At 39.1% G+C, this 57,671-nt stretch carries 56 protein-coding genes (2 of these 56 running past the window's edge); 31 read left to right on the forward strand and 25 right to left on the reverse strand.

Features of this window, described 5'->3' with window-relative positions; all coding sequences use genetic code 11:
- A protein-coding gene (locus tag ATS72_RS18320) for a LysR family transcriptional regulator (RefSeq protein WP_058429827.1) crosses the window boundary here: on the forward strand, positions 1–543 show its 3' portion. 366 nt of this gene lie to the left of the window's left edge; the window shows 543 of its 909 coding nt (coding positions 367–909); its start codon lies off the left edge, out of view; it ends in the stop codon at positions 541–543.
- A gap of 54 nt (positions 544–597) precedes the next feature.
- On the opposite strand, the gene ATS72_RS18325 is transcribed toward ATS72_RS18320, so the two are convergent.
- Both ATS72_RS18325 and ATS72_RS18330 read right to left on the reverse strand, forming a co-directional pair.
- Positions 598–1,584, reverse strand: a complete 987-nt coding sequence (locus ATS72_RS18325; RefSeq protein WP_058429826.1) for an MBL fold metallo-hydrolase — start codon at positions 1,582–1,584, stop codon at positions 598–600.
- Positions 1,585–1,597: 13 nt separating this feature from the next.
- Positions 1,598–4,111, reverse strand: coding sequence for a TonB-dependent receptor (locus ATS72_RS18330; protein ID WP_058429825.1), 2,514 nt, complete (start codon positions 4,109–4,111; stop codon positions 1,598–1,600).
- Positions 4,112–4,464: 353 nt separating this feature from the next.
- On the opposite strand from ATS72_RS18330, the gene ATS72_RS18335 reads away from it, so the two are divergent.
- On the forward strand, positions 4,465–5,667 hold the full coding sequence (locus tag ATS72_RS18335; protein ID WP_058429824.1) for an MFS transporter: 1,203 nt from the start codon (positions 4,465–4,467) through the stop codon (positions 5,665–5,667).
- A 3-nt stretch (positions 5,668–5,670) separates the two neighbouring features.
- Here the strand turns inward: ATS72_RS18335 and ATS72_RS18340 are convergent, their stop codons facing one another.
- Positions 5,671–6,564 (reverse strand): LysR family transcriptional regulator, encoded by an 894-nt coding sequence (locus ATS72_RS18340; protein ID WP_197709264.1) that lies wholly within the window; start codon positions 6,562–6,564, stop codon positions 5,671–5,673.
- 112 nt (positions 6,565–6,676) lie between these two features.
- Here ATS72_RS18340 and ATS72_RS18345 point away from each other — a divergent pair, with 112 nt between their 5' ends.
- The 3 genes from ATS72_RS18345 to ATS72_RS18355 are packed head-to-tail and all read left to right on the forward strand — an operon-like array spanning position 6,677 to position 9,254.
- Positions 6,677–7,393, forward strand: a complete 717-nt coding sequence (locus ATS72_RS18345; RefSeq protein ID WP_058429822.1) for a CoA transferase subunit A — start codon at positions 6,677–6,679, stop codon at positions 7,391–7,393.
- Between the two features lie 2 nt (positions 7,394–7,395).
- The gene (locus ATS72_RS18350) at positions 7,396–8,067 is read left to right on the forward strand and encodes a 3-oxoacid CoA-transferase subunit B (RefSeq protein ID WP_058429821.1); all 672 of its coding nucleotides are present in this window, start codon (positions 7,396–7,398) and stop codon (positions 8,065–8,067) included.
- Positions 8,064–9,254, forward strand: coding sequence for an acetyl-CoA C-acetyltransferase (locus tag ATS72_RS18355; protein ID WP_058429820.1), 1,191 nt, complete (start codon positions 8,064–8,066; stop codon positions 9,252–9,254). The genes ATS72_RS18350 and ATS72_RS18355 overlap by 4 nt, the downstream gene beginning before the upstream one ends.
- Before the next feature lie 99 nt (positions 9,255–9,353).
- Here ATS72_RS18355 and ATS72_RS18360 read toward each other — a convergent pair whose 3' ends face one another.
- Positions 9,354–10,070 carry a GntR family transcriptional regulator gene (locus ATS72_RS18360; RefSeq protein WP_058429819.1) on the reverse strand — a complete coding sequence of 239 codons (717 nt, stop codon included), beginning with the start codon at positions 10,068–10,070 and terminating at the stop codon, positions 9,354–9,356.
- Between the two features lie 214 nt (positions 10,071–10,284).
- Between ATS72_RS18360 and ATS72_RS18365 the strand changes: the two genes are divergently transcribed.
- Positions 10,285–11,376 (forward strand): aromatic ring-hydroxylating dioxygenase subunit alpha, encoded by a 1,092-nt coding sequence (locus ATS72_RS18365; protein ID WP_058429818.1) that lies wholly within the window; start codon positions 10,285–10,287, stop codon positions 11,374–11,376.
- A gap of 14 nt (positions 11,377–11,390) precedes the next feature.
- The gene (locus tag ATS72_RS18370; RefSeq protein ID WP_058429817.1) at positions 11,391–12,347 is read left to right on the forward strand and encodes a PDR/VanB family oxidoreductase; all 957 of its coding nucleotides are present in this window, start codon (positions 11,391–11,393) and stop codon (positions 12,345–12,347) included.
- A gap of 69 nt (positions 12,348–12,416) precedes the next feature.
- Here the strand turns inward: ATS72_RS18370 and ATS72_RS18375 are convergent, their stop codons facing one another.
- The 3 genes from ATS72_RS18375 to ATS72_RS18385 form a co-directional block, all read right to left on the reverse strand.
- Positions 12,417–13,712: an MFS transporter gene (locus ATS72_RS18375; protein WP_235591601.1), complete on the reverse strand. Its 1,296-nt coding sequence runs from the start codon at positions 13,710–13,712 to the stop codon at positions 12,417–12,419.
- Positions 13,713–14,011: 299 nt separating this feature from the next.
- Entirely contained in the window at positions 14,012–15,064 is a 1,053-nt protein-coding gene (locus tag ATS72_RS18380) for an aromatic ring-hydroxylating dioxygenase subunit alpha (RefSeq protein ID WP_058429815.1), read from the reverse strand.
- Between the two features lie 36 nt (positions 15,065–15,100).
- Positions 15,101–16,048: a PDR/VanB family oxidoreductase gene (locus tag ATS72_RS18385; RefSeq protein WP_058429814.1), complete on the reverse strand. Its 948-nt coding sequence runs from the start codon at positions 16,046–16,048 to the stop codon at positions 15,101–15,103.
- 203 nt (positions 16,049–16,251) lie between these two features.
- Between ATS72_RS18385 and ATS72_RS18390 the strand changes: the two genes are divergently transcribed.
- Positions 16,252–16,743 carry a MarR family winged helix-turn-helix transcriptional regulator gene (locus ATS72_RS18390; protein ID WP_058429813.1) on the forward strand — a complete coding sequence of 164 codons (492 nt, stop codon included), beginning with the start codon at positions 16,252–16,254 and terminating at the stop codon, positions 16,741–16,743.
- Between the two features lie 420 nt (positions 16,744–17,163).
- Here ATS72_RS18390 and ATS72_RS18395 read toward each other — a convergent pair whose 3' ends face one another.
- Positions 17,164–18,117, reverse strand: coding sequence for an MBL fold metallo-hydrolase (locus ATS72_RS18395; protein ID WP_058429812.1), 954 nt, complete (start codon positions 18,115–18,117; stop codon positions 17,164–17,166).
- A 263-nt stretch (positions 18,118–18,380) separates the two neighbouring features.
- Positions 18,381–18,734 (reverse strand): DoxX family protein, encoded by a 354-nt coding sequence (locus ATS72_RS18400; RefSeq protein WP_058429811.1) that lies wholly within the window; start codon positions 18,732–18,734, stop codon positions 18,381–18,383.
- Positions 18,735–18,871: 137 nt separating this feature from the next.
- On the opposite strand from ATS72_RS18400, the gene ATS72_RS18405 reads away from it, so the two are divergent.
- Both ATS72_RS18405 and ATS72_RS18410 read left to right on the forward strand, forming a co-directional pair.
- Entirely contained in the window at positions 18,872–19,759 is an 888-nt protein-coding gene (locus ATS72_RS18405; RefSeq protein WP_058429810.1) for a LysR family transcriptional regulator, read from the forward strand.
- A 315-nt stretch (positions 19,760–20,074) separates the two neighbouring features.
- Positions 20,075–20,269, forward strand: coding sequence for a (2Fe-2S)-binding protein (locus ATS72_RS18410; protein ID WP_006791629.1), 195 nt, complete (start codon positions 20,075–20,077; stop codon positions 20,267–20,269).
- Between the two features lie 69 nt (positions 20,270–20,338).
- Here the strand turns inward: ATS72_RS18410 and bfr (ATS72_RS18415) are convergent, their stop codons facing one another.
- Together bfr (ATS72_RS18415) and bfr (ATS72_RS18420) are read right to left on the reverse strand one after the other, a co-directional pair.
- Positions 20,339–20,803 carry a bacterioferritin gene (gene bfr / locus ATS72_RS18415; protein WP_006791630.1) on the reverse strand — a complete coding sequence of 155 codons (465 nt, stop codon included), beginning with the start codon at positions 20,801–20,803 and terminating at the stop codon, positions 20,339–20,341.
- 14 nt (positions 20,804–20,817) lie between these two features.
- Positions 20,818–21,288 (reverse strand): bacterioferritin, encoded by a 471-nt coding sequence (gene bfr / locus ATS72_RS18420; RefSeq protein WP_006791631.1) that lies wholly within the window; start codon positions 21,286–21,288, stop codon positions 20,818–20,820.
- 450 nt (positions 21,289–21,738) lie between these two features.
- Here bfr (ATS72_RS18420) and ATS72_RS18425 point away from each other — a divergent pair, with 450 nt between their 5' ends.
- The 5 genes from ATS72_RS18425 to ATS72_RS18445 all read left to right on the forward strand — a co-directional run bounded on the left by ATS72_RS18425 (position 21,739) and on the right by ATS72_RS18445 (position 25,681).
- Positions 21,739–22,221 (forward strand): GNAT family N-acetyltransferase, encoded by a 483-nt coding sequence (locus ATS72_RS18425; RefSeq protein ID WP_008126160.1) that lies wholly within the window; start codon positions 21,739–21,741, stop codon positions 22,219–22,221.
- Positions 22,222–22,298: 77 nt separating this feature from the next.
- The gene (locus ATS72_RS18430; RefSeq protein WP_058429957.1) at positions 22,299–23,654 is read left to right on the forward strand and encodes a DNA-3-methyladenine glycosylase 2 family protein; all 1,356 of its coding nucleotides are present in this window, start codon (positions 22,299–22,301) and stop codon (positions 23,652–23,654) included.
- Positions 23,651–24,121: a methylated-DNA--[protein]-cysteine S-methyltransferase gene (locus ATS72_RS18435; protein WP_058429809.1), complete on the forward strand. Its 471-nt coding sequence runs from the start codon at positions 23,651–23,653 to the stop codon at positions 24,119–24,121. Before ATS72_RS18430 ends, ATS72_RS18435 begins: the two co-directional genes overlap by 4 nt.
- Positions 24,122–24,194: 73 nt before the next feature.
- Positions 24,195–25,004, forward strand: coding sequence for a hypothetical protein (locus ATS72_RS18440; protein ID WP_058429808.1), 810 nt, complete (start codon positions 24,195–24,197; stop codon positions 25,002–25,004).
- Between the two features lie 92 nt (positions 25,005–25,096).
- Positions 25,097–25,681: a thymidine kinase gene (locus tag ATS72_RS18445; protein ID WP_006791636.1), complete on the forward strand. Its 585-nt coding sequence runs from the start codon at positions 25,097–25,099 to the stop codon at positions 25,679–25,681.
- On the opposite strand, the gene ltaE is transcribed toward ATS72_RS18445, so the two are convergent.
- Positions 25,664–26,668 (reverse strand): low-specificity L-threonine aldolase, encoded by a 1,005-nt coding sequence (ltaE, locus tag ATS72_RS18450; RefSeq protein ID WP_058429807.1) that lies wholly within the window; start codon positions 26,666–26,668, stop codon positions 25,664–25,666. The two genes, ATS72_RS18445 and ltaE, sit on opposite strands and share 18 nt — an antisense overlap.
- A gap of 19 nt (positions 26,669–26,687) precedes the next feature.
- Positions 26,688–27,620, reverse strand: a complete 933-nt coding sequence (rlmF, locus tag ATS72_RS18455; RefSeq protein WP_058429806.1) for a 23S rRNA (adenine(1618)-N(6))-methyltransferase RlmF — start codon at positions 27,618–27,620, stop codon at positions 26,688–26,690.
- A 128-nt stretch (positions 27,621–27,748) separates the two neighbouring features.
- On the opposite strand from rlmF, the gene ATS72_RS18460 reads away from it, so the two are divergent.
- Positions 27,749–28,663, forward strand: coding sequence for an alpha/beta fold hydrolase (locus ATS72_RS18460; RefSeq protein ID WP_006791639.1), 915 nt, complete (start codon positions 27,749–27,751; stop codon positions 28,661–28,663).
- Here the strand turns inward: ATS72_RS18460 and ATS72_RS18465 are convergent.
- From ATS72_RS18465 to ATS72_RS18475, 3 genes are all read right to left on the reverse strand, one after another.
- Positions 28,635–30,071: a tetratricopeptide repeat-containing sulfotransferase family protein gene (locus ATS72_RS18465; protein WP_058429805.1), complete on the reverse strand. Its 1,437-nt coding sequence runs from the start codon at positions 30,069–30,071 to the stop codon at positions 28,635–28,637. The two genes, ATS72_RS18460 and ATS72_RS18465, sit on opposite strands and share 29 nt — an antisense overlap.
- 85 nt (positions 30,072–30,156) lie before the next feature.
- A complete protein-coding gene (locus ATS72_RS18470; RefSeq protein ID WP_058429804.1) occupies positions 30,157–32,739 on the reverse strand; it encodes a TonB-dependent receptor plug domain-containing protein in 2,583 nt (860 codons plus the stop codon).
- 330 nt (positions 32,740–33,069) lie between these two features.
- Positions 33,070–33,240: an oxidoreductase-like domain-containing protein gene (locus ATS72_RS18475; protein WP_074210185.1), complete on the reverse strand. Its 171-nt coding sequence runs from the start codon at positions 33,238–33,240 to the stop codon at positions 33,070–33,072.
- Positions 33,241–33,342: 102 nt separating this feature from the next.
- Between ATS72_RS18475 and ATS72_RS18480 the strand changes: the two genes are divergently transcribed.
- Positions 33,343–33,765: a hypothetical protein gene (locus tag ATS72_RS18480; protein WP_033018928.1), complete on the forward strand. Its 423-nt coding sequence runs from the start codon at positions 33,343–33,345 to the stop codon at positions 33,763–33,765.
- Positions 33,766–33,853: 88 nt separating this feature from the next.
- Positions 33,854–35,218 (forward strand): leucyl aminopeptidase family protein, encoded by a 1,365-nt coding sequence (locus ATS72_RS18485; RefSeq protein WP_058429803.1) that lies wholly within the window; start codon positions 33,854–33,856, stop codon positions 35,216–35,218.
- Between the two features lie 31 nt (positions 35,219–35,249).
- On the opposite strand, the gene gloA2 is transcribed toward ATS72_RS18485, so the two are convergent.
- Positions 35,250–35,636 carry an SMU1112c/YaeR family gloxylase I-like metalloprotein gene (gene gloA2 / locus ATS72_RS18490; RefSeq protein WP_058429802.1) on the reverse strand — a complete coding sequence of 129 codons (387 nt, stop codon included), beginning with the start codon at positions 35,634–35,636 and terminating at the stop codon, positions 35,250–35,252.
- A gap of 68 nt (positions 35,637–35,704) precedes the next feature.
- On the reverse strand, positions 35,705–36,778 hold the full coding sequence (locus tag ATS72_RS18495) for a ketoacyl-ACP synthase III (protein WP_058429801.1): 1,074 nt from the start codon (positions 36,776–36,778) through the stop codon (positions 35,705–35,707).
- A 153-nt stretch (positions 36,779–36,931) separates the two neighbouring features.
- On the opposite strand from ATS72_RS18495, the gene ATS72_RS18500 reads away from it, so the two are divergent.
- The 6 genes from ATS72_RS18500 (at position 36,932) to ATS72_RS18525 (ending at position 41,254) form a co-directional block, all read left to right on the forward strand.
- Entirely contained in the window at positions 36,932–38,236 is a 1,305-nt protein-coding gene (locus ATS72_RS18500) for a metal-dependent hydrolase family protein (RefSeq protein ID WP_058429800.1), read from the forward strand.
- Between the two features lie 8 nt (positions 38,237–38,244).
- Positions 38,245–38,652 (forward strand): nuclear transport factor 2 family protein, encoded by a 408-nt coding sequence (locus ATS72_RS18505; protein ID WP_008126189.1) that lies wholly within the window; start codon positions 38,245–38,247, stop codon positions 38,650–38,652.
- Between the two features lie 54 nt (positions 38,653–38,706).
- On the forward strand, positions 38,707–39,942 hold the full coding sequence (locus ATS72_RS18510; protein ID WP_170865592.1) for an ATP-binding protein: 1,236 nt from the start codon (positions 38,707–38,709) through the stop codon (positions 39,940–39,942).
- Complete coding sequence (locus ATS72_RS18515) at positions 39,942–40,466, forward strand: response regulator transcription factor (RefSeq protein ID WP_058429798.1); 525 nt, start codon at positions 39,942–39,944, stop codon at positions 40,464–40,466. The genes ATS72_RS18510 and ATS72_RS18515 overlap by 1 nt, the downstream gene beginning before the upstream one ends.
- 17 nt (positions 40,467–40,483) lie before the next feature.
- Positions 40,484–40,906 carry a thiol-disulfide oxidoreductase DCC family protein gene (locus ATS72_RS18520; protein ID WP_058429797.1) on the forward strand — a complete coding sequence of 141 codons (423 nt, stop codon included), beginning with the start codon at positions 40,484–40,486 and terminating at the stop codon, positions 40,904–40,906.
- Positions 40,907–40,975: 69 nt separating this feature from the next.
- A complete protein-coding gene (locus ATS72_RS18525) occupies positions 40,976–41,254 on the forward strand; it encodes a peptidylprolyl isomerase (protein WP_004588770.1) in 279 nt (92 codons plus the stop codon).
- A 77-nt stretch (positions 41,255–41,331) separates the two neighbouring features.
- Here the strand turns inward: ATS72_RS18525 and ATS72_RS18530 are convergent, their stop codons facing one another.
- The 6 genes from ATS72_RS18530 to ATS72_RS18555 all read right to left on the reverse strand — a co-directional run bounded on the left by ATS72_RS18530 (position 41,332) and on the right by ATS72_RS18555 (position 45,729).
- Positions 41,332–41,679, reverse strand: coding sequence for an energy transducer TonB (locus ATS72_RS18530; protein ID WP_006791652.1), 348 nt, complete (start codon positions 41,677–41,679; stop codon positions 41,332–41,334).
- Positions 41,680–41,846: 167 nt separating this feature from the next.
- Positions 41,847–42,506, reverse strand: coding sequence for a DsbA family oxidoreductase (locus ATS72_RS18535; RefSeq protein WP_010556758.1), 660 nt, complete (start codon positions 42,504–42,506; stop codon positions 41,847–41,849).
- Between the two features lie 107 nt (positions 42,507–42,613).
- Positions 42,614–43,834 (reverse strand): M24 family metallopeptidase, encoded by a 1,221-nt coding sequence (locus ATS72_RS18540; RefSeq protein WP_006791654.1) that lies wholly within the window; start codon positions 43,832–43,834, stop codon positions 42,614–42,616.
- Between the two features lie 153 nt (positions 43,835–43,987).
- Positions 43,988–44,596, reverse strand: coding sequence for a flavin reductase family protein (locus ATS72_RS18545; RefSeq protein ID WP_006791655.1), 609 nt, complete (start codon positions 44,594–44,596; stop codon positions 43,988–43,990).
- A 9-nt stretch (positions 44,597–44,605) separates the two neighbouring features.
- Complete coding sequence (locus tag ATS72_RS18550; protein WP_058429796.1) at positions 44,606–45,334, reverse strand: SDR family NAD(P)-dependent oxidoreductase; 729 nt, start codon at positions 45,332–45,334, stop codon at positions 44,606–44,608.
- Positions 45,331–45,729, reverse strand: coding sequence for a thiol-disulfide oxidoreductase DCC family protein (locus ATS72_RS18555; RefSeq protein ID WP_058429795.1), 399 nt, complete (start codon positions 45,727–45,729; stop codon positions 45,331–45,333). The genes ATS72_RS18550 and ATS72_RS18555 overlap by 4 nt, the downstream gene beginning before the upstream one ends.
- Before the next feature lie 120 nt (positions 45,730–45,849).
- On the opposite strand from ATS72_RS18555, the gene ppc reads away from it, so the two are divergent.
- The gene (gene ppc, locus ATS72_RS18560; RefSeq protein WP_006791658.1) at positions 45,850–48,495 is read left to right on the forward strand and encodes a phosphoenolpyruvate carboxylase; all 2,646 of its coding nucleotides are present in this window, start codon (positions 45,850–45,852) and stop codon (positions 48,493–48,495) included.
- A 429-nt stretch (positions 48,496–48,924) separates the two neighbouring features.
- Positions 48,925–49,851, forward strand: a complete 927-nt coding sequence (cdd, locus tag ATS72_RS18565) for a cytidine deaminase (RefSeq protein ID WP_058429794.1) — start codon at positions 48,925–48,927, stop codon at positions 49,849–49,851.
- A gap of 62 nt (positions 49,852–49,913) precedes the next feature.
- Here the strand turns inward: cdd and udp are convergent, their stop codons facing one another.
- On the reverse strand, positions 49,914–50,669 hold the full coding sequence (gene udp, locus ATS72_RS18570; protein ID WP_058429793.1) for a uridine phosphorylase: 756 nt from the start codon (positions 50,667–50,669) through the stop codon (positions 49,914–49,916).
- Positions 50,670–51,114: 445 nt separating this feature from the next.
- On the opposite strand from udp, the gene ATS72_RS18575 reads away from it, so the two are divergent.
- From ATS72_RS18575 to ATS72_RS18595, 5 genes are all read left to right on the forward strand, one after another.
- Positions 51,115–52,224, forward strand: coding sequence for an arginase family protein (locus ATS72_RS18575; RefSeq protein ID WP_058429792.1), 1,110 nt, complete (start codon positions 51,115–51,117; stop codon positions 52,222–52,224).
- A gap of 122 nt (positions 52,225–52,346) precedes the next feature.
- Positions 52,347–53,048 (forward strand): transporter substrate-binding domain-containing protein, encoded by a 702-nt coding sequence (locus tag ATS72_RS18580; protein WP_058429791.1) that lies wholly within the window; start codon positions 52,347–52,349, stop codon positions 53,046–53,048.
- Between the two features lie 133 nt (positions 53,049–53,181).
- The gene (locus ATS72_RS18585) at positions 53,182–54,459 is read left to right on the forward strand and encodes a hemolysin family protein (RefSeq protein ID WP_058429790.1); all 1,278 of its coding nucleotides are present in this window, start codon (positions 53,182–53,184) and stop codon (positions 54,457–54,459) included.
- A gap of 460 nt (positions 54,460–54,919) precedes the next feature.
- Positions 54,920–56,077 (forward strand): efflux RND transporter periplasmic adaptor subunit, encoded by a 1,158-nt coding sequence (locus ATS72_RS18590; RefSeq protein WP_010556749.1) that lies wholly within the window; start codon positions 54,920–54,922, stop codon positions 56,075–56,077.
- Between the two features lie 12 nt (positions 56,078–56,089).
- Positions 56,090–57,671, forward strand: partial view of an efflux RND transporter permease subunit gene (locus tag ATS72_RS18595; RefSeq protein WP_058429789.1) — the 5' portion only. 1,550 nt of this gene lie beyond the right edge of the window; 1,582 of the gene's 3,132 nt are visible here — the first part of the coding sequence; it begins with the start codon at positions 56,090–56,092; its stop codon lies off the right edge, out of view.

Raw genomic sequence — 57,671 nt, forward strand, 5'->3', positions numbered from 1 at the left:
GCCCCAGGGATGACATTTGAGTTCTTATCACCGTTTTCCCATGAGGCTAATATAATTATAAAAGGGGGGGCTGATTTATTTATTGCACCCGAGGGAGTAATGCTTGATAACTACCCAAGCGCTATACTCATGTCAGATGAGCTTGCATGTGTTGTTGATGTAAAAAACGAGTTAGTTGATGGAGACGTGATTACAGCTGAACAGGTAGGTAGCATGGGGCATGTATCAGTTGGTTTTGCACGGACAAGCCATTTAAGTATTGAGACATGGTTAACAGAAACGATGGGAGGGAGTCGCAAAGTTGATATAATAACTAATGATTTTTCTACGATGATTTACACACTGAAAGGAACTCAGCGCGTTGCTATTTTACCCAAAAAATTTGCTAACATACATGCACAAAAACATGATTTAAAGGTTGTTTCACTTCCTTATGATACGCCACTACTAGTGGAATCTATGATGTGGCATCCTACGCTTGATAATGATCCTATACACCGATGGTTAAGAGAAAAAATAATGAATGCCGCTCAAGGCATATAAAAAACCGCCTTAATTGGCGGCTTTTCATTGCTGTAATCAGATACAATACTCAGGTCAGCGTTTTAGTTCGTAACGGTTTAAATCTTGTGCTACTGAGATCGGCCCTTTGTATTCACTTGCAACTTGTTTAGTATAAAAGTCTATTTCGGCTTGAGTATCTAACCCCGGTGCCATATGAGTAATAACTAAACTGCCTACATTGGCTGCTTTAGCTAACTCACCAACTTGTTTTGGTGAAAGGTGGTGCTTCGAAAGATGTTTATGAATGCCAATAAACTTACCCTTAGGCATTTGAGGGTTTGTTTCTTTTATCATGTTGACTGTGTGATCAATATCCATCATCTCACTTACTAATAAATCAACACCGCTAGATAGCTTCTCAACTGCACTACTTGGGCCCGTATCACCTGTATAAACAACAGTATAATCTTGTAGACTAAATTTAAATGAAAGTGCTTGAAACTTTTTCCACTCTTCACTTCCTTTTGGCCAGCTGTAGTGTGAGTTTCTTATAACATCCACAGTGAAGTCTGGAAGTTTTAATTGAGTCCCATCTTCAACCTCAACAACTTTGATATTAGTATTAGCGGGCGCAGGAACTTGGCCTGGTACACCGTAGTGTCCAAGCGTGCCATAAGTCATGTATTCAAAAATTCCATCAACGGTTTGCTGAGTTCCCGGAGGGCCATATACAACAAGCTCATTACGTGCACTTGTTTGCCACCTTAAACTCAAAATTGCAGGTAACCCCCCTGTATGGTCAAAATGTAAGTGACTTAAAAAGACGGCATCAACATCTTTTATGTCTAAGCCCGCTTTTGCTAATTGCCCTGCAGTACCGTCACCAGCATCAACCACATACGTATTGCCATTAACAACTAACGCGTTAGATGGTTGAGAGTGCTTAGCATTTGGAATAGGGCCTGCCATCGTACCTAGAGTTATCCACTCATTTTTTGTTTCGCTTGCGTTGCCGTTAAGCGTAAATGCTAAACAGCCTAGAGATAGAAATAAATTAAATAAAATACTACTTTTTTGCATTGTGTGTGCTCTCTTAATAGAAGTCATATTTGAATGTTAAACCGTAAGTTCTTGGTTTTTCGTAGGTTGACACCATTGTGTTGCCACCATTAGCAAATAACTGCGATGTTGCTTTTATTTCTTCGTCAGTTATGTTTCTTACGTATGCGAGTATTGACCACTTATCATTTGCTGAAAATAATTGCACAGAAGTGTCTAAGGTAACCACATCTTCAGCACGTTGCGAAGGCAAGAAGTCAAAGCCAACCCAACGTTCGTCGCGGTAACGAGCATCAAGAGACACTGATGCCGAATAACCATTTTCAAACTCTAAGTAATGGTTAATACTTGCAGTTAAAGAAAGTGATGGCGAGTTTCTGCCTTCCTTACCTGAACAATCTACATTATATGTGGGCTCCCCATCAGTCACGCTTTTTACTTCTGTGTCACAACCTGTCACAACATTTACAGCTTCGTCTGGTGTTTTTTGAAGGTAACTAAACTCTTCAATCTCATTTTTTAGATATTGAACATTTCCTTTGATCCGTGTTGCTTCAGTCAGTTGATAAAGAATATCAACCTCAATTCCTTTAATGCTTGATTGACCTATGTTTTCAGTAAAGAACGCAGAATTACCGTTACCATCAATACCAAAATGACTGGCTTGTTGATCTTCATAATCCCAAATAAATGCCTCAGCATTGATTTGTAAATAATTATCTAAAAATCTATTTTTTGAACCAAATGTCCATGCATTTATATATTCAGGTAAAAACTCTTCTCGGCCGTTGGTAGGACTAAATCCACCTGAACGATAGCCTGTTTCATAGCTGGCATAGAGTAAATTACTTTGTGCAATATCATATTCTATCGCTGCTCTGTAAGTAATTTCGTTATTTTCTTGAACGCGATCGATCTGGGTTTGATTAATGAATAGTAGGTTTGCACGCAGGTTGTCGGGTGCGCCAGGGAATAATGGGATTTGACCATATGGAACAGGACCGCGGTTTGCTATAGGAGCCCCTTCTGGCAAATCTGCTGGATCAATAGATGCAATTGTTTCTGCAACAGTTGCACCAACCGGTATAACTGGCGCACCGTTACAATTAGGGATTTCTGGTCCGCCTGGGTAGGCTGGCAAATCTCTAATGCATAAATTTAGAAATACATCCGCTTGTCCCTTAAATTCTTTTTTATCTTTAGTCCAACGCACAGCGCCAACGAGCCTAAGCTCATCAGATAGGTGATATTTACCATGGACAAAAAACGCGGTTGACTTAGTGCTTGAGTTTTCAATATCTTGCGTTGATTGCAAGCTGTATTGGTTAAATGAGGCTAGACCATCAACTGCTTCATCAAAGTAAAAGCCACCCATGATTAAATCAAGCGCCCCTACAGTTGTAGTGAAACGAGCTTCTAAGCTAGATTGTTGGTGATTTTCTTGATTAATGGCTGCTTGGAAAGCGGGGTTATTAAATAATACGTCAACCGTATTCTCTCTATAAGCCGGAATTATTGTTAGATCGCCCATTGATGTTGCAACATTCAGTTCTGCCGACACCCCCATAAACTCGTTGTCTATATATGGTTCATATAGGGGAGTGATAGAAGTAAATGCCGGTAAGGTTTGTAGGCCTGTGTAGTATTCAACTGCAGCAGGTGTTGCTGGGCCTGTATGAGGAGCCGATACGTTATCTGGAGCAGGGTTAAAGTTATAACCTGGAATGTTTTTTGGGTGATTATTACTTCCTTGAAGTGGAAATCCGTAACTGCCTTCAAATGAAGGTGAATTACCATTACCTTTTGTTGTTGAGTAGTCTGTAGTGATAGTAAGGTTAACATCTTCAGAAAACTCACCAAATAAACGGGCGCGGAACGCGGTATCATCTGTTGCCGCCGTGCCATCATCGTTATAACCGTCATTTTTAGTTTTGCCAATTGCAAAGCGAGCTGCCCAGTCATCGCTTATTGGTAAATTTACAGCACCAGAAGCTGTTATTGTTCCATAGTTACCAGCACCAATAGAGATATTGCCAAATGTTTCACCAAGTTCCGGTTTTGCTGAAATAACATTGATCGCGCCAGCTGTTGCATTTCGGCCATAAAGAGTGCCCTGAGGGCCCTTTAAAACTTCTATACGTTCTACATCTAAAAATGATGCCGTTGTGGCTGTTGGTCTTCCTAAAAATACACCATCTACGTTAAACGCCAGTGCTGCATCTGTGTATGCGTTTACAGCAAAGTTACCCACACCGCGAACAAAAAATACGGTATTTGAACCACCGCCAGAAACAACGTTTAGTGCTGGTGATATTTTGTTTAAACCTGTTGCGTCGGTAACCCCTATGCGTGACAGCTCTTTTCCTGTTGCAGCATCAATTGGTACAGCTACATCTTGTAAACTTTCTGTTTTTCTAAGAGCAGTAACCGTTATTAATTCAATACCATCTGTTTTAGACTCTTGTATATTTTCAGCAGTTTGAGCCGAAATAGCTAAAGGTGTTAAACATGCAGTCAGAATACATGAACGTAAATACGATTTGTTCATTGTTCCATCCTTATAATTGTGTGTGTGCAAAAACGTTTCCTAATGGCTTGTAAAAAGCAAGCACTAAGATTGCGATGTGTGTGCAACGCAAAATTAACAATAAAGTAAAAATATGTATCAAGTTAATTGATTTTTATAATTGAAATTATCAATTTCATAGATACATCTGCAAAAATGCGCCTTAGGGAGGGATTTGTGTAAAAATAAAATTAAATATGTTAACTATTTATTTACTTGATACCTCCTATCCAAATATTTAATTCCACAAATTTTTAATTTAGACACATAGTGAAGCTTCACTGATTTAATAGGTTTTACAAACACACCTACAACACACACTAAAGGTAGCTTCAATGAATAGTCTTTCTAATCCGGTTGCTTCAACCAAACATGGTATTATTTTAATTTTAGCGGCGATTATGCCCGTAATGGCAGTGATCTCTCTCGTTCCCGTGCTCCCTATGCTATTAGAAGAGTTTAAACTTGTGGATGGGTATGAGGTATTGGTGCCTATTGCAATGACGATTCCAGCACTTTGCGTAGCACTTTTCTCACCTTTGGCGGGCGCTATATCAGATAAAATGGGACGAAAACCACTATTAATTATTGCGCTTATCATATACAGCGTAATAGGTATCTTGCCTTATTTTTTAAAAAACTTATCACTTATCATTACTTCAAGAGTATTTTTAGGAATAACTGAAGCAATTATTATGACTATTGCTACTGCATTAATTGCTGACTACTTTCAAGGAAAAGAAAGGCAAAAATGGATTTCAATACAGGTTGCTTCGGTAAGCTTAAGTGCCATTTTTTTAATTGCGCTAGGCGGCATGTTAGGTGAGTTATTAGGCTCAAGAGGACCATTTGTTTTATATTTACTTGCTTTGCCAGTTGCTCTACTTGTGGCATTAAATTTGTTTGAACCTAAAGTAAAAGCAAACATTTCCGAGCAAGCAGGGCATTTTCCAGTAAAAAAAGTAGTGCCTTTATTATTTATAACTTTGTTTGTTGGTATCATTTTTTATTCAATGATTGTAAAGCTTGGTGAAGTATTAGCAATTAGCCAGGCTGTAACACCAGCTATGATTGGTGGGATTGGAGCATTAGCAAATATAGGTGTTGCTCTTGGTGCTTTTGGTTACGGTAAAATTAAGCGTAGTTCAGGGCCGCTTCTATTGTGCGTAGGCTTTGGTTTAAGCGCATTTGGGTATTTAGTCACCGCGGGTTCTTCGTCTCTTGTTGTTTCATCGATTGCCATATTTATTGGCTGTTTAGGTTTTGGTTCTTTGTTACCAACTACTCTTACATGGGTATTGAAATTACTCCCTGAAAATGTGCGAGGTAAAGGTACAGGTATGTGGACAGGAATGTTCTTTTTAGGCCAATTTTTAGCGCCCATTGTTGTTACATTACTACAAAAACCACTGGGCTCTTTGAGTACCGTCTTGGTATTAATTGCGGTATGTTGTGCTTTAGCATCTTTAGTTGCAGCACTCAAAGCTAAAGGTGCAAGCGATTTAAAGTGTGACGAGACGGGGCAACTACAACTGTAAAATTTATTTAAGCTCTATTTGCCTGGTAAGTTCTGATGAATAGAGTTTAATGGTTTCAAGCATTGATTTAGCCGCAATTGACAATGAGGTTATAGGTTTTGAAATAACACCGACGCGTCGTGCTATGCTGGGAGAGTTTATGTCTCTGCATACGACGCCTGCTTCCAGTGCTTGCGCTTTACAAAGTGCGGGCACAATCGCCACACCTAAGCTATCCCTCACCATTCTTATAACGGTTGCTAATTGATGCGCATCAAATGCTGGGTTAAGCGTCATGTTATGTTGCGATAAGGTTTCTTCAATTAACTCTCTAACGGAAGAAGGACTTTGCAGAGTGATTAATTCAAACTTTAGCAATTCGTCCCAGCTAATAGTATGAGATTGAGTCAGTGGATGAGAAGGGGGTAACACCACAATAAATTGATCCTTATACAAAGGGTGAAACACTAAGTCGCTATTATGCTTAGGTTCAAATGAGATACCTAGCTCGACTAAGTCGTCACTTACCATGTCAATTACTGTATCAGAGAGTACATCTTCCACAGAAAGCTTTATGTGTGGATACTTAGAATGAAATCGCTTAATTATTTTAGGTAAAACTGAAGCTGCAAAAGACGGCATAGCAGCAATGGAGGTGTGGCCAAGTTCAAGTGAAAACCGCTTTTTCATCTCTCTTTCTGCGGCATCAATTTGGTTTAATATATTTTTAGCAACAGGTAATAATGCCTTGCCCTCTTGTGTCAGCACTAAAGAACGTGTAGTTCGCGATAATAATTTTCCACCTAAGCTTTCTTCTAAATTTCTGATGCTTAAACTAAGTGCCGGCTGTGATAAGTGTAACTTTGTAGCCGCTTCTACAAAGCTTAAGTTAGTTGCAACCTCCGTAAATGCTTTCAACTGTTTTATATTCATTTATAAGTAAAACTAATTAATAAAATAGAATTATAAAATTAACTATCTCTTACTTTATTGTCAAACTAATCCTCTGATTCATTATTTGGAATTAACAATGGCTGGATTTAATAAAGTAGTAACTTCCTACACTCAAGCGCTTAAAGGGCTTGAAAACGGTATGACAGTGTTAGCAGGTGGCTTTGGATTATGTGGTATACCAGAAAATTTAATCAAGGAAATTAGTAATAAAGGTACTAAAGAGCTAACGGTCGTATCAAATAACTGTGGCGTTGATGACTTTGGTTTAGGGTTGCTGCTTGCAAAACGACAAATCAAAAAGATCATTGCGTCTTATGTTGGCGAAAATGCAGAGTTTGAGCGGCAAATGATGTCTGGTGAACTGGATGTTGAATTGACCCCCCAAGGCACATTAGCCGAAAAAATGCGTGCCGGTGGTGCCGGTATTCCTGCCTTTTTCACCGCAACGGGTTATGGAACTCCAGTTGCACAAGGAAAAGAAGAACGTAACTTTAATGGTAAAACTTACATCTTAGAAGAGTCGATTAAAGGTGATTTTGCCATTGTTAAAGCTTGGAAAGCTGATACATATGGTAATTTAGTTTATCGAAAAACAGCACGTAATTTTAATCCTTTAGTTGCAACAGCTGGCACAGTTACGGTTGTTGAAGTTGAAGAAATTGTTGAAGCAGGGCAATTAGATCCCGATGAAATTCATACCCCTGGGATATATGTGGATCGGGTTATTAAAGGTTCATTTGAAAAACGTATAGAACAACGCACAACTCGTGCTAAACAAGTTCAAGGAGTGTAACAATGGCTTTATCCCGAGAGCAATTAGCAATGCGTGTTGCGCAAGAACTACAAGATGGATACTACGTAAACTTAGGTATTGGTATTCCAACGCTTGTTGCTAACTATGTGCCTGAAGGCATTGAAGTGATGCTTCAATCAGAAAACGGATTGTTAGGTATGGGGCAATTTCCAACAGAAGATGAACTTGATGCTGATTTAATCAATGCAGGCAAACAAACGGTGACTATGGCAACCGGCGCCTCAATTTTTGATAGTGCAGAGTCGTTTGCCATGATCCGTGGTGGCCATGTTGATTTAACTGTATTAGGCGCTTTTGAAGTGGATGTGAATGGTAATATTGCGTCTTACATGATCCCCGGGAAGTTAATTAAAGGAATGGGAGGTGCTATGGACTTAGTGGCGGGTGCCGATAACATTATTGTCACTATGACCCATGCATCAAAGCATGGTGAATCAAAGTTATTAGCAAATTGTACACTGCCACTAACTGGTAAGGGCTGTATTAAAAAAGTGCTAACTGATCTCGCTTTTATGGAAATTAAAGACGGTAAATTTCATTTGTTAGAAAGGGCGCCGAATGTCTCGGTAGAAGATATTCAACGGTTAACAGCAGGTGAGCTTGTTATTCCTGAACATGTGCCCGAAATGGACTTGCCCGAGGTGGTAGCATGAAGGCTGTTATTGTTGCTGCAAAAAGAACCGCAATTGGTGGTTTTGGACAAAGTTTATCAAGCCTATCAGCTATTGAAATAGGTAGTCAGTTACTTAAAACCGTTCTTGATGAAACACCGCAAGTAAAGCCACACATTGAGGAGGTGATTTTAGGGCAGGTGCTAACAGCTGGTTGTGGCCAAAATCCAGCAAGGCAGACAGCACTTAATGCCGGACTACCTATTAATGTGTCTGCTTTTACTATTAATCACGTATGTGGCTCAGGACTAAAAGCGGTGCAATTGGCTGCGCAATCAGTTCTTTGCGGTGATGCTAAAATGGTGGTTGCTGGTGGGCAAGAAAGTATGTCTCAGGCGGCGCACGTATTACCCAATAATAGAGTACCTAAAAAATTAGGTGATTTATCACTGGTTGATAGCTTAATAAAAGATGGGCTGTGGGATAGTCGCGAAAATATACATATGGGAATTACAGCTGAAAATATAGCTGAAAAATTTTCGGTCTCACGAGAAGCACAAGATAAATTTGCAGTTCATTCACAGCAAAAAGCAGCACATGCTATTAGTAGTGGTTTATTCAAAGATGAAATTGCCCCTATTTATATTGCAAAACGTGGAGGCGATATCCAGAGTTTTGATGTTGATGAATCAGTAAAAGCTGATACACAAATTATAAACCTTAGTAAGTTGAGATCTGCGTTCAAAAAAGACGGTTCAGTTACCGCTGGAAATAGTTCGACTATTAACGACGGCGCAGCGATGGTGGTGGTTACTTCAGACGAGTATGCAAAAAAGTTAAACTTACCTATTTTAGCTGTGATTGAAGCTACCGCTTGCGAAGGTGTTGAGCCGCTTTACATGGGCACTGGCCCAATAGCGGCCACGCAGGCTGTGTGTAAAAAAGCGGGCTGGCAAGTGCATGATATTGATTTAATTGAGGCTAATGAGGCATTTTCAGCCCAAGCACTGCACGTAAATAATGAATTAGGGCTTGATCCTAAAAAATTAAATGTAAATGGGGGGGCGGTAGCTTTAGGCCACCCCATAGGTGCTTCAGGTTGTCGTATTTTAGTCTCACTGATATATCAAATGCAGCGAGCTAATAAAACAAAAGGGTTAGCAACACTTTGTATTGGTGGTGGTATGGGCATTGCTATGTTGGTCTCGCGTGAACGCACAAAGGCTTAATAAGTTTTAATATTTAAAGGCCTCCTTCATTAGCAAGCTTTAGATCTTATAGAATATGGCTCCCTCAATATTTAAGAGTGAGTAACACTTCTGTGCAGGTTATTTATTTGCGTGCGAAATAACGGTGAGTTTGTTTTTAAGCTCTGTTCGGTGATAGTTTCGATCGTAACCGAGTGTTGCTTGTGCATGCTCACGCATAATTCCTTCAGCACGAGCACCTTGGCGAGAAAGCATTGCATGAAATACGTGGTGATGTTGCTGATGTGCAAATGCAAAGCGTTTAAACTCTTTTTGCATATTATTTTTGTCGATGGCAAGCGCGCTTACCGAGGCAAATGGTAGGTGCTCATTTTTAGATAGTGCAGCCTGGATAGCCAAGTTACCCGACGCTTCAATAATTAGTAGATGAAAACGGCGGTTCATATCATGGTAGGTTGCTAAGTCATCTTCAGTTAGTTCGGCCCCTTCAAATAATAAATCACCACAAGCAAGCAGGGATTGCATTTCATGTTTTTGTTCTTCGTTAAGGCCGTTTTCTGCAGCTTGTCGAGCAGCTAGGCCCTCTAATACTCCTCTTACTTCAATAGCGCCTTCAATTTCAATTGGTGAAACTGAGCGGACTTCGTAGCCACGCCTAGGAAGTTTGGTCAACAAACCTTCTTGTTCAAGTGTTCTAAATGCAATTCTTACAGGCGTTCTTGAAACACCTAGACGTTCAGAAGTAGCAATTTCAACGAGCCTTTCTCCGGTTTTTAGTGCTCCAGTTAAAATCATTTGTCGCAATGTGGTTACTGCATTTTGGCCTGATTTAGTCATAAAAAATTACCTCAATTACTTTTTAAACTGGATCCAATTAGGAATCTACACTGCATATAGTCATTGAAATAGTGTGAATTTACAACTAAAGCGTGACTAAAAGTGCAAAAAAGAAAATTATATGGATCCAATTTGTGCATGTTTGTTTCATTTATCTTGTTTATTAGTTTATATTGGATCCAATGACAACAAAAACACAACAGGAGATCAAGGTATGGCTAAGCAGACCTTTATTAAAAATACATGGTATGTGGCGGCAATGAGTGATGAAATCAATCACAATAAACCACTCGGCCGAAAAGTGTGTGATCAAAGTATTGCTTTTTATCGTCAGGCGGATGGAAAAGTAGCTGCGGTGCTAGATTTTTGTCCACACCGTGGCGCAGCTTTATCTTTAGGATATGTTGAGGACGGCTTGCTTGTATGCGGCTATCATGGTCTAAAAATGGGTGAGGACGGTAAAACAAAAGAAATGCCGCTGCAACGTGTGCAGAGATTTCCGTGTATGAAGTCATTTGCAGTTGAGGAGCGCTTTGGTTTTATCTGGGTTTGGCCTGGTGATAAAGAGGCTGCAAATACAGATCTTATCCCACACTTACCTTGGGCTGAAGATGATACTTGGGCCTATGGGGGGGGGTTGTATCATATAAAATGCGACTATCGTTTAATGATCGATAATCTAATGGACTTAACACATGAAACCTACGTTCATGCTAGTAGTATAGGCCAAAAAGAAATTGATGAGTCTCCGGTGCAAACTGAAGTAGAAGGCGATAAAGTTTTTTGTCGCCGTTATATGGAAAATATTATGGCACCGCCATTTTGGCGAACTGCTCTGGAGGGTAATGGGCTTGCATCGGATACACCAGTAGACCGTTGGCAAATTTGTCGCTTTATGCCGCCATCACATGTAATGATTGATGTGGGTGTAGCACATGCTGGTTATGGTGGTTTTGATGCACCAAAGAATAAAAAAGCGAGCAGTACAGTGGTTGATTTTATTACTCCTGAGACTGAAAATACGATGTGGTACTTTTGGGGGATGGCACGTAACTTTAATGCTCAAGACGTTACATTAACTGATAAAATTAGAGAAGGGCAAGGCAGTATTTTCCAAGAAGATTTAGAGGTATTAGAACGTCAGCAGCAAAATCTGAAGAGTTTTCCGCAATTTGATCTTTTAAAGCTTGATATAGATGCCGGTGGTGTTCAGTCGCGACGTATCATTGAGCGTTTAATCGATAAAGAAATAAATGCGAAAAATATATCTACAGACGAGCTACCACTCCAATCAGTAACATTTTAACAAAGGGAATTAAGATGATTTCAGTTATTGTTAAAAATGTGGTCATTGAGGCAAAGGCGGTTGTGAGGCTCGTACTTGGACGCGCTGACAATGTGAATTTGCCACCATTTGAGGCAGGTGCACATATTGATATAAAGCTACCAAATGGTTTGCTTCGTCAATATTCTCTATGTCGGTTACAGTGCGACCCTCGTTACTACGAAATTGCAGTATTAAAAGATCCTCAATCTCGTGGTGGCTCAGCGGAGGTGCATAACCTAAAAATAGGCGATAAAGTCGAAGTAAGTGAACCTAAAAATCACTTCTCATTGCTGAAGCCAAAGAAAAATACATTACTGATTGCGGGTGGAATAGGGGTTACGCCATTAATAACGATGGCTCAAACATTACATAGTTTGGGAACACCTTTCGCATTTCACTATTGCGCTAAATCTTCTGAAACTGCAGCATTTGTTGAAGCATTAAAATTAGGGCCGTTTAGCGATAAAATAGTGTTTCACTTTAGCCAAGAATTGCAATCGGGTCGTATGGATGTAGAACAGGTGCTAAGTGAGCATATTCATGATACTGACTTGTATATATGTGGGCCTGCTGAGTTTATAACATATGTATTAACTCAAGCTCGTTTGCTAGGTTGGTCTGAGGAGAGATTACATCGAGAGTACTTCGCCGCACCAGTGGTTGCTGAAAATGTTTTAGAAGACACGTCATTCACTGTAAAAATTGCTAGCTCAGGTAAACAGTTTACTGTAGGCGAAGTGCAGTCTATTTCTCAAGTGCTAGAGCTTAATGGGATATTTATACCAGTTGCATGTGAATCAGGAGTTTGTGGCACTTGCCAAACTGGTGTAGTGGAAGGCAATCCGGAACATCGCGATGTTTTTTTAACAGACAAAGAAAAAGCACAAGGCAAGTTGATTATGCCGTGTTGTTCAAGAGCAAAAACAGGGTCTATAACACTCGATTTATAAATACACTTACACGTATAAAACGATTTATAATTACTTTTATACGTGTAACTCGTATCAGCAACGCATAATTTAGGCTTTCCCACGAAATGCCGAGATACAGCTTGCTAGAATTACAAAGCCTAAAGACACGTTAAACGCGAGTGAAATTGTACTCATTAAAGCATGACTATGTTGCGCTGAAAACGTGCTGTCCCCTAAGTAATAATGCACAATTAAATTTACCAAGCTCATTCCAAATAAATTACCAATTGTTCGTGATAAATTCATGGAAGAAGAGGCTACGCCTAACTCATTCTTATCTACAGCGCCCATAATTGCATTATTGTTAGGCGTTGAGAATAAGCCAAAGCCAATACCTAACAATAACAGTGAGCCACTTATGTATGTGATACTTGAGTCCATAGATAACAGTGATAGTAAAAAAAAGCTGACCATAACAATTATACAGCCAAATGTAGCTATTATGCGTGGCTGTATTTTATCTGAAAGTTTACCAGACAATGGTGCCATAATGGCCATAGAAACTGCTTGCAGTAACACGATTTGGCCAGCATGAGAAGGACTTAACCCTTTAATATATTGCAGATATAAGCTTAACAAAAAAGCCAATGAAAAATTACTGGCGTACATTAAAAACGATGTAGACAGCGATAAGCTGAATACTCTGCTTTCTAAAAACATTTGTACTCTGATTAATGGTCGCCTACTTTTACTTTGGTGAATAATAAATAATCCTAAGCTTATTACCGAAAGTAATGTTAAACCCCATCCTGTCATAGTGGGTAAACCACTGAGTCCTAATACTAAACATATTGCAAAGAGTGAGAAAAGCGCAGTACCCCACCAGTCAAACGAAGATTTTTTATCGTTTTTCCACTCTCCATGTAAAAAAAGTTTAATAGCAAGTAGTAGCAGAAGCACAAGCGGAATTTGAGAGTAAAATACAGCTCGCCATCCCCATATTTCGGTGAGCCAACCGCCTATTGCAGGGGCTGCACTTAAGCCTATATACACACACGCTGCAGAGGTGCCTAGTGCCATGCCTCTTTTATTATTTGGCGTAATAGAAGTAATAATTGCAACACCAATACCAAAAATCATGGCACCTGCAGCGCCTTGTACAAAACGCCAAAAAAGCACCCATTCAATTGATGACGCAATAGCACACATCAGTGATGCGAGTGCATTTAGGCCTAAACCAAATGCATATACTCGTTTTCGACCATAGTTATCGGCAATTTTCCCGCAAGGCAGCATAAATATTACGCTACTAAGTAAGTAAAGGGTCGGCATCCAACCAATCATTTTAGCGCTTGCTTGTAAATCCTCTGCAAGATTTGGAATGGCAATGTTGACACCGGCCATGCCAAGAGGTCCGATAATAGATCCGCTGCATACAATTATAAGCGCGATGGTAGTAATAGGAAGTTTAAACAAATATGATCCTTAAACGCATAGATTTATAAAGAATTAAAAGTGGTGTTTGATAGCATGGGTTGCGAGTGCATTTATTATTGCTAATAGCAACAGAGGTAGCAAGCTGGTCTACTAGGTATCGACGTAATTTTAAATCAGCCTATTTCTTGGTTCAACAAGATGAGGTATTACTTTGTAGGCCATTGAAAAAGTAATACCGTATTTTTTAATATAAATAAAACAAGCCTTTAAGCTTCACATAAGCGCTTAATTATTCGCCTAGCGTGATTTGCACCGGTATCAACATGGATATCAATCATAGGTTGCCCTTTAAAGTGCTTCATTGATTTGTGTTGCGCTTCAATAACCACTTTGTCTTCATTGAACGTGTAACGAGTTTGTTCTACTACTTTTTGTTTTACATTTTCAATATCAGTTGTTGGGTTTGTTGATATAGTCCAAAAATAATGACATGTTTCTTCTGTCTCTGGAGTTATGCAATGTAAGCCACGCATATGAAAGCCGCCACGGTTAGGGTTAGTTACCGATTCACTGTTTGCGTCAATACCGCCAGTCCATATCCTTAAATGTGATGGATAGAATTCAATTTCTTGCCAGCGATCTATTTTATCTTTAAATGGATAAGCAGCTGTATATGTTGGTGGCGGGGTTGAATTTGGCATGTAACGTTTTACGGTCACTTTATCACCTATAGCTTCTACATCCATTTGTGCATGCATATGCGTTTTAGCGTCACCACCAATCGTTTTAAGGTGTACGTAACCTAAGTGGCTAAGATCAAGTAAATTGTCATGTATGAGTTGAAATGGTGCTTGGTAGTGATATACATCACCATCGTAAACATATTTTTCGTCAGAATGATAAAGATAGCGAGGTGGGTCTTGATCAGGGGTTGAGCCTTGCTCTGAACCAAACCAAATCCAAATTAAATCATCTTGCTCTTTAAGTGTAAAAGGCGTTACTTTTGCTTTTCTTGGAACTTTTTTTTGCCCTGGTACTTCAAGACATTGGCCTTGGCCATTAAATAATAGACCATGATAACCGCATCTTAATCCTTCTTTTTCAAGTGTTCCCATCGATAAAGGTAGTTGACGATGGCAACAACGATCTTCAAGTGCGCTAGCATGGCCTTGTGCATCTCTAAATAAAACTATAGGGGTGTTTAATAAAGTGCGAGCTAGTGGCTTGTCGGTTAACTCTTTGCTTAGCGCTGCTAAGTACCACATGTTAAGAGGAAAGGGGGTTTTAGTGTCCGAATTAGTTTGTGTATGTGTGGTCATAAGTGTCTCGTGTAAAGTCTAGTGTTAAAATTTTCTCTATAAATCTAGCGTTAGAGAGTCGCTTAACGCTCTTGAACAACAGGGTGTGAACCTATCGTTTTTTGCTTTTTCATCAGCAGTAAAGAATTCATCTCTGTGGTCGGGTATACCGCATGTCACAGAGGTAACGCATGTACCGCAAATTCCCATTTCGCATGATACGTCTAACTCAATACCTGCATCTTCCATTGCTTCTAAAGCGGTTTGCTCTGCAGAAACATCAATTTCTAAGCCTGAACGGCTCAAAATGAGCTTAAACGGAATATCTTCAGAACCTTCTGCTTTAGGTTCAGCTTTAAAATTTTCTTTGTGTAAGTACTCGTCTTTCCAGTTATTTGACTTTGCACTGTCAAAAATATATTCCATATAAGCTGCTGGGCCACAAGTGTATAAATGCGTATTCGTTTTAAATTCACCAATAAGTTCTTTTGCATCTTTTTTTGGCTGGGTTGAAAAGTGAAAAAATACCTTTTCAGAAAATGAACACTCTAGCAATTCTTGATAAAAAGCTGCCTCTACGGGGGATTTAGCATGATAATGAAGCTCAAAATCAACGCCGTTAATATCAAGCTCTCTTGCCATTGAGATTATTGGAGTAATGCCTATACCGCCTGCGAATAATAGTGCTTTATTATGAGTTGAATTGAGTGCAAAGAGGTTGCGAGGATCAGAAATTGATAATGTATCACCGACTTGCACATCAGAGTGAAGTGCAATTGAGCCTCCTCGTGAATTGGCATCTTTTAATACCGCTATTTTATAAAACTCATCGGATTGAGGATGGCTGATAAGTGAGTACTGACGAGTTATTTTATCATTAAGCACCACATCAATGTGGCTACCCGCATCAAATTTAGGTAAAGCTTGCGCATTTATAGGTATTAGCTCAAAACTGACAATATTAGGTGTTTCAACCTTTTTACAGTGTACGTTTACTGAAAACATAAAGTTCCTAATGTTTGTTACTTTATGTTTATAATGTTGAATTGTAGTTGAGGTGTCAACTATAATTTGGATGTAGGGATTAACTCAGTGTTAACGTTATGAATGTAAAACTCTTTGATCGTAATAAGCAATGATCATAAATAGTTTTAATCTCAAGATTTACCTAGTAAAATTTATTTATACCCTGAAAATTGGAAAAACCAATGCCTTCTAAACCCAAAGAACCTAGTGCTAAGCAGCTAGATCTTGAACGATATATACCTGCGCTTGTAAATTTTCTTTCTAATAAACTCTCAAGTGGTGCATCTGTATGCTATCGGAAAAACTTTAATGTAGGCGTTATTGAGTGGCGTGTATTAGCAATGCTCAAGGTGGAATCAAATATTTCTGCAAATCGCATCTGTCAGGTCATTGGTTTAGATAAAGCCGCTGTAAGTCGCGCTTTAAAGCAATTACAAACGTTAGAGCATATTAGTTTTGTAAAGGATGAGCATGATGGTCGCTCTTCGCTAGCAAAGCTAACTCTTCAGGGAGAAAAACTTCATGATGAAATTCTGACTGTCGCTTTAGAACGAGAAAGATTGCTATTACATGAAGTGTCAGAAAAAGAGATTGATACACTTATTGATGTCTTGCTTAAACTAAATAAAAATATTAAGAAAGTTAATGCGTTTGAAATACCTGATACTAAATAATAATTTTACTATTTAGTAAAGTGAGATAGAAACTATACAAGGACTTAGTGTAGTGGAACAGTTAGTTCGGCCACTATATAAAAAACACAGTAGTGGTAGTACATCCAACAATTCAGATGTATATTTAGTAGAAGAATTCTCAAAATGTAGTAGTCAAATCATTTTGGCCATTGTTTTAGAATCTTAGTGTCTAACCTTAAGCTTATTTGTCGCTAAACCAACATTTTCAGAGCTATAAGCTGTCTAGCAAACCATAGGAATTCCAGAGTGTAATCTGACCATAGTCCTGCTGTTGGCAATGTCTCAAACCTCGGCAAAGAGCGAGAAGTAGTCAGTCAAAATTTTTAATGTCTGAAGTCAAGTTTGCACCTCTGCTCCTAAATCAATTAGCACGATAACGCCGGTGAGTGTAAAGCTATATTAGTTTGACTCAAATGACGAAAGTTTCTTTTGAACTTTAATTCGCAATACATCGTCTATGTACTCATTAAATGCTTTATTACCGATTACCACAGGGTTTAATTGATCAGATTTACGATTTTTTAATGTATTAATTTGATTAATTAAATCATGTGAAAACGGGTGGTTTGAGATGCTCGCATCAACATCGTTTTTGTTTGCAATTTTTTGAAAATAATTTAAAGAGCGCAAATAAGTTTGATTTGCTTCTTTAGTATCCGGTAAACCGGTACCTCCCCAAAGTGCAACTGTATGAGGTTTGCCATTATCTGTAACAGGTATTATTAAAGACAACCCACCAGGGGTATGCCCTGGTGTAGCAAGTACCGTTAAATTAGTTTTACCTAAACTTACTTTTTCACCATCGATAACCTGGGTGTAAGTGCTTGGTAACGGTATTTCGGTAGAGAAATTACCGAAAGGATCAGTTAATACAGGTGCATTTGGATTATGGATATAGCTCCACTCATTCTTTCTCATTAAAATTTTAGCGCCATAATGTGACTCAAAGTAGTGAGCGCCACCATAATGGTCGCTGTGTCCGTGAGTAACTATCACGTATTTAATATCTTCAGGATTTAAGCCTAGCTCTTTTAATCCAGGAACAATCACATGTTTGGCGTCATAAGGTGTCCACATTGTATCGATTAGAATAATGCCCTCAGTTGTAGTGATAACAAAAGTGCCTACGCTGACATATCCTACAAAATAAAGGTTATCAAATAGCTGAGTGGGTTCAATAACAGTGGTATTGAACAAATCACTAGAGGTTAGCGAGGAAGGTAATTTATTTAACCTGGTACTTATTTTATCTTCACTCAATTTTGTAATGTTACCGCTATTTGATGTTGTGCAACCGCTTAGTAAGTAAGTTATTACTGTAATCGAGAAAATGCTTAAAAATGTTTTTTTCATGTTTTACACCTCAGTTAATTAGGCATATTAAAAGTTCAAGTAATAAACTTTAGTACGTCATCTATCTAATTATCAAATACAGGGTATGAACTCAAAATTAAAATTTAATAGATAAAACAACCTTTGCCTTTGTTTGTTTAGTAATCCAATTTGTTATCTTAAAGCATTGTCATCTTGTGAAAGAGGATGTGAGTAGCGATAGAAGCGAATATATCGTTATTAATTGGATTGAAAATAGCGCTAGGTTACTTATCAACCAAGGCCTACATATCATTGACTCGGTTCATTATGATATTGATTAAAAAAGCACATAAAATAACGGCAGGTATTGCATTGGCAACACTATCGTAAACTACATGAAAAAATGTTGCACCAGCCATAATAACTAACAAACCACTCGCAGCTAAAATGCTTAGTTTTTTTATCCAAATAGCAATAGCACCGGCCAGTTCACTTGCACCAATAAAATAGCCAAACCAAGCAGGTAACCCCATGAGTGCAAAAGATAAGTGCATTTGCTCAATTCCTGCTAGTTTTGCAGCGCCTGCAGCTATAAACGCAAGTGTTGTTAATCCAAGTGATGTGTACATAAAAATTATTTTTACTTTTGTGCTCATGTTATTCCCAACTTTGATAAGAGTGATTTAAGCCTAAGCTTAGCTTTTGACGTTAGAGTAATTACAGTTCTCATTAATTAATATTGAATGTTTTTTTAGAAGATATAAACTTTAGCTTTACATGTTTGGCGTAAATTATGAAATTAGAACAGCTTAGTATGTTTGTTACTGTTGCTCATGTTGGATCATTGAGTGAAGCAAGTGCTCTTTTGCACAAAACTCAACCTGCAATAAGCCAAGGTATTAAGCAACTAGAAAATACTCTTAACTTTGCATTATTTAGTCGTCATGGTTATCGGTTAGAGCTTACCAGTGCAGGAAAAACTATGTTTCATAAGGCTGTGAAATTGTTAGATGATGCAGCACAACTTAAACAAGTTGCACACCACATAGCACAGGGGAACGAGGTAAGTATAACGATTGCAATTGAAGCATCATTTAATTTAAAAGGTATATTACCATTACTTAAATATATGCAAAATCAGTTCCCTGAAACTCAAATAATAATCAGGCAAGAATACATAACAGGTGCAATTGAAGCATTACTTGATGGTGATGCTGATCTGTGTATAACACCAACAATGGAATTTTCTGCACAAGAAGAAAAAATTGAAAAGCATTTGTTAAATAGCGGTTCATTAATCAATGTAGCTTCCCCAGAGTTGATAAAGCGAAATCCAAATCTTAAGCAAGCCGCTGATTTGTTAAACGAATACCAAATAATTGTGCAGGACTCAGGCACTGGTTCAAAAAACATAGAGTGGGGTGTACAGCAAGGTCAGCGACGATGGTATGTAAATGACTTTCCAACTAAAAAAATGCTTATCGAAAATGCAATGGGTTGGGGCAAATTACCAGGCTATTTAGCTGATGAAGGTATTGAAAATAATACTCTACAAATGCTGTCACTTAGTGATGTGCAAAATATAACGCCGCTGAAATATTATATTATTAAGAAAAGGGGAGAAGTGTTGGGACCAGTAGGAGATGCTGTGTGGGAGCAATTTAAAAAATATCAAATATAACAATAACATGTATGTGAAAACTTATTTAAATTACTTCCCTAAAAAAGCCACTTAAACCTACTTAGCTTGCCCTATTGCTATCACAAACTTAAGTGGCACAATAGGCTTATAAACCGGAAGTTAACTTTCGTTTTGTACTTCAAAATTATAAGTCGGTCTCTAGTGAAAGCTGGGAAGTTCAGTGAGACTTTAGTTAATAAATCTCAATTTAAGTGGCGCTGGCCACATTTAAAATAATACTCTAATAATTATTGATAACTATTACTATTTAGATTAATATAACTATATCGAAAGTAATTAGAGTGGTTTGTAATCATGTACATTTGTCTATGTCACGGTGTCACAGATAAAAAAATTGAACAAACAATTGATGATGGTGCAACAACTATGCGTGAGTTGGCAAAAGAGCTTAACGTCGGCAGCCAATGCGGAAAATGCTGTGGTTGTACTAAGAAGATTTTGAATCGCAAGCTGATTCAAATTGCAGACATAACAGATCAAGTCGCTTAATTATTTTAAAAAACATTGCATAAAAAAAGCAGCCATGTGGCTGCTTTTTTTTATGTTTATAACGTGTTGTTAAAGTTGAGATTGAAGATAATTTTCTATACCTACATTCTCAATAAGTTGTTGCTGTGTTTCCAGCCAGTCCATTTGCTCTTCTTGCTCGTTTAAAATATGGTCGAGTGCTTCTCGGCTAATGTAGTCTTTTTTACTTTCAGCTAATTTAACCGCAGCGCGAAGTTCGTCTATAGTATCAAGCTCAAAGCTCATGTTAGCAGCAATCATTTCTTCGCTGTTTTCACCAATACGTAAACGGCCTAAGTCCTGTAGGTTTGGTAAACCCTCTAAAAATAAAATACGCTCAATTAAACGATCGGCGTTTTTCATTTTTTGAATTGACACTTTGTAGTCTGCTTTATCAAGCTGGCTAAAACCAAAGTCTTTAAACATACGTGCATGTAAAAAGTATTGATTAATTCCGACAAGTTCATTAGCAAGTACGCTATTTAACGCTTTAATTACCTCTAAGTCGCCTTTCATAACTTTAGCTCCTGCTAACCCATTTGAGATTGATGGTAATTTTCTGAGCCAATTTTTTCAATTAGGCCAAGTTGTTGTTCTAACCAGTAAACATGATCTTCTTCTGTATCGAACAGTAGTTTTTGGAGTATTGCACGAGATTGGTAGTCTTGCTGTTCTTCACAGATAGCAATTACATCTTTTACGCAGGCAACAACTTCTAATTCGAGTGTCAAATCATTTTGCATCATGCTTTTAACATCGTTTCCAATAAGCAAATCACGACGCTTGGTAAGGTTTGGGACACCTTCTAAAAATAAAATACGTTTGATTAACCAGTCAGCATGGTCTTTTTCTTCTTCCATTTCATGATTAAGGCGCTCATAAAGTTTATTTAAACCCCAATCATCATACATGCGAGAGTGTATAAAATACTGATCGATTGCAGCTAACTCGTTGGCGAGTAGCGCATTAAATGCGTCGATTACTTTTTGATTACCTTTCATGATATGCCACCATAGCTTTGTTAATTATGGCTAGTGTAGTGTAAAACCAAGTAATTGCAAGTTTTCTCTATAAAAATCATTGTGTTACTATTGGTTTTGATTCTTATTTAAGTTTGCATTGTTGCTTGCTTTATAGGCTCTTTGCGTTTTGGGCGCATAATCAATTTTTGCTTGAATAAGAGTAGCTTGAATATATTTAAAACAGCTTAGGTAATACGGGTGTCGTAATTAACTTTATAGCGCTGAACTCAGGTGCAAAAAATAGCAAACCATATTAATAGTTTTTAATTCAATTATATTTTTTGTTTATTAATCAATTAAGCTAATTAATGTATGGCATACTCAAACACACATTAATTTCATGGTGTGTAATACATTATCAGCACCATAAATACTTACTGAACACATATTTTAATTTAACAATAGTGCAGCACACTTAGGGTCACTACTATGAGCAAGTCAATTATAATTCGCGATGCGAAGCCAAGCGATGCCAAAATTATCTTAAATTTTATTACAGAGCTTGCGATATATGAAAAAGAGCCAGATGCGGTCAAAACAAATGAGCAAGCTATTTTAGATACATTATTTAGCGAAGGCGCCACAGCGCACAGTATTATATGTTTAGATGGCGATGAACCTATAGGCTTTGCAGTTTATTTTTACAATTATTCTACTTGGCTAGGTAAAAACGGTTTGTATCTTGAAGATTTATACGTAAGTCCAGATAGCCGTGGTAAAGGTGCTGGTAAAGCCATAATGAAGCATTTAGCTAATAAGGCGTTGAGCAATAATTGTGGTCGTTTTGAGTGGGTTGTTTTGGATTGGAATAAGCCTGCAATAGATTTTTATGACAGTATAGGTGCAAAGCCCCAAACTGAATGGATTATTTATCGTTTAACGGGTCAAGAGTTAATAGATTTTGCTAAATAGTAAAGTTCCGATTGTGGCTAGCAATGGTTAAAAATTTATTTAAACTTTGTGCTGGTCACTCATTAAAAGAGCTATTTATGATTTCATCTTACTGGCAAAAAGCACGTCAAAGTCGCGATCACCGATTTGATGGTCTTTTTTATGTTGCGGTAAAAAGTACGGGTATTTACTGCAGGCCTATTTGTCCAGCGCCTACTGCGCTTGAAAAAAATGTTATTTATTATGAGTTTGCTCATAATGCAGCGCAAGACGGTTTTAGGCCTTGCATTCGTTGTAGGCCTGACAGTGCACCGGGAAGTGCGGCTTGGCAAGGGGTCAAAACAACCGCTTTGAGGGCAAAGCAGCTCATTGACCAATACGATGAACATGATTGCGAAAAGTTAGCTGAAAGGTTAGGAGTGAGTAGCCGATATTTAAGACGTTTGTTTAAACAACATTTTGGTTTGTCGCTTACGCAATATCGTTTATTTAAGCAATGTCATTTTGCAAAAAAGCTGATACAAGAAACGCATTTATCGCTAACCGACATTGCATACGCGGCAGGTTTTAAAAGTACAAGGCGATTTAACGATGCTTTTTTCAAACAATTAAATATGACACCATCAGCACTGCGTCAAAATACCAAAATTCAAAGTACGTCACTTACCTTAACCCTTCCTTTTAGGCCTCCTTATAATTGGCTTGCTTTACGCTCGTTTATAGAAAAACGTTTAATTAAACCTGTTGAATGGATTTCGGAAAATAGCTACGGGCGTACGTTTTCAAATACGCTTTATAAAGGATGTTTCACTGCCGAATTTATCGAAAGTAAACATCACTTTAAAGTAAAGGTAGAGATAGACGACACGCAATATTTGCAAACAGTTATAAATAACATACGGCGGGTTCTAGACTTAGATGCTGATATTAATTTAATAGAAACTCATTTAAATACAAACATAAACAATGCATTCACACTGTGTAACGGACTTAGGTTGCCAGGTATTTGGTCAGAGTTTGAGGCTGGTATTAGGGCTGTGCTAGGACAACAAGTAAGCGTAGCCGCAGCGCATAGCTTAGTCACTAAACTAGTTGATGAGCTCGGAGAAAAAGACGTAAACCATGTGTATTTTCCGAGTGCCGAACAGGTAGCACAAAGCAGCTTTGATTTTTTTAAAATGCCACAAGCGCGCAAAAATGCGCTACATAATTTAGCTTTGTTTTGCGCCAATAACCCTGGCAATAGTGACTTAGATTTATGGCTTGACTTAAAAGGAATAGGCCCATGGACTGTGAACTATGCAAAATTAAGAGGGCAAAGCCAACCCGATATATTACTTGATGGTGATTTAGGAATTAAAAAAGCACAAGCTGCGGCAAGTTCGTTTACCAGTGAAAAGTGCACCCCATTTCGTTCCTATTTAACGTTTCAACTTTGGCAGCAACTATCATGATTATTCAAACATACATACCAAGTCCCATAGACAATATAATAATTCAAGCAACTGAAAAAGGGGTGAGTTACGTTGGCTTTTATCCGCTTGAAACCTACCCACATGTGCCTCTTGCTAAAGTAACTAATGAGCCGATATTAAGCTGTGCGCTGCAATTAAAAGAGTATTTTAATAAAAAGCGTAAAACATTTAATGTTCCATTGGATACTAAAGGGACTGAATTTCAAAAAAGTGTATGGAACGCACTTTTGGATGTTCCTTACGGTAAAACCAATACGTATGGTGATATTGCTCACGCATTAAATAACCCAAAAGCGGTAAGAGCAGTGGGGGCAGCTAACGGTAAAAACCCAATTAGCATTATCGTGCCTTGCCATAGAATTATTGGCGCAAATGCAACGCTAACTGGGTACGCTGGTGGACTCGAAAGAAAACGTTGGCTTTTACAACATGAAGGGGTTTTGTGAATTAGTAGCCGTAAGCTTTGTGTCATATATTATAAAGGTTACACTATAGAAAATACTCGAATAAAAAATAGCCATGCAAGTTAATACATTATTTTATATATTTATCTTTTTATGCATCGTACCTATTAATGTTGCAAACGCCGCTGCTAAAAAGCTGCTTTTTTGCTATGAAGACAAGGAAATTGCGCCAATGTTTTTAGGTGCAGGGCAAGAGATCCCTACTCAAAGGCCCGGAGCTTCGGCAGACGTACTCCGGCTATTGGACGACGCAGTTGATGGCGTTGATATTGAGTTTGTGAGAAAACCTTGGCGAAGGTGCTTGAAGGATCTTAAATCAAATAAAGTAAATGCAGTTATTGCTAGCTTCAGAGAAGGCAGAGAGCAAATAGCCGTTTACCCAATGGATGAAGATGCAAAACCTAATGCTCAGTTTGCTATTAGCAGGTTTGGCAGCTGCTTGTTAGGTCGTGATAAATTTCGATCGCAATGGCAATCACGCGATAAGTTTAATACCAAAACATTTACAATTGCTGTGCCAAGCGGTTATGGCTTAAGCGCTGTTTTAAAAAAAGAACCTCTTTTTGTTCACGAGACGGTGTCTAAAGAAAATGCATTTGAACTACTTAACAAAGGGGTTGTGGACTCAAGCATAGATATTTGCCAAGTTGATAAAATTAAAACGTCTAGTTACCCTTATAGTGACACCGATGTAAAAGCACTATTTCCCCCATACGAATTTACGCTTGGTTATTTAGTTTTTTCGCATCAATTTTATGAAAATCATCCGACGCTTAGTCATAAAATGTGGCAGTGGGTTAGTGAATTTGATTCGGCTCCTATCTACATTGATTATTTAAATTCTGCCAAACAACCTCAAAACTAATACTTTAAATCATAAGCTTATTTGGCGTTTGAAATTGGTATTCAGTGCATATTAGGGTAGCATAAGCGCACTTTTTGTAACTTGGCACCATCATGGCTCAATTATACTTTTACTATTCTGCAATGAATGCGGGAAAATCTACCACCTTATTACAATCGGCTTTTAATTATAAAGAGCGAGGTATGGAGCCAGTTATCCTCACTGCAGCTATTGACGATAGAGAAGGTGTTGGCAAGGTTTCCTCTCGAATAGGTTTGCAAGCAGATGCACATGTATTTGATGCAAGTAAAGATGTGTATGAGTTGATTCAATTGCTTAACAATGAAAAAAAGCGCCATTGTATATTAGTCGATGAATGTCAGTTTTTATCCAAAGAGCAAGTCATGCAGTTAACTGATGTAGTAGATGAGTTAGGCATTCCTGTGCTTTGCTACGGTTTACGAAACGACTTTAGAGGTGAGTTGTTTGTTGGCTCTCAATACCTACTAGCTTGGGCTGATAAATTAATTGAGCTTAAAACGGTGTGCCATTGTGGGCGCAAAGCCAATCACGTATTACGTACAGATGAAAATGGTGATGCGATTGCCGATGGTAATCAAGTTGAAATTGGCGGCAACGATCGTTATGTATCGGTATGCCGCAAACATTACAAAGCCGCTTTAAATATGGGCCGATAACGCGTTAATAAATGTGTCTATATCTTTTCGAGTTATCCCTAAATGCGTAACTAGCCTGAGTTGTTTACTTGGGCTTATTAGAACACCTTGCTGTTTTAGCTTCGCAGCTATATCTACAATATTAAAATCTTCATCACAAGATGCATACACCATATTGGTCGTATTACTCATATCTACGTTAAAGCCTTCAAGTGAGCTTAAACATTCAGCTAGGTAGCGCGCATTAGCATGATCGTCTTTTAAGCGACTTATGTTATTTTCAAGCGCATATTGCCCCGCAGCAGCGAGCATTCCGGCTTGTCGCATACCACCACCAAGTACTTTACGCCAGCGCCTAGCTTTATTTACCAACGAAGACGACCCCAATAATAATGATCCAACCGGTGCACCTAACCCTTTAGATAAGCAAATAGACACAGAGTCAAAATGTTTCGTTATTTGTTTAATATCAACTTCTAACTCAACTGATGCATTAAACGCACGTGCGCCATCTAAATGCAGAGCTAAATTATGCTCATTAACAAAGTCCCGTGCTTGGGCAAGGTACTCTAGGCTAAGTACTTTACCGCCAATGGTATTTTCTAGGCTTAGTAATCGCGTTTTTGCAAAGTGGCTATTGTCTGGTTTAATTGCAGCGGCTATTTTATTGAAATTAATGGAACCGTTTTGTTCGTTTTCTATCGGTTGTGGCTGTATAGAGCCTAGAACTGCTGCACCACCACCTTCAAATTTATAATTATGCGCATTTTGGCCACAAATATATTCGTCCCCACGTTCACAATGTGCCATTAAACCAAGTAAATTTGCTTGTGTTCCAGAGCTGCAAAAAAGTGCGGCTTCAAAATTAAAACGAGTAGAAGCGAAGTTCTCTAGGTTATTTACACTTTCATCGTCGCCATAAACATCATCACCGACTGGTGCACTGTACATGATATCGCGCATTTCTTTTGTTGGTTTGGTGACCGTATCTGAACGAAAATCTATCATAGTTTTTCCTTTTTCTTATTTAATCAAGTTCATTACAAATGTGTTCACGCGTCTCTTTATCAAAGTAACTCCAAGCAAGAAATCGGCTAACTTTTTGGCCTTGAGCCATATCAATAATTTTATATTCCGCAACTGGGTATGTTTTTAGTTTTGCTTCAAGTGCACTAAGCGAGTCTTTTTTTGACACTAAAGATGTAAACCACAACACTTGTTGTGCAAATTCTTCACTTTCTGCAATCATTGTTGTGATGAATTGTACTTCACCACCTTCGCACCAAAGCTCGTTGTTGTTACCACCAAAGTTAAGCGTTTTACTGGGCGCTTTTCCTAAGTTTTTCCATTTTCGTTCACTTCCTTTTTTTGCTTCTTGTTCGCTTGCATGAAATGGCGGGTTACAAAGCGTTAAGTGATATAAATCTTTTTGGTTTATAACACCTTTAAATATATTAGCCGGTTTTTTTTGCAGTTTAACCGTTATCTTTAAGGCATTAAATTGTGCAATCTGCTTGGCTATTTTAACCGAGACAGGGTCTATATCTGAGCCAGTGAAGTGCCAGTTATATTCACTCGTCCCTGTTAATGGATAAACTAAATTTGCACCAGTACCTATATCAAGTACTTTAACCTGCTTACCTTGCGGGATTGTTTGTTTATTATCTTCGCTTAATAGATCGGCCAAGTGATGGATATAGTCTACTCGCCCTGGTATTGGTGGGCATAAGTTGTGCTCGGGAATATCCCAAAATTCAATATTATAGTGCGCTTTGAGTAGCGCTTGGTTGAGTGTTTTTACTGCTTTATTATTTGCAAAGTCAATACTTTTAGTACCTGCAGGCGTGTTAACTATATAAGGGCTTAAAGCCGGCAGTGCAGCTGTTAGTAAGTTAAAATCGTAACCGTTATTATGCTGATTGCGTGGGTGTAGTTTTGCACTTGGTGTATTTTTAGTCATGAATTTATTTTAGCAATCTATATCAATAGTTAATTGTAACAAATCCTCGTAATTAAAGTGCAGACAATTACTTTGGCATATTTAAAAATACTGGTACGATGAGTTGAGGGTAACAATAAGGATTAAGCTTGGCCATTTCTCAACAATCAATAACTATAAATTTAGCAGATAAACAAACACTGCATTTACGCAAAATATTCGATGAACAACAAAATGGTCCCATCGTATTCTTTATGCATGGTGCAGTCGAAAATGGCAAAATTTTTTATACACATAGTAATAAAGGTCTTGCTCCATTTTTAGCTGAGCACGGTTATCGTTGCTATGTCGCTGATCTGCGTGGGCGCGGAGAAAGTAAGCCTGTTATATCTAAATCTGCTGCCTATGGGCAAACCGAAGCTATATTAGAAGATATTCCCGCGTTTATTAACAAAATTGAGCAGCTCGAAGGTTCTAAACCAGATTACTGGGTGGCGCATTCGTGGGGTGGCGTTTTAATGAATAGCGTATTTGCACGCTTTCCACATTATATTGATGATGTAAAAGCATGTGTTTACTTTGGTTCAAAACGCTCACTGTTTAATAATCATCCAAAAAAATTACTTCAAGCTAATTTTATTTGGTATTTTATGGCGCCATTACTTGCTAAAAAGCACGGGTATTTACCTGCAAAGCGCTTAAAGTGGGGAAGTGACGACGAAACCCAAAAGTCGCATTATCAAAGCATGCAGTGGGCTAAAAAAAAGCCTTGGGTTGATTCAGATGATAATTTTGATTACGCAAAAGCACTACGTTCACTTCATTTGCCACCTACGCTACATATTGCAGCGGTTAAAGATAAAGCATTAGCGCAGCCTATTGATATTCAAAGGTTTATTGATGAATCTGGCCCAGGTATTCAACAAATGCGTATTTATGGTCGTCGCCATGGACACCGTATAGATTACGACCACATAAATATGTTAACTCATCCAATAGCCCGCAAAGAGCAATTTAACGATTTACTTCAATGGTTTAAGAGTCACCCTTGTTCATTAGCTTGAGCAAGGGAACTTGGTATCGTTCCCATTTACTAACGGCATTTGTATTTACTGGCTGGCGAACAGCTTGTTTGCTCAGTGTTGTGACGGCTCTTTTTTGATTGTAAAACGATAAGCAGTTTTGCTCATATTTACACCCTAAAAACTCAAAAAGAGTATTTAATTTGTCTTCAGGATTATTTACTAAGTCTTCATAGGCTAAATTAAACACAGGTAATCTTAAAGTATTCCAATGTGTCATTAGTTTTTCATATAAGCCATGGTAGTGCTTAAATTCAGTTAAAGAGCAAAAGTACGGCTCGTTCTCAGCAAAATAATTACTAAATACAGAAAATGCTGTGGCATTAACGTTACGTGATAAATTAATAAACTTAGCGTTTGGAAATAAAATATAAATCAGCCCGAGCGATTGATAATTGCTTGGTAGCTTATTAATAATAATCGGCCTTAACGGTGTCGCTGTTTTTAGTGTATCAATATAAATATTACGAGCTTGATTAATTAGGCTAGGCGTTAAATTGGCTAAGCACTGAGGATACGGAGTTTTGGTTTTTTGCTCTAAAAAGGCAACAACATTATTACTAATACTCGTGTTTTCGCCTAGGCTTGAACATTCGCTATGACTTATAAGCATTTGCTCTAGTAGAGTTGACCCGCTTCTTGGCATGCCAATTATAAATACAGGCGTGATTGTTGCGGAAAAGTCTTCTTCACGTGTAGCCAATAAATCAAGAGTATTGTATTTAATGATCTGCTCATAAAAAGGGTCAAGCTCTTTGGTTGTAAACGTACTCAATTTATATTGTAGCGTATTTGCTAGCTCAAAATAGTTAAATGCTTGATCTGTATCGTTTAGTTTATCGTAACTTTTGCCTAACGCGTAATAACACACCATTTTAAGACGTAGGTTGTTTGTTTGAGTTACTAAGTGATGCAAATTACTAATGTAATTGTGTTCTTTATTAAAACGGCCAAGTTGTACCAATTCAAATAAAATATAGGCTGTGACAGGGTATAAGCCCATACTCAATGCGTGTGCAAATGTTGTGTGCGCTTTATCCAAATCACCATGTGTTAAATAATGCTGGGCTAAGTAATAATGTGGTTCAGGGTTATGGCTTGCTAGGCTTTTTGCATATTCTAATACGGTAAGTGCGTCCTGTGGTGAATTAACACCATTAAAAGCGTCTGCCAATGCGTGAAGAGGTTCTAACATGTGCGGTAAACGTTCGCAGGCTTTTTGTAGTAAATAAACTGCGGCATCAAACTTTTCTAGTCTTAGTGCTATTTTACCTAAACCAAATAAGGCTTCGCCATTTTCGGGCTCAGTAGCAAGTATCGTTTTGTAATGAAATTCAGCTTCTTTGAGCTTGTTTTGTTCGAGTAGTTTGTTGGCTTTATCTAGTAGCATAGTGGGGCATTTTATTTTTTATTTACTATAAAATAAAAAAGGCGAAATGTCTTAACATTTCGCCTTAATGCTTTCATTCTAAAAATTAGAAAGTATACGTGGCCTTAGCGTAGTAGAAACCACCGTTAATACCGTAAGGAGATGTTTCGTAGTATTTACCACCCCAGTTATTATTTGGGATACCCGTTGCATCTTGGAAATCAAGTTTTTCAGCATCTTGGTCAAGTAAGTTTTGTGCACCTACAGAGAAGCTGATTGAATCGTTCACAAAGTACGTAATTTCTGCATCAAGCGTTACAGATGCGTCTGCTGTTTTAGCTGTTGCATCGTAATCTACGTGAACACCTTGATATTCGCCATAGTAGTTAAGACGAGTAAACGCAGAGATTGACTCCCACTGTTGTGCCCACGTAAGTGTTGCACGGTGGTTAGGTAAGTCTTCTTCTAGGCGTTTAACTTTAAACTCACCCGTAATATCACTGAACTTAGTTACTTCAGTTTCATTCCAGTTGTAAGCAAGGCTAAATGTAGAGCTGCCACCTAAAATATCTGCTGTGTAATTAGCTACAACATCAACACCTTGAGTTGTTGTATCAAAGTCATTAGTGAAGAAACTAACTTGCGCAAGACCTTCAACATTAGGTACACCCGCAGCTGAAAGTGTATCTTTATCAGCTTGGCTAAGCGTAATTTTTTCAGATTGACTGATACGGTCTTCAACTTGAATGTTGTAGTAATCAACAGTTAGGAACAAATCGCCAATTGTATAAACTGCACCAAATGTATAACTTTGCGATTCTTCAGGCTCAAGTTCTGTACCACCTAGTTGAACAGCAACTGGGTTAGTTGGCGGTAATAATGCAGAATCTCTTAACACACCGTCACTTAGGTTTGTTTGAACGTTACTTACGTTTGCTTGACCAACGGTTGGTGCACGGAAACCTGTGCTAATTGAACCACGAATATTTAGATCTTCAGTTACATGATACTGAGCCATTAATTTGTAGTTTGTTGTGCTACCAAACGAGTCGTAGTCTTCAAAGCGAAGCGCTAAGCCCATTAAGAAGTCTTCTGTAAATGGTGCTTCAACGTCGACAAATGCTGCGTAGTTACGGCGTGTAAACTCACCTGCTTGCGACGGTTTGAATCCAGGGAAGCCGTTTGAACCAATGCCAAAACCTTGCGCTGTTAATGGGCCCGCAGTGTATGATGCTTCATCACCTGAGATGATTGTAAATGTTTCTTCATGCCATTCTAAACCACCGGCTACGTTCACATCGTAAGCTAGGCCAAAGTCGTAGCCTTTAGATAGGTCTAAGTTAAAGTTTTTCTCTAACTGCTCATATTTACCAGGGCTAAAGTCGCGTGGTGTATCTGGACCTAAAGATGCATTCACCGTGTTGTAAATAAAGTAACGTGATTCATTTAAACCCACAGTACCACTCAGGTCATACAATACGTCTTTCATGAAGCCGTCTGTAAATTCACCTTTAGTACCAATGGTTAAAGAGGTATCAGTAATGTTGCCACCAAAGTTTGGTGTAAAACCACCCGGGATCATTTCGTTAAATGCAAAACAATCTGGATTGTTAGCTACACCGTTAATGTAAGCAGGGTCGTCTAAAACATTACCGTCTGTAATTGAAATAGTAGGGCAGTTGGCGCTCATGTCGTCAGTTAAGTCTGCAACAAGGAGTGTTGCGCCATCATCGTTTGAATATACACCAGAGCGAGTATGCGGGTTACGGTAGTAAAAGCCACCACGTACATCGCGCTCAGAGTAGTTACCAAACATGTAAAATTGTGAGTTGTTTGTTAAGTCTAGGCCTACATTACCAAAAAGTGAGATATCGTCATCAACTTCTGGTGCACCCCAAACTTGAGCAAGAGACGAAACATCTGGTACGCCTGCTGCTGCAAAACCTGCTGCATCTGGGCGTTGAACTGAACGACTCGTTGCATCTGCTGTTTTGTATTGGAAGCTTAAGTTTGCAAAACCACTGTCTGTAAACGGTAAACCTACGTTACCAGAAATTTGAGTTGTATCGCCGTCGCCTTCAAAATATTGACCTTTACGAACTTCAAACTTACCGCCTTCTGAAGCGTCTTTTAATTGGAAGTTCATTACACCTGCAATAGCATCAGAACCATACTGAGCGGCTGCACCGTCACGAAGTACTTCTACTTGTTTAATTGCAATGCTAGGAATAACTGAAATATCGGCGCCTTGTGCACCATCGTTAATACCACCACCTAAAAAGGCGATTACAGATGCACGGTGACGACGTTTGCCGTTTAAAAGTATTAAAGTGCTGTCTGATGGCAAACCACGAAGGTTAGCAGGGCGAACTAGTGATGCTGCATCACTAATAGGGTTTTGATGAACGTTGAAAGAAGGAACTGAGCCTTTAAGAAGTTCTAGCATGTCAGTGTTACCTGACTTTTCTAGCTCTTCGCCACCTATGATATCAATAGGAACGGGTGAATCACCAATTGAACGTGGAGCTGAACGCGTACCTACTACAGCAATTTTCTCTACATTCTTATTAACTTTAACTTCGCTTTGTTCATCTGCTGCTATTGCAGAGCCCGAGATGAATAATCCGGCGGTGGTTGTGGCTAATGCAAATTTAATCGCTTGGTTTAGCGTATTATTTTTTAATTTCATTCTAAATTTCCCCAGTTAGAATAATTTTGTTTTAGTCGTACTTTAAAGCACGCCTTAATCATAATTGTGGAACGAACAGAGTGGTTTTACGCGATTGAAATATCGAATCAAAAGAGCGTAAATACTCTCCTTCTGTTAACTCCTGAATACAGACTATACATAAAAAACAACAAGAGCAATTATTAATTAACTATTAAATAACAAAACTTTAATTAGGTAAAAAATCCAAAGGTGGTGCATTTTAGTGCTACTTATAACCATTTGTGTGCAGGTTAAGATGTAATTGGGAATATTAATGCAGGTGGGGAAGGGGTTTTCGAGGTTGGCTTTTTAAATGCCATCCTGTTTTTTTGTTTTAGTTTGCAAATTTGTTAATTTCCATGTTGCTAATTTTTCTCTATATTCATCCCACACACATGAATAACAATTGCCACTGCCGCAACATTCATCAGATTTTGGTTTTTCAGGTTTTTGTGGAATTTGAGTTGTGAAATCAGTCATAGTTAATACTTTTTGGCACTAGTTTGGTGCGAAGGATAAAGTATAGTCATAATCAAGTAAATTATTCTTTGTTAACCCAACAGCATGTGTGAAAATATAGAAATGCGATTATATAAAGTTATTCACCGTGCTCCTTGGCGTGTAGTAAAAATTAGTAAAAAGCGTCAACAGCTTCGTTTTCGTCGTGCTATGGTGGCGCTTAAAATTGCACTTGCACAAGAAAAACAAGAAACTAAAGAGATGTTGGCCATATACAAGCGTTACACACAAGGGCAAACAAATAGTGCAGAGCTTAAACGAGCGAATGAGCAGTTTGTCGATATTTTAAAAGGCCTTGGATTGGGCGTATTTGCTGTGCTTCCTTTTTCACCCGTTACTATTCCACTTGTTGTTAAGTTAGGGCGGTTAGTGGGGGTGGATGTATTGCCCAGCTCGTTTAGCATTAATAAATCAATAAAAGAACTTGATAACGAAATAGAACAATCGCATCAAGAATCAGTTAAAAAAAATATACACAATAAATAACACTAAAAACTCGACAATTAGCGATACCTTTTAATAGTGCTTATTGATATGCTCGTATGAACAATTTTTACAAATTATGAGCTATTTAATGAGTGCATTACTTCGCAATACATCTTCTGGTATTCCTTTATCATTTATTCTTAAAAGCGAACTCTCTGATTGGCAATCAAAGCAGCCAACATTTATTCAAAATTGGCTAAACAATACAGGCTTTGAAAAGCAAGGTTTAGCGTTAATTCCCGATAGCAATTCCGGGGAGTTGTCCCAAGTAATTTGTTTAATGCAAAGCCCAAACGACTTTTGGGCTGCTGGCAATTTGGCCAATACGCTACCAGTGGGTAGTTATCAAATTCAAGGTGACGATACGTTCATAGAGTTTGTGGCATTAGGATTTGTTCTTGGTGGCTACGAATTTAGTGAATACAAAGAAAAACCGACTGTTAAAGCCGAGTTGTGTATTGGCGATGAACAGCTTTACACGCGTATCAAACAGCAAGCGGAAGCTATTTTTTTAGCGCGTGATTTAGTAAATACGCCTGCCGTCGATATGATGCCGCAACATTTATCGCAAGTGATGGAAGATTTGGCTTCAACTCATGGCGGTGATTTTTCACAATGGATAGGCGATGAATTGTTAGAGCAAAACTACCCAACTATTCATATGGTAGGTCGTGCAAGCGAGAATAAACCGCGTTTGCTTGATTTAAAGTGGGGAGCAGATGATGCGCCACTAATAACGCTTGTTGGTAAAGGTGTGTGTTTTGACTCTGGCGGGCTCGACTTAAAGCCAAGCAATGGTATGCGTAATATGAAAAAAGACATGGGCGGTGCTGCGCATGTTATTGCATTAGCTCAGCTGATTATGGCTGCTAAATTGCCTGTCCGTTTGAGAGTATTAGTACCGGCAGTTGAAAATGCGGTGTCGCGAAATGCATTTCGCCCGGGCGATGTTGTAAAAACGCGCAAAGGTATTATGGTTGAAATAGATAACACGGATGCTGAAGGGCGTTTAGTTTTGTGTGACGCGTTAAGTGAAGCACAAAACGATAATCCGGAGCTTATTATTGATTTTGCAACATTAACAGGGGCATGTCGTGTAGCGTTAGGTACTGAGTTACCTGGTTTCTTTTCTACAGAGCGTGATATAGCAAATGGTATAATTGATGCAGGAATCAGTGTGAATGACCCTGTTTGGCAGTTGCCTTTATTTGAGCAGTATCGTGGATTTTTGAAAAGTGATGTCGCAGATATGGCTAATAGTGCAAGTACTCCATTTGGTGGCGCAATTACTGCCGCACTTTACTTAAAAGAATTTGTAGAGCCAACCACGCCTTGGGTGCATTTTGATGTGATGGCATGGAATTTACGTGCGCTGCCAGGTCGCCCTGCTGGCGGTGAAGCACTTGGCATTAGAGCCGTGTTTAACTATTTGCAAAACCGCTTTAATCATTAATTACCCGTAAAACATTAGCGCTATATGAAGCTTAAACTTCATATAGCTCTAGCGGTAAATCATCTGGGTCGGCAAAAAAAGTAAATTTTTTACCTGTAATTTCATCAATTCTAATCTCTTCAACTGCCACACTTTTACTTTCTAAATATTCTTTTGCTTTAGTTACATTGTGGACTTTAAACGCTAAATGGCGTAAGCCTTGTGCTTCCGGGTAACTAGGCCTTGAGGGCGCACCCTCAAACGAAAACAACTCAACTTGACTACCATCAGGCATTGCTAAGTCTAACTTATACGAATTACGCTTTTCCCTATAATGCTCGTTAATAATGTTGAGTTTTAAAATTTCACTATAAAAATGTTTAGAGCGAGGATAATTACTGCAAATAATTGCAGCATGATGAATACCTAAAAGCTCCATAAACTTATTTTCCTTAAATAAAAAACGCACTAAAAAGTGCGTTTTAATTATACGTTTTTAAAGCAAGCTTATTCAGCGTCTTTACATGCTTTTACAGCTGGCGCCACAAGCTCTAAACCTGTTTGGGTGCAAGGTGCTAATTGTGCGTCGCTAACGCGAATTGGAGTTACACGTTCGCCCCATTTTATGTAGCTTGCAGCCCATGTTAAACCTGCGCCAAAAGCCGCAGACATAATATTTGAATGAGGCTTTATTAACCCTTGTTCAACTGCTTCACATAGCGCAATAGCAATGGTTGCAGCTGATGTGTTGCCATAATCTGCAATGTTAACCATTACTTTTTCATCAGGTACTTTTAAACGGTGCTGGATTGCCTGAATTATGCGTAAATTAGCCTGATGTGGTACTAGTACGTTTATGTCGTCTAGGCTTAAATTAGCTTGCTCGAGAACGTCGTCACAGGCTTCACTCATACCTTTTACGGCACGCTTGAATATCTCTCTGCCTTCAAATAGCAGATCAGACGGGCCAATGGGTTCATATTTGTTCAAATCACTACCAAAGTTAGTAATATGAAGAATGTCGCGGTCTTCACTATCGCACCCTGTTTTAGTGCCAAGTAAACCTGCCGGTGTTTCTGCAGCTTCTAGTACAACAGCACCAGCGCCATCACCAAATAGTACTGCACTGTCGCGGCGCGCCCAGTTTACATACCAAGTCATTCGTTCAGCAGCAATAACGACCGCTTTTTTGATCATGCCTGCTTGAATTTGCGCAGTAGCAGCTTGTAATGCGTATAAAAAGCCAGAACACGCAGCATTCGTATCCATGGCGGCTGCACCTGTTGCGCCAATATTTTTTTGCACTTGGGATGCCGTATTTGCAACAACTGTTGAAGGTGTACAGGTTGCAAGTATGACAAGATCAATGTCTTTTGCGTCAATACCTGCGCAAGCAAGTGCGTGTTTTGCTGCAACAGTTGCCAGCTCTGCCGTGCTTACATGGCTTACACGGCGAGATTTGATGCCAGTACGCGTGGTGATCCACTCGTCGGTGGTATCAACTATTTCGCTAATTTCATCGTTGCTAATACTTGCTGGTGGTATGCATTTGCCCCAACCAGTGATATGTGCGTATGGCATAGTGTGTTCTCTTAAGGTGGTATAACTTCAATTTATTACCGGCAAGTTATACCAAAATTCGACTTATAAGACTAGTTTATAGCATGCTTTGTATCGTAAATATTCGCTATTAAAGGTTTTTTAGAGTAAAGCTAGTATAAAAAAGGAGCATGTATGAAAACAGCACTCACAACATTATCGTCAATTGTATTGGCAATGTTCGTTAATAATGTAAACGCAGCACAATCTAAAATCATTTACGCAGGTAGTTTACTTGTAGCATCTGAGCAGGCATTAAAAAAAGAACAAACCTTAGTTGTTACCAATGACAAAATAACGGCTATTAAAGACGGTTATGTATCAAAGTCAGTACTTAATTTACCTGATGCTGAAATAGTTAATTTAAAAAACCAGTTTGTTATGCCAGGTTTGATTGATATGCATGTACATGTGACTTTTGAACGTGACGCTCAAGCAAACCCACATCGTTGGGCTACAGAATATGAAGCCGATTATGCGCTTCGTTCTATTAAATATTTACAGCGTACGCTTGATGCCGGCTTTACGTCGGTGCGTGATTTAGGCAGCGACTATCAAGTTATTTTTCCGTTAAAACGCGCAATTGAACGACAAGACATTGCAGGACCTCGTATTTTTGCAGCCGGTAATACAATATCGCCAAGCGGCGGTCATGCTGATATGCATGGCTACAGAAAAGACATAACCGATGTTTTTAAAACGACATTAGGCATTTGTAATGGCGCTGACGATTGCCGCCGTGCTGTGAGAGAAGTTATTAAAAGTGGTGCTGATGTAATTAAAATTACTGCAACGGGTGGTGTGTTGAGTAATACCGCAGCGGGAGTGAATCAACAACTCACTGATGATGAACTGTCAGCTATTGTAGATACAGCGCATCATTTAGGGCGAAAGGTAACAGCGCATGCCCACGGAACAGAAGGAATTAAAGCAGCGCTTAGAGCTGGGGTTGACTCAATAGAGCACGGGTCTTATTTAGATAAAAAAACAGTCGATTTATTCAATAAAACGCAGGCCTATTTAGTTCCCACACTGCTTGCTGGTGCCACGGTAAGTGAAGAGGTACTTACTAATCCTAATATGCCAGCGGCAATTGCGAATAAAGTGCGAGAAGTAACGCCTAAAATGCAGGCATCGTTTAAGTTAGCGCTCAAAAACAAGGTAAACATTGCCTTTGGTACCGACTCGGGTGTATCGCGTCATGGTCTTAATGCAAACGAGTTTGGTTTAATGGTTGATAATGGAATGAGTGAGGCGCATGCAATAAAGTCAGCCACAGTGTATGCTGCTAAATTGTTAGGGCAAAGCCATCAGTTAGGCGACTTGAGTGTTGGTAAGCAAGCAGATATTATCAGCGTAAATGGTTCGCCACTTGAAGACATAAACGTACTCAAAAACGTGCAATTTGTTATGAAAGCAGGGCAAATTTACAAGCAATAGGGAAGCACATGAGCAGCAAAATTAAAGCGTCGTTGTTTAATCATTTAATTGAGGCTGAGCGTCAATTACTTGAGCCTGAAGTTCGCCAATCAGAGCGTGCACTCGACGCTTTACTCGACGATGAGTTTATCGAAATTGCTGCTAATGGCACGTCGTTTAATAAATATCAAGTACTCACACGTCTACCCACAGAGGTGGTGCCGCAGTTTTATAATCAGCATTTTAAAGGCCGAATGTTGAGTATAGATGTGGCGCAAATAAGTTATCAAGCAGCGTATAGGCGCTCAGCCCGTGCCGAATTTAATTATTCACTTCGTATGTCGTTATGGCGTAAAAATAGCGCACAGCAATGGCAAATGGTGTTTCATCAAGGCACACCGTGCGCTGCTTTTACAATTTCAATGGACGACGAGTAACGTTTTACCTCAACTCATTTTTATATATTAAATTGGAAAATCATTGTTTTGTTAATGCAAACTGATCCCACTATCAGCCGTTTACTTATGCTACGAAGCGGCGCCATTGCAGTACAATTAATTGCAGTATTAAGTGTTTATTTTTTACTTGATTACCAATTGGCATTACTGCCCTTACTTGGTGTTATTGCTTTAGAAGCTGCTTTTCAATTAGTCAGTCTATTTGCTTACCGACACGTTAGCCACGCTAAACCCTCGGTTATGCTGATGCAACTCACTGCTGACGTTTTGTTTTTAACTGTTTTGCTTTCTTTAAGTGGCGGCGCAACTAATGCATTTGTGTCGTTATTATTACTGCCTATTATGATAGCAGCGGTAACGCTACGTGAAAAAGGCTTAGCCTATATTGCTTTGCTTGCCATTGCTGCATACAGCTTTTTGTTAATAAACATGCCCGATCACAGTATGCATCAAATGAACATGAGCGGTCACTTTGTTGGCATGTGGGTTAATTTTGTTTTAAGTACCAGTGTAATAGCGCTTGTGATAGGGGCTATGAGCCGTGCACTAAAAGAACGCGAACGCGTCATTGCTAAAGCACGAGAAAAACAATTACGAAATGAGCAACTAGTAACGCTTGATGGAGCTGCAGCACAAATAACTCATCAGTTAGCAACACCGATAGCTAACTTACAACTGTTGTTTGAAGAATTATTAGAGGAGCAACCAAACAATACTATAGTTAAACAGATGCAAACCCCACTTGAACAATGTCGAGAGCAACTTAATAGTTTTAGAGCGCTATCGGAGCAAATACGGGTTAACAATGCTAAAGATCAAATAACCATAGCTCAATTACAAACAGCCATTAACGATACCTTTGTATTACAGTACCCCGGTCAACATATTAAATGGTCTACACCTTCCATTAATGCGATTCTTTTAAGTGACGCAATGTTGTTACCAGCTATATTAAATTTATTGCAAAATGCAGCTATAGCTAATCAAAAACAAGGTAAAACAGAGCTTGAGTTAAGCTGGGAGCTTAACCAGCAAGATCAATGTATAGATTTATTAATCCGTGATTTTGGCGATGGTTTTACGTCCTCACAACTAGCTGAACTAGGGGGGCAGGTAATGCCTAGCGAACAAGGCATGGGTTTGGCCGTGTTGTTATCTAATGTCACGTTTGAGCGACTAAATGGCTCGCTAACCTTATTTAACCATAAAGAAGGCGGTGCTGTAGCAAAGGTACAATTAGCCATTATTAATAACGAGCAAACAGCATAATGAAGTTACTAATAATTGAAGATGATATAAATTTAGCCAGTACGCTTGCTAGGCGTTTAACTAAGCAAGGCTTTATATGTGACGTTGCTCATAATCAAAGTGATGCGTTACTTCGTGCGCGCCAAATAGTACCCGACTCTATTTTATTAGACATGAAACTTGGGGACGACAACGGCTTAATGCTTATAAAGCCACTGCGCAACTTATTAGAAAATACACATATAGTGTTACTAACCGGGTTTGCTAGCATTGCCACTGCGGTTGAAGCAATGCGCTTAGGGGCAAACGATTATTTAACTAAACCTATTGATATGGCAACATTATTAAAAGCACTTAATAACGAAACAAGTGAGCTTCAAACGAGTATTGATGATGCTGTTATGTCACCTGAACGCTTAGAATGGGAGCATATTCAGCAAGTGCTACACAGTAATAATGGCAATATATCGGTCACAGCTAGGCAATTAAATATGCATAGACGCACATTGCAACGTAAGTTACAAAAAAAGCCGGTCCAGCACTAATCGCTTAAGGAAAATAAATGAGTGAAAATGCAGTCACACTAATGCGTAATCGAAAAATTATATTATTCGATGCGCAGTGTAAATTATGTAGTGCGTGGTGTAATTTTATAATTAGTAACGATACCAATGCCATTTTTAAACTATGCAGCGTGCAATCCCCAAAAGGTGAACTGCTATTAACTCACTTTGGTTTTTCAACTACCCAATACGCTTCGATGGTGTACTTACAAAACGGCAAAGTGTTCACACAAAGCCACGCTTTTTTTGAAGTAGTGAAGCAGCTTGGTTACCCTTACAAACTAGCCACTGTATTTAATATTTTACCCAACACCTTTAATAATTGGCTGTACGATAAAATTGCTTTAAACCGTTATACCTTATTTGGAAAATATCAGTATTGCCGTATTCCCTCTAAATGTGATGAACTTCACTACTTATAGAATCAATTAGATGCCCTCAAACAGGGGCTGTGCTAAAATCGCCGCGTTTTAAATTATCAGGGCTTTGAAATGGCAAGTACAGCGCACGCACTCCACATATTGGTTAAGCACAAAGAAATAGCAGAAGACATTATTAAGCAATTAGGTAAAGGTGCAAAATTTCAAACCTTAGCTAAAAAATATTCGTCGTGCCCATCGGGTAAAAAAGGCGGTGACTTAGGTGAATTTAGACGCGGGCAAATGGTTCCGCAGTTTGACAAAATAGCCTTTAATGGCGCTATTTTAGAGCCACACCTAGTTAAAACTAAATTTGGCTGGCATGTTATTAAAGTGCTTTATCGTACTTAGTTTATTTTAATTAAAGATGCATCTTTGGGTATATAAATAAGGCTGCAATGTGCAGCCTTTTTTGTTTTAGTTAGTTATTATTTTTCTAAATTGAAATCTATAGTCATTTCTAAGTCTTCATCAACTACTGCAATACCATTAACTACTTTAGGTGCGTAACGCCATTTAGAAAGAGAGCGAATTGCAGCTTTATCAAAAGTTTTAACAGGCTCAGCTTTGATCACCTTAATATTAATTGGCTTACCAGATGTATCTACATCAAAAGACATTGTCACGCTACCTTCTATCTTTTCACGGGCGTTTTTAATTGGATATTCCGGAGGACTCGGCATTATAAGCGTAGAGTGAGGGCTATCAGCTAAAGGTGTTGTCGAACATGCAGTTAAAAGAAACAGTGAAGTTAGTGTTGTAATTATATATTTCATTATAAATCCCTTTATAGGTACTATTATTGATTTGTTAAATTTAGTTTCTATAATGACACCAAAAGAGAACGAAGGTAAATAACAAGTTTGTATTATTTTTGAACTCATAAATATATAAGAAAGGCTGCAATGTGCAGCCTTTTTTTGTTTTAAAATTTATTTGTATATCAAGCGTCTTGCTTGGCTTCTTCTTCGCTAATTTGTTTTAGTGCTTGAATAAATGAGTCGCTTGGTTGTCCGCCAGTGAGTGCGTATTTATCGTTTATGATAAACGTAGGGACTGAGGTAATACCCATTTGTTTAAAGTTATTTTGCTCTTGGCGTACAGCTTGAACGTATTTATCTGAGTGCAAAATATTTCGGGCTTCTTCTTTATCAAGACCAACACTTTCGACAACATCAAGCAGAGCGTCTTCTTGGTTTAAGTATTTTAAATCGGTGAAGTGCGCTTCAAAAAAGGCGAGTTTTAACTCGGTTTGTTTATCTTCTTCGCGTGCCCACATTAATAAACGATGCAAATCAAAGCTGTTGATCATGATACGTTTGCCATCAAAGTTAAACGTAAATCCAGCACGCTTTCCTGCTTCAAACATGTTTTTACGATTTTCATCGCCTTGTTCTTCAGTTAGGTTGTACTTTTGCATTAAATGCTCGTTTAAGTCTTGACCTTCAACTGGCATATCTGGATTTAGCTCAAAAGGATGCCATGTAATATCTGCACTCATTTCGTCTTTAAGTTGGCCAAGTGCTGTCTCAAGATTTTTATAACCTACTACACACCATGGGCACATTACGTCTGACACGATATCAATTTTAAAATTTTTCATATTCATCCTTTTGCGGATTGCTTTTGTATAAAAGGGATATTGGGATGAACTGGACTTTATCAACGAATAAAATAAAAAGAGCAGCTAAACAGCTGCTCTTGAAGGAATTAAGCGTTAAGCCCAAATGGGTCGTCGATACTGTGGCTAGGCTCTGTAAACCAATGAGGGCCGTTGTCGGTCATATAAAAATGATCCTCTAAACGCACCCCAAATTCATCGGGTATCACTAGCATTGGCTCGTTACTAAAGCACATGCCTGGGGCAAGTGGGGTTTTATCACCGCCAACTAAGTATGGCCATTCGTGAATATCTAAACCAATACCATGGCCAGTTCGATGCGGGCAACCCGGTGTTTGGTACTGCGGGCCCAGCCCTTGAGCCGCTAAATAGTTACGAGCACCTGCGTCAACATCTTCGCATGTAGTACCAATGTTTGCGGTGTTAAATGCGGCCAGTTGCGCTGCTTTTTCGTGATCCCAAAACATGCGCTGGCGCGGTGTTGGTTCACCAAATACATAGGTGCGGGTTATATCTGAAAGGTAATCGTGTACTTTACAGCCGGTATCTATTAATACCATATCGCCTTTTTTAAGCACTTGCGCATCTTTAACACCATGTGGAAACGACGTTGCTACACCAAACAGTACAATGCAAAAATAGTTGCCCGGAGCGCCTACTTTTTGATGCGCTTTTTTTATAAAGGCTTCGACTTCTGTGGTGGTAATACCTTCGTAAAGCATACTCGCAGTGGCTTGGTGAACGGCTAAGGTCATGTCCATTGCGCCCTGCATAAGTGCTAATTCGTTAACCGATTTGTGCATGCGGCAATGTGCAGTAACGCCTTGCGCATTGATTATATTTAATCCTTTTTGCGCTTTGTTAATACCATCGAATATAAAGAACTGTGCGCTTTCATCGATGCCGATGGTGGCGTCGTCACTAATGTTTAGTTGCTTTAATACGCTAACAAATAGCGCATAAGGGTTTTCGTGCTCTTGCCAGCCGTGTATTGGCCCTTCAACCACTTTAAAGCCATCTAGAGTACCAATTTCAAAATAAGGTGCAATGTACTGTACTTCACCAATCGCAGGTAAAATTGCGCCAACCATACGTTCACTCGCATACCACTTCATACCCGTAAAGTAGGTGAGGTTGGTCCCTGCATTTAGGTAAATTGCATCAATGTTATTAGCTGTCATATAAGCTTGTGCTTTTGCTATACGTTCAATGTGTTCGTCAGTCTGAATAGGTGTTAACGATTGGGTCATATTACTTAAGCTGGCTAATGCTTGCTCTGGGGTTTGCGTGCCAATACCGATTGTGCTCATGGGATTCTCCTTGGAATTTTCGCTATTGTGCGCAATGCATTTTTAAAATTCAATGTTCTGCGATCAGCAACATCGATTGGGATTGTGAGTGCGTTGGGGCTAAGTTGGGTTATGTGTTTGCCATGATAAAGGGGTGAAAAACACCCCTAAAAGTTATTTTTTTGCGTAGGGAAGGCGCGTTAATTTATTTGCTGTGTGGTAGCTGTCAAGGCCAGTAACCGCGACAGTATCAATGGCTTGTAAATCTAGAAATCCATCGCTTTGCAGAGCGGTTTCATCTAAATACACATCGACAATTTCACCAATCACTAGTTCAGTTCCGTTAATTTCAAGATGTTTACTTTCAACAAATTTTACTGAGTATTTTAAGCGACTCTCTTTGACAAAAGGGGCCGAAAACTCATTTAAGTACTCAGGTGTTAACCCTGTTTCTTCAAATTCGGATTCGTCTTTGTCGTAGCGTGCTGAGGTTTGATGCGCTTGTTTATAAATAGACTTATTTACCTGATTGATAGTGTAAACACCTGTTTGTAATATATTTTCAAACGTATGGCGCGGTACACTGTGTGGGCGCATTATCATACCTACGAGGGGAGGGTGAGCACCCAAATGAATAACCGAACTAACAATCGATAAATTAGTGTTGCCTAGTAGGTCTTGTGTGCCTATTAGGTTTGCACTTTTAAACCCAGATAACGAGTTTATTAAATGTGTACGAGTACGTTTTTCAAGTGCGTCGATACGCGCTTTAGTAAAATGCATTTTAAATCCTTACCACGGTATAGTTGAGCCTTGCCAATCTAAATAAGCTGGCTCGCCATTTAGTTCTAAATCAGGGTTGTTATTTGTTAAGTCAAAAAGTTGGTGAGCTACAAATTCAGGTGTAAACAATTTGCCTTCGGGTACATTTTTTTGAAAAGGCTTAGACAGGTCTGTGTCAGTTGTACCAGGATGAAATAGCACAAGTTTGGTGTTCTTTGCACGACGAGCAAGCTCTACTGCGGCAGTTTTAAATAACATGTTAAGGGCTGATTTAGATGCCCGATAAGTGTACCAGCCTCCCATTTTGTTGTCGTTAATACTACCTACTCGTGCACTTAAGGCAGTTATAGTGCAGTGCGTTTTATGATTGATTAAAGGCAAAACGCTTTGTAAGCAGAGCAATGGGGTAAGCGTATTTGCGTTTAGTAACAAATTAAAATAATCAGCGTTGATGTCTTCAAGCTTTTTTTCTGGCATGTGCTCGGAGTTATGTAACTTACCGTTGAACATTATTACCTGGTGTATGTCGGCTTGCTCATCTTTTAAATGTTGAGTAAGGCCAAATAAGCTGTCAGTAGAGTAATCAGTATTGTAAAAAGTAATGTTGTTACTGTCTTGTGGAACATGGTTACTTGAACTGACGCATATGATGTTAAATTCAATTGTTTGGTTTTGAAGGTGCTTTACGTAGGCTTTAGCAATCGCGCTACTAGCGCCAAAAAGAATAATTGTCTTCATTTTTTTCCTTTTGATTTTATGGCGCACTGGCCGTTGTTGCACTGGGTGTTAGGCATTAACAACCTGCTTACAGAGTGCCTGTGTTTTGCAAAAAAAATATAGCCCCAATCTGCAAAAATACGAATAACCGGCAAGCGAAAAAGTTTCAACCAGCGGTGTTTTTCAACTGTTTTCCAAGCTTGGTATGTTACGTCTAGCCCATAAATCATCTCGCCATTTTTTAGTTGCGCTTGTAGGTACGTAAGTGCTTGGTTTTTGTTTATATGCCTGTAGCGCTCGCTAAAATCGGCAGCATTTAAATCCTCAAGGGTAATTAAGCTGTGTTTATCTGCTTGTTTTAACTGTTGCATTTCAGTGCTGCAAAGTGGGCAGTTACCGTCGTAAAAAATGATCATACCAGTGCTTTGTGATTATTTTATCTATACTTTTTTACGACATGACATTGCAAATGGATCTATTAAATATGCGCTCTTAATGATATTAATAGTCCTCCATGAAACAAAGGAGACTGAGAAATGAGTGAACAATATGCCGCCCTGCGAGGTAATGTAGGTCTACTTGGACAATTATTAGGTCAAACTATAAAAGATGCCCAAGGCCAAGCAATTTTAGATAAAGTAGAAGAAATTCGCGCTTTATCAAAATCCTCTCGCAGTGGTAATGAAGACGATCGCAAGGCGTTAATTGAAGTATTACATGCCCTTAGTGATGAAGAGCTTTTACCGGTTGCCCGTTCATTTAATCATTTTTTAAATTTAGCCAATGTGGCAGAGCAGTTTCATACTGTATCGCGTTTTAATGACGCTGGTCTTGGCCAGCAAAACCCTCTCACTCAAACATTAAAAACGTTAGCCGCTAAAGCACAAGAAGGTCAGTTAGACTCTAACCACCTTGCTGACACACTCTCAAAACTCCACATTAATTTAGTACTAACGGCCCACCCCACAGAGGTTACACGCCGTACAATTATTAACAAGCACGTTGAGTTGAGCGATTGTTTAGCATCGCTTGAGCGAAAAGATAACTTGGAGCATGAGCGCGAAGCTATTTTAAATAGAATTGCTCAGTTAATAAGCCAAGCGTGGCATACAGACGATATTCGTCGTTCGCGCCCAACGCCTGTTGATGAGGCTAAATGGGGGTATGCAGTTATTGAAAATAGCCTTTGGCATGCTGTTCCGCGTTTTTTACGTGAATTTTCGGAGCATGCTAAAGAGCAATTAAGTCTAGAGTTGCCCATTGACTACAGCCCAATTGAATTCACTTCTTGGATGGGTGGAGACCGAGACGGTAACCCATTCGTTACTGCACAGGTTACTTCGCAAGTTCTTGACCATGGTCGCTGGATGGCACTTGATTTATATAGCCGAGATATTGATACGTTATGCGCTGAGCTATCTATGTCTGACGCCAGCGACGAACTCATTGAGTTGGCAGGCCAAGATTTTGAACCCTACCGCACTGTGCTTAAAAAGCTTAAAGGCGAAGTGTCTGAAACAGTGGCGCATCTAGGTGCAAAAATTAAGCACAAACGCACTGACGCACAAGATCTTGTTACTGATATTAACCAGCTTAAGCACCCAATTGAGGTGTGCTATCGTTCATTATTAAAATGTAACATGAAAGTCGTTGCCGATGGCTTACTACTTGATTTAATGCATCGTTTAAACAGTTTTGGCCTACGTTTGGCAAAACTGGATGTACGTCAAGATTCATCACGCCACAGCGACGTTTTTTCTGAACTTACGCGTTATTTAGGGTTAGGGGACTACAACCAGTGGCAAGAGCAAGACAAGCAAGCATTTTTACTAGCGGAGCTTAATTCGCGTCGTCCGCTTATTCCTAAGCATTGGCAACCAAGCCCTGATGTACAAGAAGTGCTCGACACCTTCGATGTAATTGCAAAGCAAGATGAAAAAACATTTGGTTTGTATATTATTTCAATGGCACGCACTGCATCCGATATTTTAGCTGTACAGTTACTTCTTAAAGAAAGCGGCTGTAGTTTTGAATTGCCAGTTGCCCCATTATTTGAAACATTAGACGATTTGAATAATGGAAGCGACGTGATCACGACGCTACTCGATAATGTGTGGTACCGCGGCCATATTCAAAATACGCAAAATGTAATGATTGGTTATTCAGACTCGGCTAAAGATGCCGGTATGATGGCAGCAGGTTGGGCCCAATACGAAGCAATGGATAAACTCGTGCAGCTTGCAGACGAGCGTGGCATTGAGCTTGTGCTATTCCACGGTCGAGGAGGAACTGTTGGTCGAGGTGGTGCACCGGCTGCACAAGCACTGCATTCGCAACCGCCAGGCTCACTTAAGGGGGGTTTACGGGTAACAGAGCAAGGCGAAATGATACGCTTTAAATTTGGTTTGCCAGATGTAGCACTACAAAGCTTAAATATATATGCAGGGGCAGTACTGCAGAGTAACTTATTACCACCGCCAGAGCCTAAGCCACAATGGCGCGAAGTTATGAAGCTTATTAGTGAGCAGTCGTGTGAGCATTACCGCAATGTTGTTCGCCACGACGAAAACTTTGTTCCTTACTTTAGAATGGCAACGCCAGAATTAGAGCTTTCTAAACTTCCGCTTGGCTCTCGCCCTGCAAAACGCAACCCTAATGGGGGCGTTGAAAGTTTACGTGCTATTCCATGGATTTTTGCATGGAGTCAAAACAGGTTAATGTTGCCTGCTTGGTTAGGTGCGTTAACAGGCTTAAAAAAGGCACTAGACCAATATGGCTTAGAAACACTAAACGAAATGAGCCTCAATTGGCCATTTTTTAGAGCTCGTTTAGAAATGCTTGAAATGGTATTTAGTAAAGCAGATAGCTGGTTAAGTGAGCACTATGATAATGCGCTGGTGGAAGATATGTACAAGCCGTTAGGTGTAACCTTGCGAAAAGAGCTTGAAGAGGCCATTGAGCTTGTGCAGTCATTAAGCCCGCAAAAAAGCTTACTTGCAGCTCAGCCTTGGATAAAAGAGTCGATTAGTTTACGAAACCCATACACCGATCCGCTCAATGTATTGCAGGTTGAATTGCTTCGCCGTGCCCGCTCTAACGAGGAGCATAACGAAGGTGACATCGATAATGCATTAATGATCACTATGACAGGTATTGCTGCAGGTATGCGTAATACTGGTTAATTGTTAACGTTTGTTATTTAGCAAGGGAACACGCCGTGTTCCCTTTTTTGTGTTTAATAACATAGGCCTGTTTATCTTTCGGGGTTAAATTTGCAACAGTGTGTTTGGTACTTAGGTAAGGCAGCGCCTTTATAGGATGGTTATTCCTCATAAATAGGCGGTAACGCAGCATGAATACCAAACACGTGCTGCCCGAATGTTCGCCCTAGGTGCGATTAACTCTTTGTTGCCTACATGGGTGAAGGGAAGGAGCATGAGCAGGACTAGGAAGTTTTGCTCGGTTTACTTAGCCCACTAGGTTATAAACCTCGCACCACGATTAAATCGTCTCTAGTTTGAACAAGTTTTAAGCCTGAAAGGTCAACAGGCCCTAGCAATTTGGGTCTTAAACTTTTAAACTACTTAGCCATTGAATAATTAAAATACATTATGGCTTCAGCAACTTTTACTGTACAAGAAGATACAGCCCTTACAAATTCTCATATCACGTTAAACGTAGCGCAAACAGAGTCCTTACGTAGCCAATTAAAGTCGCAGCGCGGCATATTAAACACAAACAACATTGAACAGCTTTGCAAAGAGTTTAATGTTTCTGTCGATTCACTGTTACAAGGTTTAGTACCTTTAGCGTCTGAGTTTTCAGTAGCTCCAGTATCACATTTTCATGTTGGTGCAATTGTAAAAGCTATAGATAAGCAGCAACAAGTTAATTTTTATTTTGGCGCTAATGTAGAGTTTGATCATCAAGCACTGAGTCTCGTTGTTCATGCAGAACAGTCTGCCATTAATAATGCTTGGTTAAATGGTGCTAAAAAAATTCTTAAAATTGCTATAAGCGACGCTCCGTGTGGCTATTGTCGCCAATTTATGAATGAATTAGCCGATGCGAAAGAGTTTGATATTTTACTTCCAAGTCAACATTTTAAATTGGCAGAGCTATTACCTCACTCGTTTGGACCAACCGATTTGGGTAACGAATTTAGTTTGTTTAACCCAAAGCCTCAGCTTGCGGTTTTTGATGACGAACAGATCGAAGAGACTTTTTCTGGCTTTGCGTTAAATGCGTATGTACCGTACAGTCAAAATTTTAGTGCGGTCAAGGTAAGTACATTCAATAATGGGGATTTTTACGGCAGTTATGCAGAAAACGCAGCTTATAGCCCAAGTTTATCGCCTTTGCAAAGCGCGTTGAGTCAGTTCTTTTTAGCTGGCCTTAGTTTTGATAAAGAGACGGTGAAAGGCATCACACTTTTAGAAACTAAAGGGCACGAAAATCAAGCGGGTGTTTCGAAGGCGGTACTATCGGGATTTACTGATCTGCCAGAGCTAAAAATAATTAGCGCTGCGCTTAAATAGTGTCAAAAAAGCACAGCTAATAAGCTGTGCTTTTACATATCAATTTTACTTATTAAGTAAAATTAACCTAGTAACACCTTGGCGGCTTCTAATACAACAGCCACTGATTTTCTTTCTATTTCACCGTGGTCAACGTTAGGAATTTCTTGACGAGTACGGTTAACTAAAACACCGGCAACACAGGCAGCTTGCAAGCCAAGGGCTGCACACATAGTGAATAATGTGGCCGACTCCATTTCGTAGTTCATTACGCCCAGCTTTTGCCATTCTTCACAACTACCTTGAAATGCTTTTGGCACATAACCCGAATGAGTATCGTAGCGCTCTTGGCCTGGGTAAAATGTATCGCTAGACGCTGTAATACCAATATGAAAGTCAATTTCTAAGTTTTTACATGCTTCAACCATGGCTTGTGTTGCATAAAAATCAGACACAGCAGGGTAGCTAAGTGGTGCAAAATGTTGGCTTGCACCGTCTAAACGCACAGACGCTTGGCTAATTAAGATTTCACCTTCATTAATGTGAGGTTGAATAGCACCCGTAGTACCAATGCGTAAAAATTGACGCACGCCCAATTGAGCAAGTTCCTCTACTGCAATCGATGTAGATGGACCGCCAATACCGGTTGAGCATATAACCACAGAGTGGCCATTTAGTTGACCTAGATAAACATGAAACTCACGTGTTTGAGCAAGGCAGGTTGGGTTGTCTAGGAATTGAGAAATACGTGCAGCGCGATCTGGGTCACCGGGCACAATCGCAAGTTTTGCACCTTGTAGATCGTCAATACATAGTCCTAAGTGAAATACCTTTTCCATATCTAAGCCTTTTTAAAATAATTTTTATCAATCTAGCATAATTGCTAGAAACCTTTCTTAAGTACAGGACGTATGTCCGTATTAATATAATTGAGTGCTTGTTTAGACCAGTAAAATAGGGCTTTAGCGTATTTTATTCATCAACTATGAATATTCAAGCACACCCATGGATTGCTGGTTTACTTGTGCGGTTGACTTGTGTGCGCAAGCATTATAAGTATCACTCAACTAAGTGGTTAGTCATAAATGATAATTGCCTGCATTAATTAAAAGCTTTTAAATATCAGTTGCTTATGTTTTTATTTTAAGTTGGTTTTGAAAGGGTTTTTAATGATACAGACAAAGAAAATTTTTAATTTTTTAATTATTTAAAGTTTAGGCCTGTTTAATCGTTTTGCATAAATAATCACTAAAATACGCACTGAACAATTCATAAGGATTTATTATGAGTCAAGAAATTCAAGCATTTAATAGTAAAGTAGAGCACTGCTTATGTGCTCCTGGCGATGGTGTTTTTACCGTTAATACTGCAAAAGAGCGAAAAGCGGCACTTCGAAATAAACTGTATGGTCAAACCGAAAATGTAGATACGCTATGGCGCGAATCGTTAAATGAGTTGCCTCACTCTCCCCATAAAGCGGTCATGCTTGGAATTAGTTCTGATTGTGGTGGCGGTATTTTACGTGGTGCCAATTGGGGTCCTTTGTTTGTTCGCTCAGCATTAATTGATCAGCACCCTGAATGTCATTCGTTCGACTTAGGCGATGTGCGTGTTATTCCACATTTGTTACATGACAAGTACCTAAACGACACAACCATCTCTAATTGCCAAAAAGCGCTATACGGAAACGAGAATAACGACTACTACGTAAGTCCGTTATCAATTACTGAAGATGTGTGCGACAGCTTTTATGCCACGTTTAAAGATAAAGGTATTTTTGGTATTGGTGGCGATCACTCTATTAGTTATCCATTAACCAAAGCGTATTTAAAAGCAAAACGCGAGCAAGGGAAGCGTACGGCTATTATTCATTTTGATGCGCACACCGATTTGCTTGTGGAGCGCTTGGGTATAGATTTATGTTTTGGCTCTTGGTGTACACATATCTTAGAGTTTTTACCTGCACCCCATCACTTAATTCAATTTGGTATACGTTCAAGTGGAAAACCAAAATCACACTGGGAAAACACATTTGGGGTTAAGCAACATTGGGCGCATGAAATTATTGAACGCGGTGCAGCCGCTGTTGCTGCAGAGACTATCGCGCAACTAAAAGCGGATAATGTTGATGAAGTGTATGTAAGTTTTGATATTGACGCACTCGATGCCGAATTTGCTTCTGCAACCGGTACACCGGAAGATAACGGTTTAACACCTAAGCACGCGCTAGACATTTTATCAGCCATTGCCGATGAGTTTCCTATTACGGGCGCTGATATGATGGAAATAGCACCATTTACCGATAGTTCTCTAGTGGGCCAAGCAAGTTCTGAAACAACATTAAAAGAAGGCGCAAAAATTTCAGCGTTTTTAATTAATGCGATGAATAAATAAGTGCTTCAAAACTAATACTATTGACTTAATCTTATTTTATTAAATACTCAAAACTAGCAGTCTACAAAGCCTCAACTATATTTATTGAATAATTGCACTAATTTAGTTGAGGCTTTTACCCAATGAAGGGATTTGTTTTTTTACTTTGCGTGTTGTGTACGACAGTAAAAGCACACGAAATTAACATAGTGACGGAGGTGTTTCCTGACTTTCAATATCTCGATGCAAACAACCAATTGGCAGGTCGCTCTGTAGAAAAGGTAAAAAACGCCCTTAATGCTGCTGGTATTAGTTACACTATGTCGGCTAACAATTGGAGTGTGTCTTATAACGCAGCCCTTCGAGATAAAAACACCTGTATTTTCTCAATTGTTCGTTTGCCACCAAGAGAAAATAACTTTGTGTGGATAGCTGAACTTGAAGAGTTTGAGTCAGCGATTTATGGACTGAAATCTCGAGGCATAAAGTTAAAGACTTTACATGATGCCAAGCGCTATAAAATAGCAGTATTAAGAGATAACTTTAGCCATCATTATTTACTTGAACGCGGTTTTAACGAAAGCCGGCATTTGTTGTTGATTGATAATTTAGATAAAATAGATAAGTTAATTAGTGCACGCCGTGACATTCTTGATTTTGTCATTCTAAGTAAAAAACAATTTAATTACCGTCTCAAAACATCACCAAAGTTAAATTTACTCGAGCCAGTGCTTGATTTAAATACGGCTCAATCTCCATTATATTTTGCGTGTAACATAAATATGGATGAGTCGTTAATCACACAGTTACAGTTTGCATTTAGACAAACCTCCTCTCTTAATTAGTGGCTAAAAATCATTTAACTAGCTGAATAATAAAAACTTAAACATAAAGTGAAAATATCAATTGCTGCGATTAAAAAAGCGACTATAATCAGCTGCTTTTTATATAAAAAGCGCTAACTTTTTGGAGCGTTAAATGGGTGATTTAATCGGGATTAGTCTTTTGATCTTGATCAGTGCGTTGTTTGCTATGTCGGAAATAGCAATTGCAGCGTCACGAAAAATAAAACTTCGCGTAATGGCAGACGAAGGCAGTTTAAATGCAGCTGCGGTATTAAAACTGCAAGAAAATCCGGGCGCGTTCTTCGCCATGATACAAATAGCACTTAATGCTATCGCTATATTAGGCGGCATTGTAGGTGAACAAGCGTTATCGCCATACGTTGAAAAAGTATTGGTTTTATTTTATCAGGGTGCGTATGTAGAGAAAATTAGCTTTCTATTCTCATTTTTTACTATTACCTCGTTATTTATTTTATTCGCCGATTTAATGCCTAAGCGACTAGCGATGATCATGCCAGAAGCTGTCGCCGTTAAGGTCGTTAACATAATGCGTTGGGTTACATTTGCATTAACGCCTTTAGTGATGTTTTTTAATGGCGTGACTAACTTTGTACTGCGACTGTTTAAAGTCCCCGCAGAGCGTGAAGATAATGTAACCACAGAAGACATTGTTGCCATGATGGAAGCTGGCGCTGAGTATGGTAGTTTGCAAAAGCAAGAGTATGACTTAATAGGTAATGTGTTTGATTTAGAAGCACGCTTTTTATCAAGCGTAATGACCCCGCGTGACCAAATTGTGTACTTCGATTTAAACGAAAGCAGTAATGACATTGCGACCAAAATTATTGATCACCCGCATAATCATTTTTTAGTTGTGACGGGTAACTTAGACAAATTACATGGCTCTGTTGAATCAAAAGATATTTTACGCCAAGTGCTCAAAGGTGAAGCTGCTAACATCAATGACGAATTAGTTGATACCGATGTATTTTACTTACCAGAAACATTAAGTTTGTCAGAGGCATTAAACGCATTTAAAAGTGCTGCTAAACCATTTGCTATTGTAGTAAACGAATACGCGCTGCTTGTTGGTATTGTTACTGTAAAAGATTTAATGAAAGGCTTTATGGGAGATTTAATAACTCACCAAGGGGATGAACTAATAATCGAGCGAGATAAAACTTCGTGGTTAGTTGATGGACTGACGCCAATTAGCGATTTAGCTAAAGTGCTCGATATAGATGAGTTCCCAGAGCAGATGCATTTTGAGACGGTGGCAGGCTTTTTAATTTACACCATGAAACGAATACCTAAACGTGCTGAGCATATAAGTTATGCGGGCTTTAAATTTGAAGTGGTTGATGTTGAAGGTATTCGTGTAGAGCAATTGCTTGTATCTAGATTAGCTTAAAGCTTGCCATCCTAATCACTTTATAAACGCTTAACCACGTCATGAATAAAAAAGCCAAGTTCGCCTTGGCTTTTTTGTTAATGAAAGTTTATCAAATTGTTTGTTACAACAATTGTATTTGGCTATTGCCTAATGGGTATCTGGCTAAATGGCTCATACCTCTAATTAACTGAAATATAATATTTAAATCTTTTCACTATCTACTTTTAGGCTTTAATTTAAACAAAGAAGGTTTTTGCGTAAGTACTTTTCTATTTTTAAAAAAATACAGTGCGCTGAGCACTATAGTTAGCTTGTAGGTGCAAATATTTATTATAAAAGCCTTATTAACATTACTTGGTGATTTAGTATGAGGTCGCATAGTTGAGTGTAATTTTGTGTAAAGATCAGCTTATTAAGATGTATTCTCACTAACATTTAATTTAGAATGATCGTTCACTCTAAATTAAAGGTATTTAACATGCAGCGTTCTAGCACCGCTTTATTTGTATTTTCAATTCTCATAGGTTCAGTTGCGTTAACTGGTTGTGACCAAGTGACAGAGCAGTCGCAGGCAGCTGCTCCTAAAGCTGTGCCGGTAGGGGTTATTACGCTTAAAAAACAATCGCTAACTTTAAGGCAAGAGTTGCCTGGACGTATTAGTGCATTTCAAATTGCAGAAATACGCCCGCAAGTAAGCGGTATTGTGCAATCACGTTTATTTACCGAGGGGTCTCAAGTAGAAAAAGGTCAAGCGCTTTACCAAATTAACCCTGCTACTTTTGAAGCCAACTTAGCGGCAAGTGAAGCTGCTGTTGCCCGCGCTGAAGCAAGCATTGCAAGCAGTAAAGCTAAAGCGTCTCGTTATAGTGAATTATTAAAAATTAAAGCGGTTAGCCAGCAAGATTACGACGAGGCTGATGCAGCCTATAAGCAAGCAAAAGCCGAACTCCTTACTGCTCAAGCGCAGCTGCAAACCTCAAAAATTAATTTAGAATACAGTCATGTCTCTTCGCCTATTAGTGGGCAAATTAGTAAATCGAATGTCACCGTAGGTGCGTTAGTAAGTGCCAACCAAGCCACTTCTTTGGCAACAGTTACACAACTTGATCCTATCTATATTGATTTAACGCAGTCGAGTAGCGAATTAACCAAGCTTAAAAAAGCGATTGTTTCGGGCGACCTAAGTGTGGATTCAACCAGTCAAACCGATGTTGAACTCACTATGGAAGATGGCTCTTTATATTCTCATAAAGGCACTTTACAGTTTTCTGAGGTGACAGTTGACCCAAGTACAGGGTCGGTTACATTACGCGCTAAATTTCCTAACCCTGAAAAGTTACTACTTCCAGGGATGTATGCTCGCGCCTCAATTGTTGAAGGTGTTAAAAACGATGCTATTTTAGTTCCACAGCGCGGTGTTAGTCGAAATTCGAAAGGTGAACCTACCGCAATGGTTGTTAGCAAAAACAATACTGTAGAGAGCCGCGTTTTGAAAACAGACCGCACCATTGGATCTAATTGGCTTGTAACCGATGGCGTAATGGAAGGCGATAAACTGATTGTAGAAGGGCTACAAAAAATTCGCCCGGGCGCACCAGTTAGCCCATCTGAAGTTCAAACTGCTAAAGCGCAATAACGGAGAATTTACATGTCACGATTTTTTATCGATAGACCTATATTTGCTTGGGTACTTGCCATAGTAGTGATGCTAGCAGGTATATTAGCAATTAAAAGTTTACCTATTGCGCAGTATCCGTCTATCGCGCCGCCAGCAATAAGTATTACGGCTACCTACCCAGGTGCATCGGCGCGTACGCTCGAAGATACTGTTACACAAGTGATAGAGCAAAAAATGAAAGGCTTAGATGGCTTGTTATACATGTCGTCAACGTCAGAGTCTAGCGGTTCAGCAACGCTCACACTGTCGTTTAGCGCTGAAACCGACCCTGATATTGCTCAGGTTCAAGTACAAAACAAGTTAGCTACTGCAACGCCACTATTACCTGAAGCCGTGCAAAGGCAAGGTGTTGTGGTTGCAAAGTCAGCCCGTAACTTTTTGATGGTTTATGCGTTTATGTCTAAAGATGGCAGCATGACCAACATTGATATTGGCGACTATGTGTCATCAAACGTGCAAGATATTGTTTCGCGTGTTGAAGGTGTGGGTGAAGTTCAGTTATTTGGCTCGCAGTATGCAATGCGTATTTGGTTAGATCCGGCTAAGCTTCAAAACTATAAATTAACGCCTGCAGATATAAGTGCATCTATCAGTGCTCAAAATGCACAAGTGTCGGCTGGGCAATTAGGTGCTATGCCTGCGGTGGCGGGACAGCAACTCAACGCGACTGTGACCGCGCAAAGCCGCTTACAAACGCCTGAGCAATTTAGAGATATTTTAGTTAAAACCAATGCTGATGGCTCTTTTGTAAAGTTGAGTGATGTTGCCCGTGTTGAGCTAGGTGGTGAAAGCTACCGAGTTGTCGCGCGTTATGACGGAAAACCAGCTTCTGGCTTAGGGATTAAATTGGCCAGTGGCGCCAACGCGCTTGATACTGCGCAGGGTGTAAAAGATGCCATTGCCGAATTAGAGCCATTTTTTCCTGAGGGACTTGAAGCGGTTGTGCCTTACGACACTACACCGTTTGTGGCGCTTTCAATTGAAAAAGTAATTCATACGCTTATAGAAGCGGTTGTGTTGGTGTTTGTTGTTATGTACTTGTTTTTACAAAACTTTAGAGCAACGCTTATTCCAACAATTGCAGTGCCAGTGGTATTGCTGGGTACGTTTGGTATTTTATACACTTTTGGTTACTCAATTAATACATTGACCATGTTTGCTATGGTGCTTGCCATCGGGTTACTAGTTGATGATGCCATTGTTGTTGTAGAAAACGTAGAGCGACTGATGACCGAAGAAAAACTCTCAGCGCTTGATGCAACCCGCAAATCAATGGACGAAATTAAAGGCGCACTTGTTGGTATTGCAATGGTGCTTTCTGCTGTATTTATTCCGATGGCCTTTTTTAGCGGCTCGACGGGCATAATCTATCGTCAATTCTCAATTACCCTTGTTTCTGCTATGGGTTTATCGGTACTTGTGGCGCTTATACTTACGCCGGCACTGTGTGCAACGCTTTTGAAGCCTAGCCATGTTCATAATGATAAGTCGTTATTTGGTAAATTTTTTACAGGGTTTAACCGCGGGTTCGACAAAACAAATTCGGGTGCGC

It is taken from the genome of Pseudoalteromonas sp. 13-15 (assembly GCF_001468205.2).
Taxonomy (GTDB): Bacteria; Pseudomonadota; Gammaproteobacteria; order Enterobacterales; family Alteromonadaceae; genus Pseudoalteromonas; species Pseudoalteromonas marina.

Excerpts from the sequence above, each read along its gene's own strand:
- ATS72_RS18325 (WP_058429826.1), bottom strand. The coding sequence starts at position 1,584 with ATGCAAAAAAGTAGTATTTTATTTAATTTATTTCTATCTCTAGGCTGT.
- ATS72_RS18330 (WP_058429825.1), bottom strand. The coding sequence starts at position 4,111 with ATGAACAAATCGTATTTACGTTCATGTATTCTGACTGCATGTTTAACA.
- ATS72_RS18335 (WP_058429824.1), top strand. The coding sequence starts at position 4,465 with ATGAATAGTCTTTCTAATCCGGTTGCTTCAACCAAACATGGTATTATT.
- ATS72_RS18345 (WP_058429822.1), top strand. The coding sequence starts at position 6,677 with ATGGCTGGATTTAATAAAGTAGTAACTTCCTACACTCAAGCGCTTAAA.
- ATS72_RS18350 (WP_058429821.1), top strand. The coding sequence starts at position 7,396 with ATGGCTTTATCCCGAGAGCAATTAGCAATGCGTGTTGCGCAAGAACTA.
- ATS72_RS18355 (WP_058429820.1), top strand. The coding sequence starts at position 8,064 with ATGAAGGCTGTTATTGTTGCTGCAAAAAGAACCGCAATTGGTGGTTTT.
- ATS72_RS18360 (WP_058429819.1), bottom strand. The coding sequence starts at position 10,070 with ATGACTAAATCAGGCCAAAATGCAGTAACCACATTGCGACAAATGATT.
- ATS72_RS18365 (WP_058429818.1), top strand. The coding sequence starts at position 10,285 with ATGGCTAAGCAGACCTTTATTAAAAATACATGGTATGTGGCGGCAATG.
- ATS72_RS18370 (WP_058429817.1), top strand. The coding sequence starts at position 11,391 with ATGATTTCAGTTATTGTTAAAAATGTGGTCATTGAGGCAAAGGCGGTT.
- ATS72_RS18375 (WP_235591601.1), bottom strand. The coding sequence starts at position 13,712 with ATGGCCGGTGTCAACATTGCCATTCCAAATCTTGCAGAGGATTTACAA.
- ATS72_RS18380 (WP_058429815.1), bottom strand. The coding sequence starts at position 15,064 with ATGACCACACATACACAAACTAATTCGGACACTAAAACCCCCTTTCCT.
- ATS72_RS18385 (WP_058429814.1), bottom strand. The coding sequence starts at position 16,048 with ATGTTTTCAGTAAACGTACACTGTAAAAAGGTTGAAACACCTAATATT.
- ATS72_RS18390 (WP_058429813.1), top strand. The coding sequence starts at position 16,252 with ATGCCTTCTAAACCCAAAGAACCTAGTGCTAAGCAGCTAGATCTTGAA.
- ATS72_RS18395 (WP_058429812.1), bottom strand. The coding sequence starts at position 18,117 with ATGAAAAAAACATTTTTAAGCATTTTCTCGATTACAGTAATAACTTAC.
- ATS72_RS18400 (WP_058429811.1), bottom strand. The coding sequence starts at position 18,734 with ATGAGCACAAAAGTAAAAATAATTTTTATGTACACATCACTTGGATTA.
- ATS72_RS18405 (WP_058429810.1), top strand. The coding sequence starts at position 18,872 with ATGAAATTAGAACAGCTTAGTATGTTTGTTACTGTTGCTCATGTTGGA.
- ATS72_RS18410 (WP_006791629.1), top strand. The coding sequence starts at position 20,075 with ATGTACATTTGTCTATGTCACGGTGTCACAGATAAAAAAATTGAACAA.
- bfr (WP_006791630.1), bottom strand. The coding sequence starts at position 20,803 with ATGAAAGGCGACTTAGAGGTAATTAAAGCGTTAAATAGCGTACTTGCT.
- bfr (WP_006791631.1), bottom strand. The coding sequence starts at position 21,288 with ATGAAAGGTAATCAAAAAGTAATCGACGCATTTAATGCGCTACTCGCC.
- ATS72_RS18425 (WP_008126160.1), top strand. The coding sequence starts at position 21,739 with ATGAGCAAGTCAATTATAATTCGCGATGCGAAGCCAAGCGATGCCAAA.
- ATS72_RS18430 (WP_058429957.1), top strand. The coding sequence starts at position 22,299 with ATGATTTCATCTTACTGGCAAAAAGCACGTCAAAGTCGCGATCACCGA.
- ATS72_RS18435 (WP_058429809.1), top strand. The coding sequence starts at position 23,651 with ATGATTATTCAAACATACATACCAAGTCCCATAGACAATATAATAATT.
- ATS72_RS18440 (WP_058429808.1), top strand. The coding sequence starts at position 24,195 with ATGCAAGTTAATACATTATTTTATATATTTATCTTTTTATGCATCGTA.
- ATS72_RS18445 (WP_006791636.1), top strand. The coding sequence starts at position 25,097 with ATGGCTCAATTATACTTTTACTATTCTGCAATGAATGCGGGAAAATCT.
- ltaE (WP_058429807.1), bottom strand. The coding sequence starts at position 26,668 with ATGATAGATTTTCGTTCAGATACGGTCACCAAACCAACAAAAGAAATG.
- rlmF (WP_058429806.1), bottom strand. The coding sequence starts at position 27,620 with ATGACTAAAAATACACCAAGTGCAAAACTACACCCACGCAATCAGCAT.
- ATS72_RS18465 (WP_058429805.1), bottom strand. The coding sequence starts at position 30,071 with ATGCTACTAGATAAAGCCAACAAACTACTCGAACAAAACAAGCTCAAA.
- ATS72_RS18470 (WP_058429804.1), bottom strand. The coding sequence starts at position 32,739 with ATGAAATTAAAAAATAATACGCTAAACCAAGCGATTAAATTTGCATTA.
- ATS72_RS18475 (WP_074210185.1), bottom strand. The coding sequence starts at position 33,240 with ATGACTGATTTCACAACTCAAATTCCACAAAAACCTGAAAAACCAAAA.
- ATS72_RS18480 (WP_033018928.1), top strand. The coding sequence starts at position 33,343 with ATGCGATTATATAAAGTTATTCACCGTGCTCCTTGGCGTGTAGTAAAA.
- ATS72_RS18485 (WP_058429803.1), top strand. The coding sequence starts at position 33,854 with ATGAGTGCATTACTTCGCAATACATCTTCTGGTATTCCTTTATCATTT.
- gloA2 (WP_058429802.1), bottom strand. The coding sequence starts at position 35,636 with ATGGAGCTTTTAGGTATTCATCATGCTGCAATTATTTGCAGTAATTAT.
- ATS72_RS18495 (WP_058429801.1), bottom strand. The coding sequence starts at position 36,778 with ATGCCATACGCACATATCACTGGTTGGGGCAAATGCATACCACCAGCA.
- ATS72_RS18500 (WP_058429800.1), top strand. The coding sequence starts at position 36,932 with ATGAAAACAGCACTCACAACATTATCGTCAATTGTATTGGCAATGTTC.
- ATS72_RS18505 (WP_008126189.1), top strand. The coding sequence starts at position 38,245 with ATGAGCAGCAAAATTAAAGCGTCGTTGTTTAATCATTTAATTGAGGCT.
- ATS72_RS18510 (WP_170865592.1), top strand. The coding sequence starts at position 38,707 with ATGCAAACTGATCCCACTATCAGCCGTTTACTTATGCTACGAAGCGGC.
- ATS72_RS18515 (WP_058429798.1), top strand. The coding sequence starts at position 39,942 with ATGAAGTTACTAATAATTGAAGATGATATAAATTTAGCCAGTACGCTT.
- ATS72_RS18520 (WP_058429797.1), top strand. The coding sequence starts at position 40,484 with ATGAGTGAAAATGCAGTCACACTAATGCGTAATCGAAAAATTATATTA.
- ATS72_RS18525 (WP_004588770.1), top strand. The coding sequence starts at position 40,976 with ATGGCAAGTACAGCGCACGCACTCCACATATTGGTTAAGCACAAAGAA.
- ATS72_RS18530 (WP_006791652.1), bottom strand. The coding sequence starts at position 41,679 with ATGAAATATATAATTACAACACTAACTTCACTGTTTCTTTTAACTGCA.
- ATS72_RS18535 (WP_010556758.1), bottom strand. The coding sequence starts at position 42,506 with ATGAAAAATTTTAAAATTGATATCGTGTCAGACGTAATGTGCCCATGG.
- ATS72_RS18540 (WP_006791654.1), bottom strand. The coding sequence starts at position 43,834 with ATGAGCACAATCGGTATTGGCACGCAAACCCCAGAGCAAGCATTAGCC.
- ATS72_RS18545 (WP_006791655.1), bottom strand. The coding sequence starts at position 44,596 with ATGCATTTTACTAAAGCGCGTATCGACGCACTTGAAAAACGTACTCGT.
- ATS72_RS18550 (WP_058429796.1), bottom strand. The coding sequence starts at position 45,334 with ATGAAGACAATTATTCTTTTTGGCGCTAGTAGCGCGATTGCTAAAGCC.
- ATS72_RS18555 (WP_058429795.1), bottom strand. The coding sequence starts at position 45,729 with ATGATCATTTTTTACGACGGTAACTGCCCACTTTGCAGCACTGAAATG.
- ppc (WP_006791658.1), top strand. The coding sequence starts at position 45,850 with ATGAGTGAACAATATGCCGCCCTGCGAGGTAATGTAGGTCTACTTGGA.
- cdd (WP_058429794.1), top strand. The coding sequence starts at position 48,925 with ATGGCTTCAGCAACTTTTACTGTACAAGAAGATACAGCCCTTACAAAT.
- udp (WP_058429793.1), bottom strand. The coding sequence starts at position 50,669 with ATGGAAAAGGTATTTCACTTAGGACTATGTATTGACGATCTACAAGGT.
- ATS72_RS18575 (WP_058429792.1), top strand. The coding sequence starts at position 51,115 with ATGAGTCAAGAAATTCAAGCATTTAATAGTAAAGTAGAGCACTGCTTA.
- ATS72_RS18580 (WP_058429791.1), top strand. The coding sequence starts at position 52,347 with ATGAAGGGATTTGTTTTTTTACTTTGCGTGTTGTGTACGACAGTAAAA.
- ATS72_RS18585 (WP_058429790.1), top strand. The coding sequence starts at position 53,182 with ATGGGTGATTTAATCGGGATTAGTCTTTTGATCTTGATCAGTGCGTTG.
- ATS72_RS18590 (WP_010556749.1), top strand. The coding sequence starts at position 54,920 with ATGCAGCGTTCTAGCACCGCTTTATTTGTATTTTCAATTCTCATAGGT.